Origin of the sequence: Lentibacter algarum, assembly GCF_018860975.1 — a bacterium.
Lineage (GTDB): Bacteria > Pseudomonadota > Alphaproteobacteria > Rhodobacterales > Rhodobacteraceae > Lentibacter > Lentibacter algarum_A.
Genome location: NZ_JAHKQI010000001.1, coordinates 1 through 57671, shown reverse-complemented (window position 1 = coordinate 57671; position 57671 = coordinate 1). Strand labels below are relative to the sequence as shown.

General features: G+C 54.8%; 50 protein-coding genes and 2 pseudogenes (1 of these 52 running past the window's edge). 21 read left to right on the top strand and 31 right to left on the bottom strand.

The annotated features are described in order from the left end of the window. The 3 genes from KO498_RS00260 to KO498_RS00250 form a co-directional block, all read left to right on the top strand. Window positions 1-610, top strand: partial view of an aromatic ring-hydroxylating oxygenase subunit alpha gene (locus KO498_RS00260; RefSeq protein WP_215957865.1) — the final stretch only. Its footprint begins 632 nt before the window's first position; the window shows 610 of its 1242 coding nt (coding positions 633-1242); its start codon lies beyond the left edge, outside the window; the stop codon is at window positions 608-610. Between the two features lie 4 nt (window positions 611-614). Then, complete coding sequence (locus tag KO498_RS00255; RefSeq protein ID WP_215957864.1) at window positions 615-1700, top strand: hybrid-cluster NAD(P)-dependent oxidoreductase; 1086 nt, start codon at window positions 615-617, stop codon at window positions 1698-1700. 123 nt (window positions 1701-1823) lie between these two features. Further along, on the top strand, window positions 1824-3386 hold the full coding sequence (locus KO498_RS00250) for a trimethylamine methyltransferase family protein (protein WP_215957863.1): 1563 nt from the start codon (window positions 1824-1826) through the stop codon (window positions 3384-3386). Window positions 3387-3962: 576 nt separating this feature from the next. Here KO498_RS00250 and KO498_RS00245 read toward each other — a convergent pair. Genes KO498_RS00245 through KO498_RS00230 form a run of 4 tightly spaced genes read right to left on the bottom strand, consistent with a single transcriptional unit; the run spans window position 3963 to window position 8435 of the window. Then, on the bottom strand, window positions 3963-5303 hold the full coding sequence (locus KO498_RS00245) for an NAD(P)/FAD-dependent oxidoreductase (RefSeq protein WP_215957862.1): 1341 nt from the start codon (window positions 5301-5303) through the stop codon (window positions 3963-3965). Continuing rightward, on the bottom strand, window positions 5300-6796 hold the full coding sequence (locus KO498_RS00240) for an aldehyde dehydrogenase (protein ID WP_215957861.1): 1497 nt from the start codon (window positions 6794-6796) through the stop codon (window positions 5300-5302). Before KO498_RS00240 ends, KO498_RS00245 begins: the two co-directional genes overlap by 4 nt. Further along, complete coding sequence (locus KO498_RS00235; protein WP_215957860.1) at window positions 6793-7716, bottom strand: dihydrodipicolinate synthase family protein; 924 nt, start codon at window positions 7714-7716, stop codon at window positions 6793-6795. Before KO498_RS00235 ends, KO498_RS00240 begins: the two co-directional genes overlap by 4 nt. Next, window positions 7713-8435 carry a GntR family transcriptional regulator gene (locus KO498_RS00230; RefSeq protein WP_215957859.1) on the bottom strand — a complete coding sequence of 241 codons (723 nt, stop codon included), beginning with the start codon at window positions 8433-8435 and terminating at the stop codon, window positions 7713-7715. Before KO498_RS00230 ends, KO498_RS00235 begins: the two co-directional genes overlap by 4 nt. Window positions 8436-8565: 130 nt before the next feature. On the opposite strand from KO498_RS00230, the gene KO498_RS00225 reads away from it, so the two are divergent. From KO498_RS00225 to KO498_RS00210, 4 genes are read left to right on the top strand one after another with little or no spacing between them, the layout of a single operon-like run. Next, on the top strand, window positions 8566-9645 hold the full coding sequence (locus KO498_RS00225) for a quaternary amine ABC transporter ATP-binding protein (RefSeq protein WP_215957858.1): 1080 nt from the start codon (window positions 8566-8568) through the stop codon (window positions 9643-9645). A 13-nt stretch (window positions 9646-9658) separates the two neighbouring features. Continuing rightward, the gene (locus tag KO498_RS00220; RefSeq protein ID WP_215957857.1) at window positions 9659-10630 is read left to right on the top strand and encodes an ABC transporter permease; all 972 of its coding nucleotides are present in this window, start codon (window positions 9659-9661) and stop codon (window positions 10628-10630) included. Between the two features lie 42 nt (window positions 10631-10672). Then, on the top strand, window positions 10673-11662 hold the full coding sequence (gene proX, locus KO498_RS00215) for a glycine betaine/L-proline ABC transporter substrate-binding protein ProX (RefSeq protein ID WP_215957856.1): 990 nt from the start codon (window positions 10673-10675) through the stop codon (window positions 11660-11662). 60 nt (window positions 11663-11722) lie between these two features. Then, the gene (locus tag KO498_RS00210; protein ID WP_215957855.1) at window positions 11723-12676 is read left to right on the top strand and encodes a GlxA family transcriptional regulator; all 954 of its coding nucleotides are present in this window, start codon (window positions 11723-11725) and stop codon (window positions 12674-12676) included. A gap of 225 nt (window positions 12677-12901) precedes the next feature. Here the strand turns inward: KO498_RS00210 and KO498_RS00205 are convergent, their stop codons facing one another. The 9 genes from KO498_RS00205 to KO498_RS00165 all read right to left on the bottom strand — a co-directional run bounded on the left by KO498_RS00205 (window position 12902) and on the right by KO498_RS00165 (window position 23274). Further along, window positions 12902-14962 carry an FAD-dependent oxidoreductase gene (locus KO498_RS00205; RefSeq protein ID WP_215957854.1) on the bottom strand — a complete coding sequence of 687 codons (2061 nt, stop codon included), beginning with the start codon at window positions 14960-14962 and terminating at the stop codon, window positions 12902-12904. After that, window positions 14959-16296 (bottom strand): glutamine synthetase family protein, encoded by a 1338-nt coding sequence (locus KO498_RS00200; protein ID WP_215957853.1) that lies wholly within the window; start codon window positions 16294-16296, stop codon window positions 14959-14961. Before KO498_RS00200 ends, KO498_RS00205 begins: the two co-directional genes overlap by 4 nt. Further along, a complete protein-coding gene (locus tag KO498_RS00195; RefSeq protein WP_215957852.1) occupies window positions 16286-17221 on the bottom strand; it encodes a DMT family transporter in 936 nt (311 codons plus the stop codon). The genes KO498_RS00200 and KO498_RS00195 overlap by 11 nt, the downstream gene beginning before the upstream one ends. After that, on the bottom strand, window positions 17218-17847 hold the full coding sequence (locus KO498_RS00190) for a cysteine hydrolase family protein (protein WP_215957851.1): 630 nt from the start codon (window positions 17845-17847) through the stop codon (window positions 17218-17220). Before KO498_RS00190 ends, KO498_RS00195 begins: the two co-directional genes overlap by 4 nt. After that, on the bottom strand, window positions 17844-18635 hold the full coding sequence (locus KO498_RS00185; protein WP_436835918.1) for an ABC transporter permease subunit: 792 nt from the start codon (window positions 18633-18635) through the stop codon (window positions 17844-17846). The genes KO498_RS00190 and KO498_RS00185 overlap by 4 nt, the downstream gene beginning before the upstream one ends. Window positions 18636-18638: 3 nt before the next feature. Then, window positions 18639-19544, bottom strand: a complete 906-nt coding sequence (locus KO498_RS00180) for an ABC transporter permease subunit (RefSeq protein WP_215957850.1) — start codon at window positions 19542-19544, stop codon at window positions 18639-18641. Continuing rightward, window positions 19541-20674, bottom strand: coding sequence for an ABC transporter ATP-binding protein (locus KO498_RS00175; protein ID WP_215957849.1), 1134 nt, complete (start codon window positions 20672-20674; stop codon window positions 19541-19543). The genes KO498_RS00180 and KO498_RS00175 overlap by 4 nt, the downstream gene beginning before the upstream one ends. A gap of 50 nt (window positions 20675-20724) precedes the next feature. Beyond that, window positions 20725-21804, bottom strand: a complete 1080-nt coding sequence (locus tag KO498_RS00170; RefSeq protein WP_215957848.1) for an extracellular solute-binding protein — start codon at window positions 21802-21804, stop codon at window positions 20725-20727. Between the two features lie 84 nt (window positions 21805-21888). Next, window positions 21889-23274: an aminotransferase gene (locus KO498_RS00165; protein ID WP_215957847.1), complete on the bottom strand. Its 1386-nt coding sequence runs from the start codon at window positions 23272-23274 to the stop codon at window positions 21889-21891. A gap of 139 nt (window positions 23275-23413) precedes the next feature. Between KO498_RS00165 and KO498_RS00160 the strand changes: the two genes are divergently transcribed. Further along, window positions 23414-24037, top strand: coding sequence for a TetR family transcriptional regulator C-terminal domain-containing protein (locus tag KO498_RS00160; RefSeq protein ID WP_215957846.1), 624 nt, complete (start codon window positions 23414-23416; stop codon window positions 24035-24037). A 556-nt stretch (window positions 24038-24593) separates the two neighbouring features. Here KO498_RS00160 and KO498_RS00155 read toward each other — a convergent pair. After that, window positions 24594-24851: pseudogene (locus KO498_RS00155) on the bottom strand (integrase); the annotation flags it as partial. A gap of 559 nt (window positions 24852-25410) precedes the next feature. On the opposite strand from KO498_RS00155, the gene KO498_RS00150 reads away from it, so the two are divergent. The 8 genes from KO498_RS00150 (at window position 25411) to KO498_RS00115 (ending at window position 34491) form a co-directional block, all read left to right on the top strand. Further along, window positions 25411-26865, top strand: a complete 1455-nt coding sequence (locus KO498_RS00150; protein ID WP_215957845.1) for an aldehyde dehydrogenase family protein — start codon at window positions 25411-25413, stop codon at window positions 26863-26865. A gap of 66 nt (window positions 26866-26931) precedes the next feature. Continuing rightward, entirely contained in the window at window positions 26932-27867 is a 936-nt protein-coding gene (locus KO498_RS00145) for a LysR substrate-binding domain-containing protein (RefSeq protein WP_215957844.1), read from the top strand. Between the two features lie 641 nt (window positions 27868-28508). Continuing rightward, window positions 28509-29516 (top strand): Bug family tripartite tricarboxylate transporter substrate binding protein, encoded by a 1008-nt coding sequence (locus KO498_RS00140; protein WP_215957843.1) that lies wholly within the window; start codon window positions 28509-28511, stop codon window positions 29514-29516. A 60-nt stretch (window positions 29517-29576) separates the two neighbouring features. Further along, window positions 29577-30104 (top strand): tripartite tricarboxylate transporter TctB family protein, encoded by a 528-nt coding sequence (locus tag KO498_RS00135; protein ID WP_215957842.1) that lies wholly within the window; start codon window positions 29577-29579, stop codon window positions 30102-30104. A 30-nt stretch (window positions 30105-30134) separates the two neighbouring features. Beyond that, window positions 30135-31661 (top strand): tripartite tricarboxylate transporter permease, encoded by a 1527-nt coding sequence (locus KO498_RS00130; protein WP_215957841.1) that lies wholly within the window; start codon window positions 30135-30137, stop codon window positions 31659-31661. A gap of 60 nt (window positions 31662-31721) precedes the next feature. Continuing rightward, on the top strand, window positions 31722-32621 hold the full coding sequence (locus KO498_RS00125; RefSeq protein ID WP_215957840.1) for an NAD-dependent epimerase/dehydratase family protein: 900 nt from the start codon (window positions 31722-31724) through the stop codon (window positions 32619-32621). Window positions 32622-32775: 154 nt separating this feature from the next. After that, window positions 32776-33636, top strand: a complete 861-nt coding sequence (locus KO498_RS00120; RefSeq protein ID WP_215957839.1) for an NAD-dependent epimerase/dehydratase family protein — start codon at window positions 32776-32778, stop codon at window positions 33634-33636. Between the two features lie 24 nt (window positions 33637-33660). After that, window positions 33661-34491: a sugar phosphate isomerase/epimerase family protein gene (locus tag KO498_RS00115; RefSeq protein ID WP_215957838.1), complete on the top strand. Its 831-nt coding sequence runs from the start codon at window positions 33661-33663 to the stop codon at window positions 34489-34491. Here the strand turns inward: KO498_RS00115 and KO498_RS00110 are convergent. From KO498_RS00110 to KO498_RS00075, 8 genes are all read right to left on the bottom strand, one after another. Beyond that, window positions 34484-35302 carry an IclR family transcriptional regulator gene (locus tag KO498_RS00110; RefSeq protein WP_215957837.1) on the bottom strand — a complete coding sequence of 273 codons (819 nt, stop codon included), beginning with the start codon at window positions 35300-35302 and terminating at the stop codon, window positions 34484-34486. The genes KO498_RS00115 and KO498_RS00110 overlap by 8 nt on opposite strands. 127 nt (window positions 35303-35429) lie before the next feature. Then, window positions 35430-37112, bottom strand: coding sequence for an FAD-dependent oxidoreductase (locus KO498_RS00105; protein WP_215957836.1), 1683 nt, complete (start codon window positions 37110-37112; stop codon window positions 35430-35432). A gap of 12 nt (window positions 37113-37124) precedes the next feature. Further along, window positions 37125-37826, bottom strand: a complete 702-nt coding sequence (locus KO498_RS00100) for an SDR family oxidoreductase (protein ID WP_215957835.1) — start codon at window positions 37824-37826, stop codon at window positions 37125-37127. Between the two features lie 26 nt (window positions 37827-37852). Further along, window positions 37853-38905 (bottom strand): SDR family oxidoreductase, encoded by a 1053-nt coding sequence (locus tag KO498_RS00095; protein ID WP_215957834.1) that lies wholly within the window; start codon window positions 38903-38905, stop codon window positions 37853-37855. Then, on the bottom strand, window positions 38905-39714 hold the full coding sequence (locus KO498_RS00090; protein WP_215957833.1) for an ATP-binding cassette domain-containing protein: 810 nt from the start codon (window positions 39712-39714) through the stop codon (window positions 38905-38907). The genes KO498_RS00095 and KO498_RS00090 overlap by 1 nt, the downstream gene beginning before the upstream one ends. Window positions 39715-39782: 68 nt before the next feature. Beyond that, window positions 39783-40772 carry a sugar ABC transporter substrate-binding protein gene (locus KO498_RS00085; protein ID WP_215957832.1) on the bottom strand — a complete coding sequence of 330 codons (990 nt, stop codon included), beginning with the start codon at window positions 40770-40772 and terminating at the stop codon, window positions 39783-39785. A 46-nt stretch (window positions 40773-40818) separates the two neighbouring features. Beyond that, window positions 40819-41802 (bottom strand): ABC transporter permease, encoded by a 984-nt coding sequence (locus KO498_RS00080; RefSeq protein WP_215957831.1) that lies wholly within the window; start codon window positions 41800-41802, stop codon window positions 40819-40821. Continuing rightward, window positions 41802-42767 carry an ABC transporter permease gene (locus KO498_RS00075; RefSeq protein ID WP_215957830.1) on the bottom strand — a complete coding sequence of 322 codons (966 nt, stop codon included), beginning with the start codon at window positions 42765-42767 and terminating at the stop codon, window positions 41802-41804. Before KO498_RS00075 ends, KO498_RS00080 begins: the two co-directional genes overlap by 1 nt. A 318-nt stretch (window positions 42768-43085) precedes the next feature. Between KO498_RS00075 and KO498_RS00070 the strand changes: the two genes are divergently transcribed. The 3 genes from KO498_RS00070 (at window position 43086) to tcuB (ending at window position 46458) form a co-directional block, all read left to right on the top strand. Continuing rightward, complete coding sequence (locus tag KO498_RS00070; RefSeq protein WP_215957829.1) at window positions 43086-43799, top strand: GntR family transcriptional regulator; 714 nt, start codon at window positions 43086-43088, stop codon at window positions 43797-43799. Window positions 43800-43982: 183 nt separating this feature from the next. Continuing rightward, window positions 43983-45398, top strand: a complete 1416-nt coding sequence (tcuA, locus tag KO498_RS00065; protein ID WP_215957828.1) for an FAD-dependent tricarballylate dehydrogenase TcuA — start codon at window positions 43983-43985, stop codon at window positions 45396-45398. After that, window positions 45385-46458 carry a tricarballylate utilization 4Fe-4S protein TcuB gene (tcuB, locus tag KO498_RS00060; RefSeq protein WP_215957827.1) on the top strand — a complete coding sequence of 358 codons (1074 nt, stop codon included), beginning with the start codon at window positions 45385-45387 and terminating at the stop codon, window positions 46456-46458. Before tcuA ends, tcuB begins: the two co-directional genes overlap by 14 nt. Before the next feature lie 59 nt (window positions 46459-46517). Here the strand turns inward: tcuB and KO498_RS00055 are convergent, their stop codons facing one another. The 4 genes from KO498_RS00055 to KO498_RS00040 form a co-directional block, all read right to left on the bottom strand. Further along, window positions 46518-47321: an SDR family oxidoreductase gene (locus KO498_RS00055; protein ID WP_215957826.1), complete on the bottom strand. Its 804-nt coding sequence runs from the start codon at window positions 47319-47321 to the stop codon at window positions 46518-46520. A gap of 23 nt (window positions 47322-47344) precedes the next feature. Beyond that, window positions 47345-47653, bottom strand: coding sequence for a putative quinol monooxygenase (locus KO498_RS00050; protein WP_215957825.1), 309 nt, complete (start codon window positions 47651-47653; stop codon window positions 47345-47347). A gap of 23 nt (window positions 47654-47676) precedes the next feature. Further along, window positions 47677-49461: a thiamine pyrophosphate-binding protein gene (locus KO498_RS00045; protein WP_215957824.1), complete on the bottom strand. Its 1785-nt coding sequence runs from the start codon at window positions 49459-49461 to the stop codon at window positions 47677-47679. A 105-nt stretch (window positions 49462-49566) separates the two neighbouring features. Beyond that, window positions 49567-50340, bottom strand: a complete 774-nt coding sequence (locus tag KO498_RS00040) for a short-chain dehydrogenase/reductase (protein ID WP_215957823.1) — start codon at window positions 50338-50340, stop codon at window positions 49567-49569. Window positions 50341-50493: 153 nt separating this feature from the next. Between KO498_RS00040 and KO498_RS00035 the strand changes: the two genes are divergently transcribed. Continuing rightward, window positions 50494-51468, top strand: a complete 975-nt coding sequence (locus KO498_RS00035) for an NAD-dependent epimerase/dehydratase family protein (RefSeq protein WP_215957822.1) — start codon at window positions 50494-50496, stop codon at window positions 51466-51468. A 41-nt stretch (window positions 51469-51509) separates the two neighbouring features. Here the strand turns inward: KO498_RS00035 and KO498_RS00030 are convergent, their stop codons facing one another. Further along, window positions 51510-52460 (bottom strand): NAD-dependent epimerase/dehydratase family protein, encoded by a 951-nt coding sequence (locus KO498_RS00030; RefSeq protein ID WP_215957821.1) that lies wholly within the window; start codon window positions 52458-52460, stop codon window positions 51510-51512. Window positions 52461-53024: 564 nt separating this feature from the next. Between KO498_RS00030 and KO498_RS18370 the strand changes: the two genes are divergently transcribed. Continuing rightward, window positions 53025-53246 carry a transposase gene (locus KO498_RS18370; RefSeq protein WP_215957820.1) on the top strand — a complete coding sequence of 74 codons (222 nt, stop codon included), beginning with the start codon at window positions 53025-53027 and terminating at the stop codon, window positions 53244-53246. Window positions 53247-53495: 249 nt separating this feature from the next. Here the strand turns inward: KO498_RS18370 and KO498_RS00020 are convergent, their stop codons facing one another. The 4 genes and pseudogenes from KO498_RS00020 to KO498_RS00005 all read right to left on the bottom strand — a co-directional run. After that, window positions 53496-54320 (bottom strand): ATP-binding cassette domain-containing protein, encoded by an 825-nt coding sequence (locus tag KO498_RS00020; RefSeq protein ID WP_215957939.1) that lies wholly within the window; start codon window positions 54318-54320, stop codon window positions 53496-53498. 5 nt (window positions 54321-54325) lie between these two features. Then, window positions 54326-55459 carry an ABC transporter permease gene (locus tag KO498_RS00015; protein WP_215957819.1) on the bottom strand — a complete coding sequence of 378 codons (1134 nt, stop codon included), beginning with the start codon at window positions 55457-55459 and terminating at the stop codon, window positions 54326-54328. Window positions 55460-55552: 93 nt separating this feature from the next. Next, entirely contained in the window at window positions 55553-56509 is a 957-nt protein-coding gene (locus KO498_RS00010; RefSeq protein ID WP_215957818.1) for a sugar ABC transporter substrate-binding protein, read from the bottom strand. Between the two features lie 406 nt (window positions 56510-56915). Continuing rightward, window positions 56916-57623: pseudogene (locus tag KO498_RS00005) on the bottom strand (IS30 family transposase); the annotation flags it as partial. Window positions 57624-57671 lie beyond the last annotated feature (48 nt).

Here is a 57671-nt window from a genome sequence, read left to right as displayed (position 1 = left end):
TTGCCGCACCTTCCCGGAAGACCCGCGCGTCATCGGCAATGATGGCAGCGGTGAAATGGCTGGCATGCAAGCGGGCCATACCGAGCGCTGCGAAGCCGTGGGCGCATTGTCAGCCTACAAGATTGCCGCTGATGGCGAGTGGCGTTTCGTGCGCACGCCGCTACTGGATACCGCCGAGAGCTATACCTTGGATGGAAAGGTTGCAGTGACAAAGCCCAACTCGTCGCTGCCGTTCAAGGACGCCGGCGCGTTGTTGAAATTCAAGTATCCTGGCACCTGGAACCATTTTTTATCGGACCACATCATTCTGTTCCGTGTCACTCCGATCAGTCCTTTGGAAACCGAAGTGTGCACCAAATGGCTGGTCCACAAGGATGCCGTAGAAGGCCAGGACTATGACTTGAAACGTTTGACCGAAGTCTGGCTTGCAACCAACGACGAGGATCGCGAAGTGGTTGAGAACAACCAGCGTGGCATTCAGACGCCCGCCTATCAACCCGGCCCCTATTCTCCGACGCACGAAGGCGGCAACATCCAATTCACCGACTGGTATGCGTCCACAATGATCCGCAGGATTACCGGCGGCGCTTCAAAAATCGCGGCGGAGTGAGCATATGGTAATGCAGTCTGATTTGATGGCCTCGTCGGACGCCGGAATCTGGACCGATGCGGAACCGCTGGTTTGCTGTTCGGTCGTTCCGGAAGCGCCGAATACAGCAACCTTTAGCTTCGTGCCGTCGTCCGAGGCTCAGTTTCGGTATGAGCCTGGGCAATTCCTGACGCTGGAGCTGCCTGTGCCGGGAGGTACCGTATGGAAAACCTATACGATTTCGTCATCCCCATCGCGGCCCATGACGATTTCCGTTACTGTCAAGGCGCAGCCCGGCAGCATTGGGACACGATGGATGCTCGATCACCTGAAGCCGGGCATGCAGATCAAGGCGACCGGCCCGGCCGGGATCTTTGCGTTGCCTCGCAAGGAGAACAAGAAATACCTTTTCATCTCAGCAGGATCGGGTATTACGCCGTCGCTGGCGATGACCACATATCTGTTTGATCGTGGCACTAACATTGACGTGACCTTTGTTCATTGTGCGCAACGACCTCAGGACATCATTTCGAGGCAACGGCTCGAACAAATGGCATCGCGAGTTCCGTCGATCCGGTTGTTTTTCATCGTCGAGGAAGACGACCCCTACCGTGTCTGGACAGGCTTACGCGGTCGTCTCAATCAACTCACGATTGGCTTGATCGCAGGCGACTACCTGGAACGAGACGTGTATTGTTGCGGTCCCGAGCCGTTCATGGATGCGGTGCGTGAAATGCTGATCGCACTTGGTTGCGATATGGAGCGGTATCATCAGGAGAGCTTTGGCGCGCCCGTCAAAAAAGACGATCAGCTTCCCGAGCATGACGATATCGTGCCCGATAAAGACGTGGTAGCAAGCATTGCCTTTGCGGGTTCGGACGTCATCGCCGAGTGCAACGAAACAGACACTGTGCTGGCCGTTGCCCGTAATGCAGGCATTGTCATTCCTTCTGGATGCACCTTTGGTGTCTGCGGCACATGTAAAGTCAGGAAAATAGCTGGCGATGTCCATATGGTGCATAACGGTGGAATCTCGGAGGACGACATTGAGGATGGGTACATTCTGGCATGTTGTTCCAAACCAATCGGTGCCGTCGAATTAGACGTATAACATTCTCTAAACCCGAAGTGGGAATCTGTGTCTGTGTCGCTTTCTGCAATGAAACTTCGCAAATCTGCACATGGGGACCGCCTTAGTGATCGACAGTATGCGTAAAATTGGGGGAACTATCAGATGTCCGATACAGTGACCAAACCAGCAACACGTACTCGTAGTGGCGGCCGATCAGCCCGCCAGACCCTTCGGACAACTCGTGATTTCACGATGCTTCCCGGTCTCACTCGCGCCTTGCCTGTCTGTGAGGTAATGGATGGTGCCCTTGTCGAGAAGATCGATGAGGCATCCATGAACATCCTCGAGAATGTCGGCGTGCAGTTTCGCGATCCGATTGCCTTGGCTGACTGGAAGGCCGCTGGTGCCAAGGTGAAAGGCGAGATGGTCTATCTCGATCGAGGACTTGTGCGCGATCTGATCGCAACAATTCCTGGGGATTTCACCTATTCAGCCCGCAATCCAGCCAACAATGTACGCCTTGGTGGCCCCCACTCGATCTTTGTCCCAATGACAGGCGCACCCTATTTGCGTGACCTTGAGGACGTGCGACGCAATCCGACACTTGACGATCTTGCAATGTTCCACAAGCTGTCGCACATGCTTCCGGCCCTGCATTCGTCGGCGCATCATATTGTCGAACCCTATGATCACCCGATCAGCCAGCGGCATTTGCGCATTACCTATTCGTCTATGAAATATTCTGACAAGACCTTTATGGGTATGACCACAAGTCCGAAGAACGCCGAAGATGTGATGGATATGTGCGCCATACTCTTTGGCGAAGACTTTATGGAACAAAACCCGGTTACCACGGGCAACTGCAACGGCAATTCACCGCTTGTGTGGGACGAAACGATGTTGGGCGCAATGCGAGCGTTCTGCCGCCGCAACCAGCCGGTGTTGTGCTCTCCATTCGTACTTGGCGGGGCGAATACTCCTGCAAGCGTTCCCGCAACTGTAGCGCAGCTCAACGCCGAGGCGTTGTCGGCATTGGCCTATACACAGGTCATCCGTCGTGGTTGTCCTGCGATTTACGGTCACTACCTGTCAACGGTTAGCATGAAATCCGGCGCGCCCATGGCAGGCACGCCTGAGATAAGCCTGATGAACTTCATGATCGGGCAGATGGCGCGGCATTACGGCGTGCCCTGGCGGACATCGAACACGCTAGGCAGCGCCAAGACATTCGATGCGCAGGCCGGATATGAAAGCGCCACAACGCTGTCTTCGGTCATCCATGCAGGCGCGAATTATATCTGGCATTCGGCGGGTTGGAACGAGGCCGGAATGCACTGTTCCGTCGCCAAATTCGTGGTGGATGCCGAACAATGCGCCATGGCTTACCGCATGGCCGAGGGCCCGAAATGGCAGGATTTCGATGAGGCGCTATCGGCAGTGCCAGACGTTGGGCCAGGCGGTCACTACCTTGGCCATCCGCATACGCTAGAGAATTTTCAGAGCGCGTTTTTTATGCCAGAGCTTTTCGACAACAACTCGATCGAGCAATGGGTTGCGGACGGATCTAAGGAAATTACTCAGCGCGCACTGGAATTCGCCAAAAAGCTTCTGTCAGAATATCAGGAACCTAAACTTGATGAAAGCAAGGACGAAGAACTTTGCGACTATATCGCAAAGCGCGAACGCGAAATTCCGGCCGCTGAGGCGCTGAACCAAGATTACTGATGGATACCTCCCCGACTGGACCCGCCCTTTGTGGCGGGTCTTCTTTTGCACCCGCTATCCAAACGCCTGCATCCGGCTGAGCGCCGCGGATAGCGTAGATTTATCTGTACCAGCACGAACTTCCGGTCAAGGGTGGGCCTTATCGTATAGCCAGTGGCGATGTCAGGTCGCTGACCTCGACCTTGGTCAAACTGGTGGTCGAAGACGGCACAACAGGGTGGGGCGAAACCCGCCCCGTCGGACCGACTTATGCCGAGGCGCACGCCGGAGGGGCAAGCGTCTGGGCGTAAGCGTTTCAGGCCTGCTGGGCAGTGCGTTGGCGCACATCCGATGCGGGTGTTTCGGGACATCTGCGCGGCCCGTAATCTACCCCATACCTGCGATGACGCCTGGGGCAGTGATATCATTGCAGCAGCCTGCGTACACATTGCAGCAACAGTCGCACCCGAACGCATGGAGAGTGTTTGGTAAGCCCGTATTTTCCACATGACGCTGGCCACAAGATCAAGCACATTCGGCCCGCCATGCGTACCACGTGGCCTGAGCAGGTTGCTGCGCTCGCCGCAATAACGGCAATCATTCGTGCCGCGCACGCCATTCTTTGTAGCGCAGGATCGCGTTCGCGCCGATCTGCAGGAAGGGTTGCGGCGGCAAACGTTTGGGCCTTGCCTCGCAAGTGAAATGACGTGTGATATCGCTTTCGACGCCGCACGCCAGTTCGGCGGCACCTATGCCGGTCAACGTGCCGCGCGTTGTGCCTAGCCCGTTCTGAACGCAGCCCGAAAACAGCCCGTCATCCAGCTGCCGCATAACGGACACTCCGTTTAGCGTCAGGCACAGATGCCCGGCCCATTTATGTTCCATCTGCATACCTGCAAGCTTTGGAAAGCGGGCATCAAATTTCTTCTGCATGACCCGCGCGGCACGTGCGACATGATTGGCACCAATACGGCATCCTGGCGCAAGGGTGGCGCAAGTACGGGTGACGATGCGGTTTCCTCCCTGTGCGGTGTCGATGCGCCTGACTGTCGTGCCCATCGGGTCCGAGGGTGTAATGCCCCAACGGCTTTGCCCGCCCAGCCTGGCCAGCGCGTCGGCATCCAGTTCCGGTGTCATGACTGCGTAAAGGAACAACTGCATCAGGTGGCCCTTTTCAAAGCCAAAGCTTTCAAGATGGCCATTCGCGGTCAGAATAACACGGCCCGCGCTGATCTGGCCGCCGGGCGTGTTCACACGCCAAGCATCGCCTTCTCTGATCAGTGAGATTACCGGGCTTTCCTCATATATTGCAATGCCGTCGCGCAGCACTCCGGCAGCCAGGCCCCTGATATAGCCAGCCGGTTGCAACATGACCGTTCCGGGCGTGTAAAGACCCGACAGATAGTGCCGTGAACCGGTCAGATGGGCCATCGCCTGCGCATCCAGCATCTCCGATCGCTCACCCAGCGTGGCAAGATGTCTAGCATAGCTTTCGTTGTGGGCATGGGCAGAGAGACTGGCGGCCCCGTTCACCTTGCCCGCACGATCAAAGAAGTTCGTGTCGATCTGATAGTCTTTCACGGCGGTATCGGCAAAGTTGATCGCCTGCCTGTTCAGAGCAATCATCGCCTTATCATCACCAGCCCCGGCATAATCGTCCGAAGTAAGCTCATGCGGCAGGTCGATCATGAAACCGGAGTTGCGGCCGGCCGAACTTTCGGCGATACGCCCTGCCTCGAGCAGGACGATACGCGCCTGTGGGTCGATCTGATGCACCCGCCGCGCCGCTGACAGTCCCGCAAATCCGGCACCGACGATCACGACGTCTGCGGTTTGCTTGCTCTCTATACGCGGAAGTTCGGATGTTGGCCCCAGAATAGCGTTCCAGGCCGCCGGCCCCGGAAGGGCCGGCAATCGATTTACGGTCAGTTGCTTCAACTCACGGCCTCGTCCGTATCGTCTGCCAGATCGATCCAGATCGTTTTAAGCTGGGTGTACTGGTCGTGCGCGTGGATGCCATTGTCTCGCCCCCCAAAACCGCTTGCCTTGAAACCGCCGAATGGAGTGGAGATATCGCCTTCACCAAAGCTGTTCACGGTCACAGTTCCAGCCCGAATGGCCCGTGCTCCACGAATTGCCTGCTTGAGGTTCGCAGTGAAGATCGATGCAGCGAGACCGTATTCGGTATCGTTCGCGAGCGCTATTGCCTCGTCAGAACTTTCTACAGTGAGGACCGAAAGTACCGGACCGAAAATCTCTTCGCGCGCTTGCGGCGCATCCGGAGAGACATCCAGAATCGTCGGTTCGACGAATCCATTCTTGGCCTTACCGCCCATCAGAACTTTCGGTCCTTTTCCCAGGAAAGAAATGACCTTGTCGAAATGCGCAGCCGATACCAACGCGCCGACCCGGTTTTCTGGGTCAAGCGGATCACCCATGGGCCACTCACGGGCATGCGCCTTGATCCGCTCCAGTAGCGAGTCCTTCACGCCTTTCTGAACAATGAGCCGCGAAGAGGCTGAACAGTTTTCTCCCATGTTCCAGAAAGCGCCATTGACGACATGCGCGGCCACGCGATCGAGGTTCTCGGCATCGTCGAGCACCACAGCGGGGTTCTTGCCGCCCATTTCAAGCGTAATTTCCTTGAGGTTGGATTCAGCCGCATAGCGTAAAAAACGCCGACCAGTTTCGGTCGAACCGGTAAAGCTGACCCCATCGACGTCCATGTGCCGCCCCAGCGGCTCCCCCACATCAGGACCAGAGCCGGGAAGTACGTTTAAGACGCCCGCAGGTATGCCCGCCTCCATCGCCAACTCTGCGACACGCAGCGCGGTCAGTGATGTTTCCTCGGCCGGTTTCACGATCACAGAGCAACCGGCCGCCAAAGCGGGGCCGATTTTCCATGCCAGCATCAGCAGTGGGAAATTCCACGGCAGGACAAGACCCACCACACCGACAGGTTCGCGAACGAGCATAGCGACATGATCGTCAGACGCAGGTGCCACCTGATCGTAAATCTTGTCGATCAACTCGGCATGCCATTTCAGACAATGGATGGTTTCGGGCACGTCTACGGTTTCGCAATCAAAGATTGTCTTGCCGGAATCAAGGCTTTCCATCACAGCGAGTTCACGCGCATTGCGCTTGAGGAGCTTGGCCAGGCGGATCAGGGCGTCCTTGCGCTCACCAGGATGCAGTCGCGACCAACGGCCGTCCTCAAATGCATCGCGCGCTCTTTGTACGGTAAAATCCACATCGTCAGGACCGCAGGCGGCAACTTTGCAAAGCACTGAGCCTGTTGCTGGATTGAGGGTGTCGAAGGTCTTTCCAGATAACGCAGGGCGAAAGCTCCCGTCGATGAACGCTTGTGTAGGAAGGTCGAGGCCGCTTGCGACTGCCTTATATTCCTCGGTTGTTAAAAGATCGCTCATTGGGCTGCCTCCAGTTGCGTATCGGCCTCGATTTGGGCCACAGTGCGTTTGAGAACCCGCACTACCTGTTCCAGTTGCCTTTTGTCATCCTTGTTCAGCGTTCGCAGCGGTGGACGCGGTGGGCCAGCATATTGACCCATCATCTCGCAGCCATGCTTGACGCATTGAATGAACTTGCCACCCTGTTCCAACACCCGCATCAGCGGCATCATCGCCGCCATGATCCGGCGACCTTTGTCGAAATCGCCTTCCACTGCGCACGCCCGCCACAGGGCAATATGTTCGGCAGGCAGGAAATTTGAACCCGCGCAAACCCAGCTGCGCGCTCCCCAAGCAAAGAATTCAAGCGCCTGATCATCCATGCCACAAGACATTTGGATATGCGGATAATCCCGGGCCAGAAGATGCACGCGGTTGATATCCCCTGAGCTTTCCTTGATGGCGCAGACATTTCGGCTACGGCCGACACGGTCAAGGAACTCCTCGCCCATATCGATGCCCATCCGGCCGGGATAGTTGTAGAGCATGATGGGAAGATCCGCCGCACGGTCGATGGCGAGTGTATTCAGCGCGTTTTCGCGTTCGGTCGGGACCGAGTAGGGCGGCGAGCCTACAAGAATTGCCGATGCTCCAATCTTGGCCGCATGTTCGGCCATGGCGATGGAATCGGGCAGCCGTATCGCAACCGTACCGACGATTAGCGGCAGACGGTCACCTACGACGCTCTTGACGAAGCTCGCGACCTCTCGCCTTTCTTCAACGCTCTGGGCATAATATTCGCCCGTTGAGCCCCCGTTGACTAGACCGTTAACGCCAGAGGCAATAAGGTGTTCGATTTGCGCCGTCAGCGCATCCCAATTGATGGAGCCATCCTCAGCGTGTGGAGTGATGACGGGTGTATAGATACCTTCGAATTTCATGAGGCTCCTTTCTGGCTCAAATCGCCCGGCATAGGGCCGAGCGGAATCCGCATTCCGTCTGGTGTTACGAAACTTTCGATTTCGGCCCGCGACAGTTCCCAGTGATCGACAGCCAATTTCGCAGCACCATCTACATCACCGTTCTCGATCGCCTCGATGAACTGATCGTGCTGGTCCGCCGCGATATTGCGTTGCTCTGCCATCGCGTGGTTGCGCGGGTTGTAAAAGGACATGCCGATCCGGGTATGGTCGATCAGCAGGCGTCGCAGGCTTGGTGTGAGAAATTCATTGTCGGCCATCTCGCCGATGACAGCGTGAAAACGCTGGTTCATCAGGGCTCGCTCGGCAGTTTCTCCATCCCGGATTGCCTTGCGGAAAAGTGTCTGCACATCCTTCAAGCGCATAATCTGCGCCTCGGTCGCGTGCTCTGCGGCAAGGCGCGTCACCGCGGCGTATATCATCGGAGCTGCCATGAAGAAGTTGCGCATTGTTTTATGTGTCATGGGGGCAACCTGCGCCCCTCTGTTCTTTTGCAGAACGACATATCCCTCACCAGCAAGCTGGTTAAACGCCTCACGCAGCGGCGGGCGAGAAATTTCGTATAATTCCGCCAGCTCGGCCTCGTCTAGGTAGCTTCCAGGCTCGAAATCCTGCGTCAGGATTCGCCTCCGCAAGTCCTCGACGCACCACATCTTCCTGCTGATTGACTTTTCACTCACGGATGTGCCTCCAAAATATCCAGCTTGATTATCAATATAGACCAAGTTGTCATTAGGTCTTTTGTATCTTATAAAAATACAACTTGTCTACAATAGAATTTTGTGTAACCTCCTCATCAAGGAGGACACCATGACCCAACAATCCGAAGAGGCAGTGATCCGCTGCGAAGGCGTTTGGAAGATTTTCGGCAGACGCGCATCAGAGGCGCTTGAGGCTGTAAAGTCACAGGGACTGTCCAAAGACGAAATTCGTGACAAGTTCGACTGCGTCGTCGGTGTTCGCGAGGCCAGCTTCGACGTCCGCCGCGGTGAAATTTTTTGCATCATGGGCCTGTCAGGCTCTGGCAAGTCGACACTGATCCGTCACATCAACCGATTGATCGAACCTACCGCTGGCGCAATTCACATCGAAGGGGAGAACGTCAATGACGTCTCGCAAAAAAAATTGCGCGCGTTGCGGGCCGAAAAAATCGGCATGGTGTTCCAGAATATGGCGCTAATGCCGCATCGAACGGTTATGGAAAACGTCGCTTTCAGTCAGGAGGTGCGTGGACATGACATAAAAGATCGGACCCAGACGGCTCTTCGCGCGATCAAGGCGGTCGAACTGGACGGCTGGGAGGCAAAATATCCCGACGAATTGTCCGGTGGCATGCAGCAGCGCGTCGGCTTGGCCCGCGCCATTGCCGCCGACCCACCGATCCTTCTTATGGACGAACCATTTTCGGCCCTCGACCCGCTGATCCGCCGCCAGCTTCAGGACAAGTTCATGTCCCTGTCGTCTGAGATGAAAAAGACGACCCTATTCATTACCCATGATCTGGACGAAGCGATCCGTATTGGCGACCGCATTGCAATCATGAAGGATGGTGTGCTGGTGCAGATCGGCACCCCCGAGGATATCGTGACAAACCCTGCGGACGATTATGTCGCCGATTTTGTTGCCGGCATTTCCAAGCTGGGATTGATCTCGGCCGCCAAAATCATGGAGCAGATAGACGTTTATACACGGCGTGAAGGTCCGCTTGATCTCGATTCCTGCCCAGAGGCGTGCCCAGATCATTCACTGGATCGTCTTGTGGACCTCGCCGTTTCGACGCAGCAGCCGATCGTCGTCAAGGTTGACGGCAAGCCAGCGGGTGTTGTGACAAAGAACGCGCTCTTGCGTGGCATCAAAGGCGATATCGGCCCTGCCGAAAAAACGGCATAGAGAGGAACAGGACGTGGACGAAGAAAATAAATTTAACATCCTTGATCCCTTTTCTAGCGTTGATTTCGAGATCGCTGACAGTGCGGACGGTATCAAGCAATGGGCGATTTCCAACCGCGAATTGATCCAACCAATCAAGGCAGTGTTCAACGATATTATTGTTTTCATTGATGATGCTTTGCATGCCGTTCCGCCGCTACTCATGCTTGTCTTGATCGCGATAATCGCCTGGCAAGCTGCTGGCAGACGGCCCGCAATCATTGTGGCATTGTGCCTTTCAGCCTTGGGCTTTCTGGATCCCAACGCTTGGGGGTTAGCAATGACGACCCTTGCAATTGTAATGGCGGCAGTGATCGCTTGCTTTATCATCGGCCTTCCACTCGGAATTCTCGCGGCCAAAAGTGACGCGTTCGAGAAGATTCTCCGGCCCGTACTTGATTTGATGCAAACCATTCCTGCCTTTGTCTATCTAGTACCCGTGGTAATGTTGGTCGGCATTGGTAACGTTTCCGGGGTGATCGTCACGATCATTTTCGCGTTGCCTCCGCTCATTCGTCTTACCTCGCTCGGTATTCGCGGCGTGAACCCATCTGTTGTTGAAGCCGCGCGCGCTTTTGGTGCCAGCCCAAGCCAGATTTTGGTCAAGGTTGAATTGCCGCTTGCAACCCCAACTATCCTGGCTGGTGTAAACCAGACGATCATGCTGGCGCTGTCGATGGTCGTCATCGCATCAATGATTTCCGTAGGAGGTCTGGGGAATGAAGTCCTGCGTGCGATGGGTCGGCTTGATGCCGGCAAAGCGATTGTCGGTGGTCTTGGCATTGTTCTTTTGGCTATCGTGCTTGATCGCATATCGCAGGGGCTTGGCCAATCTGGTCGGGAACGAGGTCACCGCCATTGGTGGCAATCTGGGCCGGTAGGGTTGGTCGTCCGGCTGACCAAGCCGAAGACCGAAACCACGCCGTCGATACGGACGGAAAAATAAACAGATACCCAATCTAGCTGAACCAAACAGAGGAGAATCCAAATGTTCAAAAGAAATCTAATGGCGGCGCTTACCGCGACAACTATCCTAGCCGGACCGGGGATGGCTGAGGACATGCCCGGCGAAGGCGTTACCGTTCAACCGGTCATCGGCCTGATTGCCGAAGAATACTTTCAAAGCCGCATTATCTTCCGCGCACTGGAAGACCTCGGATATACCGTCGCCACGCCTCTCGAAACCGAAATTCAGACAGCGCATCTGTCCGTTGGCACCGGCGACGCAGATTTCTATCCGATCCACTGGGAAAATCTTCAGCAGGCATTCTTTGATGAATCCGGCGGGGATGATGTGCTTGAGCGTGTCGGCCCGTTCGTTGATGGGATGGTGCAAGGGTATCTTGTCGACAAAGCCAGCTATGACGCAGGGGTCACCGACCTTGGTCAACTGGCCGACGCAGAAGTTGCCGCCCGTTTTGATTCCGACGGTAACGGCACAGCCGATCTGGCTGGTTGTGTGCCCGGTTGGGGTTGCGAGCGCGTGATTGAGCATCACCTTACCGAATACGGGCTGCGCGATACCGTAACCCATAATCAAGGATCTTATAACGCCTTGATTGCCGATGCGATCGCACGTCAGCAATCAGGCGAGTCGATCCTCTACTATACTTGGACCCCCTACTGGGTGTCGGGCGAGCTTGTACCTGGTGGCAACGTCGAATGGCTGTCGGTGCCCTACACCTCTCTGCCTGACGGTGTTGAGGCAAACACTGAGTTCAACGGCCGCAATCTGGGTTTTGCCGTGGACGCCATGTACATTCTTGCCCGCGATGAATTTCTTGCCGCAAACCCAGCTGCTGCAAGCCTGTTTAAATCGGCAAAACTCGACGTGAACGATATTTCTGCGCAAAACCTGCTGATGTCCCAGGGCGAAGACAGCTCTGATGACATCGACGGTCATGTCGATGCGTGGATTGCTGAACATCAGGCGGCCTACGACAGCTGGCTTGAAGCAGCTCGTGCTGCCGCTGAGTAACCTCCTAAATCCTGTGCGGCTAATTCTGGTCGCGCAGGACCTCATACTGAGGCTGTAGAGATGACTACCAATCAGCACTTTGTGTTCGCACTGGTTGAAGATTTCACCCATATCGCCTTTGCCTGTGCGGTCGATCCCTTACGGATCGCCAATCTAATTTCGGGACAACAATTGTATAGCTGGGCCTATGCTTCGTATGATGGAGTTTGGGCGTGCAGTTCGGACGGCACCCGAGTCGAGGTTCAACATCGTTTCAATGATATGCCAAATTGTGACCGGCTGTTCGTCCTGTCGGGCATCAACATGCAATTCGCAGACCATTCTTTTTTGCTGGCTGCGCTTCGACGTAAAGACCGGCACAGCAGCACCCAGATTGGTGGGCTATGTTCCGGCAGCTGGATTCTCGCGCAGAGCGGCTTTCTGAATGGACTTAAGGCGGCAATTCACTGGGAGTACCACGACAGTTTCATGGAAGAGTTTCCCGAGGTGAACCTTCTACGAAACGTATTTGTTGCAGATGAAAAGTATCCGACTGCTTCGGGTGGTACCGCGACCGCTGACTTGATGTTGCACCTCATAGCACAGGATCATGGTCATGACCTATCCATCGCGATTGCTGATCAGATGGTCTACAATGCGGTCCGTGAAGCAAGTGCCGCTCAAAAGGTGTCATTGCAATCGCGAAATGGAATGCGCAATAAGCATCTGTCCGCAGCTATCGCACGCATGAGCGAGAGTTTGGACAATCCTGTCTCACCGTCGTTGATTGCGCGCGAAATTGGAATTTCCACTCGACAACTTGAAAGATTGTTCGGGAAGTATCTTAATGCTTCGCCAAAGAAGTATTACATGGAATTACGACTGGAGCGAGCCCGCCACCTACTTGTCCAGACGGAAATGTCCGTCATTGACGTAGCAGTTGCATGTGGGTTCCAAAGCCCGGGACATTTTTCGCGGGTCTACAGAACCGCCTTCGGTGTCACACCGATGATGCAGCGGGGGCGGTTGGGTTGAACCTTTTTGACGACAGCGATCGACCATCCGCCCTCGCTTAGAGCTGTACAAATCGCCCTATTTTGACCCATGGGCGCTGACGTAAAACAGTATTGGGCAAACTCAACGAAATTTGATCACAACCATTGCTGTAACCCCGTCTTCAAGACTGCGTTCGCAGGTGCAAGGGCCTGCTGGAAGTGTCTACCTTTCCACCATAATGGACGGACCTTTGGTGCGGGCACCTTAATCCGGTGATGGCCGTTCCCAAATAAATTCAGCGGGATCACTGTCAAAGTCGGGAAACAATCTCGCCGCTTTGTGTCCGGCATAGATCGCTGCCGCGACTGTGCTGGGCGCATATGCGTCACCGATGCAGGTGAGCGTTTTGATCCCCGTCGCCGCGTGATCGTTCTTGAGCGCAAGATAGAGTGCATCATTGGGCTGACGTTCTGTTACCAGAACCAGCGTGTCGGCTTCTATGTCTTCTTCACGGCCGGAATAGGGGCAGCGTGTCAGAATACCATTTGCACCAGCCCCTACAATTTCGCGATTCAGATGAACGTCTATGCCGTTCGAATAGAGGCTGGCTTGCACGCGCGATTGTTCCAGCGTCATAGCGGTAAAGGGTGCGACGATGGCGGCATCGGAGACATAAGCCACGTCATGGCCCTCGGTACGCAGTTTTTCAGCGATTGTGGTTGCGTGATAATAGTGATCCAGATCGTAAACAATGACCCGGCCTTTGGCCGAAACTCCGTCCATGATGTCATCAGGTGTCATGACGTGCAGCGCATCCAACCCAGTTATGGCTTTGCGCTGCGCCCGCCCAATTCCGTCGCGCCGCCAATGGGATCCGGTCGCAAGGATGACGTGGTCAAACCCGAAATCGCGTATGTCGTCTGCCGTGAGTTCGCTGTCGCGGTAAATCTCAACTTCGGGACGTTGCAGCAGGTAGTGCAATCGATAATCTGCCACGCGAATGTATGATGCCATCCCCGGCAGGCGACTTTCGCGCAATACGCGCCCGCCAAGGTCTTTTGTCGCTTCAGCGATGGTGACGGAGTGGCCGCGATTGGACAGTTGCAACGCGGCCTCAAGCCCAGCAGGGCCTGCGCCGACAATCAATACCGGTTCGGGTTCGTCGCTTTTGGCGATGCGTTCGGGATGCCAACCGCGGCGCCATTCTTCGCCCATCGTCGGGTTTTGGGTACAACGGATGGGGGCTGATAGCATATCGCCGGACACGCAGATGTTGCAGCCGATGCATTCACGAATTTCGTCGATGCGGTTGTCACGGATTTTGTTGGGCAGAAACGGGTCCGCGATGGACGGTCGTGCAGCGCCGATCATATCCAGAAGGCCGCCACGAATTTTGCTGACCATGGCATCGGGTGAAGTGAAGCGGCCGACACCCACAACGGGTTTGGTGGTCAGCGATTTCACTTCTTTGGTGTAATCCGTCTGGTATCCCTCATTGGGGGAAAAACGCGCGGTCTGGCTGTCGTTTGCCCAGCTTGCAATGTTAACGTCCCACAGATCGGGCAGTTCGGCGAACATCTCAACCACCGCGCGGCCTTCCTGATCCCAAGTGATGCCTTCGCTACCTTTCAACTCATCCACGCCAAATCGAAAGGCAACGCCGCAGGTCTGGCCGACCTCTTCTTTGATCTCTGTGATCAGCTCACCAATAAGGCGCGCGCGGTTTTCCACGCTGCCGCCATATTCATCAGTGCGGGTGTTCAGGGTCGGCGACAGGAAGTGCATTGGCGTGGTCAGCCCGTGACCGGAATACATATAGACGATGTCGTAGCCAGCGATTTGCGCCCGCCGCGCTGCATCGCGATACCAACGGCGCAAGGCGCGTATGTCGTCCTTGTCCATCGCACGGGCTTGCACAGGCTCGGATGCACCCGACAAGACTGCCTGATGGGACGGGCCCATCGGGGCAAGGCGGCTGTAAAGATTGGCAGCGTACATGCCGTTATGGGCCAATTGGATCGCAGCGAGCGACCCATGTGCATGGATCGCCTCAACCGTTTTGGCGTGATAGGGGATGTCATCATCGCTCCACAACCGGCCCTCGATCGAGGGGCCAATGTCCGCACTGGGATGAATTTCAACCTCTTCAGTCGACACAACGCCCCAGCCACCTTCGGCTTTGACGCCGCGCATTGCTGCCAACGCTTTGGGGCGCGCATGCGCCATACCGTTGCAATGGGGCACCTGATAAAACCTGTTGGGGGCGGTCACTGGGCCGATTTTGACAGGTTCGAACAGAATGGCATATTTGGGATCGGTCGTCATACGCGGTCTCGGTAGGTCTGGATTTCAAGGGGTGTGATCTGGTTTTCGAACGCGGCCAATTCCTGTGCTTTGCAATTGATGTATGCCTCAAGGAACAGCGGCGGCAGAATTGTTTTGACCCATGCGCTTTCGCTAAAATGGCGCAAAGCGTCGTGCATGTTTGGGACCACATTGGGGTGACCTTGATCGTAGCATGCACCGATGACGGGTTCGGGTGGCGTCATTTTTTGTTTGATGCCGTCAAGTGTGCAGGCAAGTATGGCCAACGCCACAAGGTAGGGGTTGGCATCCGCAGACGCGAGGCGGTGTTCAATCCGGCGCGCGCGCGTATCGCCACCGGGGATGCGGACGGGCACAGAGCGGTTGTCGTAACCCCAGCAGATGTTTGTAGGGGCATAGGCATTGGGTTGAACGCGCCTGAACGAGCTGTAATGCGGGGCCATGATCATCTGCACGTCGTCCATGTGGTGCAAGAGGCCTGCGGCGGCGTGGCCAAGCAACGACGTGCCTACAGGACCACCATTATCGAATACATTACGGTCAGCGTCGTCCAAAAGACTAAAATGCATATGCAGGCCGGACCCATCCAATTCAGGGAATGGTTTGGCCATAAACGTGGCACCAAGCCCGTGTGAAACGGCGGTGTCGCGGATGATGCGGCGCAGGAAAATCCCGTCATCGACGGCGCGTAAAACATCGTCCGTATGATCCAGGTTCACCTCGAACATGGCAGTCGAGTTCTCGGAGTTCAGGCCGGTGACGTTGATATCCGCCGCTGCGCAATTGCGTTTAATGTCTGCAAGGACGGTGGCGAAATGTTCCAGATCATCGATCTGCCCCGCCTCGCGCCCGATTAAACAGCGATCTGTTATTGGGGAACAGGGATGCGCCAAGCCTTCTGCATTGCCATCAAGCAGGTAGAACTCGAACTCTAGTGCCACAACAGGGCGCAAACCTTTTTCCGCGAACCGTTCTAGAAACGCGATCAGCGCGTGGCGACAGCTGGTTTGCATCGGCGTGCCATCATCCATCCAGTAATCAACGAGCAACAACGCGTGCGAAGGGTTCAGAACCGACGGGATCGGCGTGCGGCCCGTGGGGCGCATTACAACATCACAATCGCCCGTTTCAGCGACCTGACTGCACCCCATGATTTCGTTTCCCCAGACATCCACCGTGGCGGATGACAAAGCCATGCGAACACCGCCTGCTTCAATTTTCTTCACGTCGCTGACCGGGAGTGCCTTGCCACGCATGATGCCGTTCACATCCGGTGCACAGAGCAAGAAGGTGTCGATTTCGGGATGATCGGAGAGCCAATTATCAAGCGTCATGGTGTGATCCTTCTTTCCTCAAGAAATAGGTGTCTGAGTGGGTAAGCCACGTCATCGCGACGCCCGATATGATGATAATCGCCACACCACCCCATGATGCCGGGCCTAAGATCGTGCTGTGCAGCATCCATCCCCATAAGCCTGCGAAGATCAGAAACGAATACTCAAAGATCGCTACAAATTCAGGCGTCCCCGTGCGGTAGGCCTCTGCGATCAGCGACACTGCAAACAATGCGCCTACTGCCTGGAACAAGGTGAGCCACAGAAATGTTGCGGTCGGGAAAGTGGCGGGGCGCAATAGAAAGGCGACCTCTGAAGGGTCGGAAAGGGCCGTCATCGCCACCAGCATCGGGATGCTCGTCAGTCCGAGCGCGGCAAAGACGCCGATGGCAAGCGACGCGGGGTTTTCGTCGGCGCACCAATAGCGCGTCAGCATCATGCCCAGCCCGTAAAAGAACCCCGCAACGATCGGGAATAGCGACCAGAATGTCAGGTCGGCCCAATCAGGCTGGAGGATGAGCAAAGCCCCCGCAAACCCAACCATAACACAGGCCAACTGCCAGATATTCAAGCGTTGACCAAACAACACAATCCCCAACAGCGCGATCCATATCGGGGCGCTAAACAATCCAGCACCTGCTTGTGCGACGCTTAAGGTTCCCAATGCCGCGAAATAGATCATCAAGCCAATCGCGACCACAAAGCTGCGCACCGCAAGCTTGATCGGGCGCTTGGGCCGCAGTTGCAAACCGATCAGTTTCGCCCCGATGATTAACAACGGAATGGCCATGATCGCGCGGGCAATTTGGAATTGCCAGAGGCCTGCGTGGTCCGCGACAACGATCACAAAATTGTCGATAAAGCTGAGCGTCGCAGTCGACAAAAGCGCGAGACACGCCGCCATATAGTTCTTGGGCGCACTCATCGGGTTTTTACTGCATCCATCGCAGCCAACACGTCTACGAGGCTGCGCACGCCGCCGTGTTGCAAGTACTCCATCGACGTGAGTGCGGCGTTATGTGCGTCTTGGCCAGAGCCTGCAACGCAGTCTTCGATGGTGCGGCAGAAGTAGTCGCCCTGATGCCCGTCAACAAAAGTGAAATGCACACAAACATCCGTAAGCCCGCCCGTCAGCAGCAAGGTGTTCACCTTCAACCCCTTCAGCAGGATTTCCAGATCGGTGCCATAAAAGGCGGAGTAGCGGCGTTTGGGTACGACGTAATCAACACCGGGGCGGTAGCCCAACACGGCTTCGTCCACGTCCGTGCCTTCGTCACAGTCGAGCAGATGGATGTCTTCATCGCCGTCCAACTCGCGGCCGAAATCAACGAGATTGGCGCGGTGGATTTCCTGAATGAAGATCACGGGAATGCCCACATCGCGAGCCTTGTCGATTGCGATGCGCGTTTTTGCCATGCGCTTGGAATAATCCGGCATAGACGCGATTGATCCGTCGTCTTCTTCGTAGAAGCTGGATTTCTGGATATCGATAACGATCAGCGCGGCGTTTCCCTCGATCAGGGCGCGGCGGTTCTCCTGTCCGTTGATCATTGTTTACGTCCTTTTCTAAGTCCAAGCATCACCAAGGTCAGCGCTATACCAACGGTCAATATGATCAGAGTGGCCAGTGCGTTGACGTCAGGTGAGACGGCGATTTTAATTTTCGAGAAGATGAGCATCGGCAATGTCGTGGCCCCCGGCCCTGACGTGAACGACGCGATAACCAGATCGTCAAAAGACAGAATGAACGCCAGCAACCACGCAGACATCAATGCTGGTGCAATGATGGGCAATGTCACAAGACAGAACGTGGTCGCGGGTCCCGCTCCCAGATCGCGGGAGGCTTCCTCGAGTGAGCTATCCATATCCGCAAGGCGGGGCTGCACTACGACAATCACAAAGGCGGTGCAAAAGGTGATATGTGCAATAGTGATTGTCAGTATGCCGCGTTGGGCGGGCCAGCCCAGGAACTGTTCAGCTGATATGAATAAAAGCAGCAGCGAGATGCCTGTGATGACTTCGGGCATGACCAACGGAGCCGAGACAAGGCTAGAGAACAATCTGCGGCCTTTGAATGCGCCAAACCGCACCAAAACGACAGAGGCTAAAACGCCCAGCACAGTGGCACCCGTGGCGCTGTAAACTCCGATTTTCAAACTGATCCATGCCGCTTGCAAGATTTTTTCATCGCGAAACAACTCACCATACCAATGGGTTGAAAACCCGCCCCAAACGGACCCGCGGCGTGAAGAGTTAAAGCTGTAGATAATTAGAACGAAGATCGGCACATAAAGGAATGCCATGCCAATCCAGAGCGATATTTTGAGAAATCTTGGCACGGCTCAATTCCTCTCTTTTGATTGCTGGTTCTGGAAAATCATAATCGGGATCAGCAACACCACCAGCATGACGATGGCCACAGCGCTGGCGACGGGCCAATCTCGGTTCGAGAAGAATTCAGTCCACAGCACTTTGCCGATCATCAAAGTACTATTGCCTGACAGCAGGGCTGGGATCACAAATTCGCCTACAACCGGAATGAATACCAGCATGGAACCCGCGATAATACCGGTGGTTGATAGCGGCAGCGTCACCGACATAAAGGTCACGATGGGTCTGGCACCAAGGTCGCGCGCGGCCTCAAGCAGGGACGTGTCCTGTTTTTCCAGCACCGCATATAGCGGCAGGATCATGAACGGTAGATAGGCGTAAACGATGCCGACGTAAGTGGCGAACACGGTTTGGAGCAGGACCAAGGGTTCGTCGATCACACCCAGCCCCATCAGGATATTATTCACCACACCGTCTTGGCGCAAAATGCCGATCCACGCATAGACCCGGATTAACAGACTGGTCCAGAACGGCAGCATGATGAGGACCAACAGCAGCGGTTGCCTGGCCTTGGGCGACCGCGCGATGGCCAAGGCCATGGGATAGCCGATCAGCAGGCAGATGACCGTGGATACTGCCGCCACCTTGAGAGAGTTCAAGTAGGCCCGCAGGTACAGATCATCGTCGATCAGATATCCATAATTGAAGAACCGCAAAACCGCGCGCACGACGCCTTCGTCGGGGTCGTATTCAAACAGCGGCGCGAAGGGCGGACTAGCGATGATCGCTTCCGAAAAGCTGATTTTGAGGACGAATAGGAAAGGAACCAGAAAGAACAGGAACATCCAAAGAAAGGGAGGCAGCAAGACAAACCCGCGTCCAAGCCGATCGCGTGACTTTCGCAAAAGGGCGGTCATGCTGAATACAACGCTGTGCTGCGTGCGGGCCAATCCACGCGTACTTTGTCGCCGGTTCTGATCGCAATTTTGGTAGACATATGGTGGTTCTGTTCAGTGATTTTCACCTCGACGCCGCCATCCAACATGACGCGATAATCGGTCTGATCGCCCATATAGCCTACGAACGTCACCTGACCTTGCAGGGCGTTGCGCGCGGTCGGGGCTTCGTTGGAATCCGCAGGAAATACCGATAGCTTTTCAGGGCGCGCTGTTACTTTGACGCGCTCGCCTTCGTTGAATTCGTAGGGCGACAGTATTTTGAGAGTCATGCCATTTTGCACGCGCACCTGGGCGTTTTCGCCAACCTGCGACGTGACGACTCCGTCAAACCGATTTAGCGCGCCGACGAAATCAGCAATAAAAAGGCTGTTTGGTTGTTCATAGAGTTCGCGGGGTGGGCCGACCTGCACAATCTGGCCAAGGTTCATCACTCCGATCCGGTCCGCCATGGTCATGGCTTCTTCCTGATCGTGGGTGACGATAATGAAAGTTAAGCCCAAGGTGCGCTGGATGTTCAGCAGTTCCTGCTGGGTCTCTTCGCGCAGCTTTTTGTCCAACGCGCCAAGGGGTTCGTCGAGCAACAGCACCTTGGGTTTTTTGACGATGCACCGCGCAAGGGCCACGCGCTGGCGTTGACCACCTGACAATTGGCTGGGCTTGCGCTTCGCGAAATCCGTCAGTTTAACCAACTCAAGTGTTTCGGCAACGCGGGTCGCAATCTCGGCCTTGGGCACACCGTCGCGGCGCAACCCGTAGCCCACGTTGCGCTCGACCGACATATGCGGAAACAGTGCATAAGACTGGAACATCATGTTCAGGGGCAGTCGTTCGGGCGGCACGCCGGCGACGTCTTCACCGTCCAGAATGATGCGTCCGTCGGTGATGGTTTCGAACCCCGCCAGCATTCTCAGCAACGTCGACTTGCCGCTGCCAGACCCGCCTAGAAGGCAAAATATTTCGCCCTCGCGAATGTCCAAAGACACGTTCTGCACGGCCGTGAAATCACCAAACTTCTTTGTGACATCTTTGAATTGGATAAAGTCTGGTTGGCCTAACTTGACATCGGCCTGTTGCGCGGCATCTTCCATGGTGTCCCCCAAAACAGGAAATGCCGGCCCGCTAGCCGGCATTGGTTGATTCAATTTCCAGTTACGATTTTGGTCCATGCCCTCGTGCGCATACGTTGTGCGCGGTTGGGTAGGGTGACATCAGGGAACAACCCGTCGATCACTTCGTTCGAAGGATAGATGTTTGGATCACCGGTGATTTCAGGATCAACGAGTTCGAAGGCAGCCTTGTTGGCGTTGGCATAGAACACATAGTTGGTTGCATCCGCGATCACTTGTGGTCGCATGATATAGTCCAAAAACTTGTTTGCAGCATCAGGATTTGGAGCGTCCGCAAGAACCGTAATCGCATCGATCCAGATTAACGTTTTCTGTTTTGGAATACTGTACAGCACTTCGGTGCCATTGTCGGCCTCAGACGCTGCATAGGCAGCGATAGATGCATCACCACTATAGGCGAGCGATGCACAAATCTCGCCAGTGGCAAGGTCATCTATGTGTTTCACACTGTTAAAGTATCGGATGTGCGGACGTACACCCAACAACAAATCTGTGGCCGCATCGATTTCTTCCTGGCTTGTTGTATCGGGTTCGTAACCCAGGTAGGTCAGCGCAAGGCCGAAAATTTCGTTTGGTGAATCAATCACAGAAAGACCACATTCCCCCAGTTTGGCGGCCTTTTCAGGATCAAAAAAGGTCGCAAGGTCGGACATGTCCGCGTCTGGCAGTACAGCGTCCACCAGTGCCGGATTGTAGCCCAGACCAATCGTGCCCCACATGTAAGGAACACCATGCGCATTGTTTTCGTCATAGGCCGCAAGACGTTCGTTTATCGCGGGGTCAATGTTGCCGATGTTTGCAAGGGCGTGTTTTTCAAGCGGTTTCAGCAGGCCGGATTGTTTAAAACGCTGCAATGACGGCGCACTGGTAAACACCACATCATATCCCGATCCACCGGCCAGAATGCGGGTCTCAAGCGTTTCGATGGAATCGTAGAGATCATAGATCACGTCGATGCCTGTTTCGGCTTCAAAGTCCGCAATCGTGGTTTCACCGATATAATCGGACCAGTTGAAAATGCGCAGTTCTTCTGCCGTGGCGGGCAATGCAAATGCCGTTGCCAAAAGCGTGGCGTAAGTAAGTGTCTTCATTTTTTCTTCCCTTGTGTTGGCCAATGAAAAATCATTGTTCTTGGTAATGGGGTGGCTGTTTGCGCTTCTTCCCCGTGTATTTGACTACATCAGGCCGTCGGCCTTTAGATCTTGCGTGGCAAGGCGCACGCCTTGTTCCAGCAGATCAAATATTTTGTTGATTTCGTCTTCAGTCGAGATGAGAGGCGGAGAGAACACGCACATGTTGATAATCGGGCGGACCAGAAGACCAAGTTCCTGACAGCGCGCATCAATGCGCCCGCCAACAACATAATCCCGTTCCAGTTTTTCCGCGCCAGTCCCGCCAAGACTACACTCAATTGCGCCCACCAGCCCAACGCCACGCGCATCTACGACGATAGGCAAATCCATCAGGCTTCGCAGGCGGCTCTGGAATAGGGGGGCAATCGATTGGACGTGATCCAGAAGGTTGTCACGATCAAAGATCTCTATGGTCTTGAGCGCGGCTGCAGCACTCACTGGATGGCCCGAGAACGTGTAGCCGTTTGAAAACGTAGCACCTTGGGATGCGTCGCCCGATATGCTGTCAATCAGGGCATCCGAAATAATGCACGCACCCATCGGGGCATAGCCCGCGGTCATGCCTTTGGCGCAGGTAATAATGTCGGGAACGATCCCGAATTCGTCTTCGGATGCGAACCAGTGGCCCAGACGACCAAAGCCCGTGACGACCTCGTCCGAAATATACAGAACATCGTATTTGCGGCAGATTTCCAGACACCGCTTGTGGTAGCCTTTGGGCGGGACGATCACCCCACCTGAAGCTAGAACTGGCTCCGCGATGAAGGCCGCGACCGTGTCGGGTCCCAGCTCCAGTATGGCATTCTCAAGATCAGCTATTTTTTCATCCAAAAATGTATCTATGCTCATCCCATTTGGGCGCACAAACGGATTCACATTGGGCAGGAAATGAGCGATGTCCATCTGGTCAAGCCAGCCTTTGTCACGTTCTTTGCCACTGACAGAAGCCGCAAGATGTGTGCTCCCGTGATAGGCTTTCTGCCGCGAAATAATGCGCTTCTTCTCTGGCCGACCCAGCACATTATTGCGAAACCAAATGAACCGAAGGGCTGTATCAACTGCCGTTGATCCACCGGTCGTGAAAAAGACGCGGTTCAGGTCGCCAGGCGTCCGTTGCGCAATCTCATGCGCGAGCCGCGCGCTCGCCGAATTCGAATTGTTGAAAGGGGAGAAATACGCAAGGCTGCGCGCTTGTTCTGCCATAGCATCAGCAATTTCGCCGTTTCCGTAGCCCAACTGCATGCACCACATGCCCGCAGGACCGTCCAGCAATTTGGCACCGGTTTCGGTTGTGATGTAGATGCCGTGCGCACTTTCAGCAAAGGTCCGCGAATTGTTACCGATATCTTCCATACCTTCCCAAGGGTGGACAAAGTTTGCGTTGTCCCAGTCTTTCGCAGGGGTGAAGTCGTTTATCAGTGGTGCCATCATCTCACCTTATGTAACAATAATCACATATTGTATGTCCGTTCATTCAGAGTCAACGATTGATTTGAACTGCTACACTGTGGCAGATAGGGTGAACTGAACGGGGCAGAGCAACAGAAATGACGGGAAATTTACACAGATGTCATTGACTGCAAGGGATATTTCCAAAGAACGTCACACCAAGCAACTGATCGCAGCTGCCAAGCAAGCGATCCATAAATACGGTGTCCGCGGTGCAACGATTGGCCGGATTCAGGAATTATCCGGCCTATCACGCGGTATGATCAACACCAGATTCGACTCAAAGGAAAACTTGCTTGAGCAGGCAGTAAAGGAGCTTTCTGCCGAATACACGGTTCTGTGGCAGCGCGCATTGGAGCAAGCTGCTCCTGACCCGCTTTCGCAACTCAGGGCTTTGGTTTTATCGGACTTCAGCGTTGAGGTTCTGAACGAACCCAACATCACACTTTGGTTTGCGTTCAGGTCCGAGGCTAAGTCTCGAGCGGCCTATCTGCCCTACATCAGCACCCGTGAAGAGCCGCTGACAGGCATGTTCAATCGGATTTGTGCCGATCTCGCAAAGCATGAGGGGGTGTCGGAAAAAGACGGAACGATGGCGGCTGCATTATTAATGGCAACTCTTGAGGGTCTTTGGGCCGACTATCATTTGCATCCAGATGAATTTGATCGTCAGGAGGCAATCGCGTTGGTTTGGCATTTGGTCCAACAATTGTTCCCTAACACCGTCTCTGGAGCGGAATAAACGGGACACATCTGTGTAGGGAAAGACCGTGCGCCCGATGCGCCGCCTGGCCCTTTAGGGCCATGAAGGATGGCAGTAGGAAACTCTCGGTAACCGGCGCGACCTATGGGGGAAGTGCGACTATGGTCAGCAGAAAATTCTTAACGTTTTGCCCCTGATGTCTACCAGCGCCATCCTGACGGAGCTTAGCAGCATGCGCCATAATGAAGTCAGCCTTTTGACCACGCAGCCTTGAGACACTGGCGATGACGGCGAAAACTACGCGTCCCGAAGTTGTGCGAACCGACAAAAAGGGGCCACTTGCCGTCCGGTCTGTATGAATGACGCCGTGCGAATACCGTTTTTTCTGTGAACACAGAAGCCGTCCCGGCAAACGTCAACAACGAATGGTCGTATAGTCCGGCATCTTGCAAACTCGATGCCTGATCCATGCTGCGAAATCCACGGATGGCCGGTTGATCCGCTGCGTGGCAGCACGAAGTTTTCGCTCATGCCGCTGCGAAATCGTAGGTCTGTTCTAAATCAGCGAACGGCGAGTGCCGCCCGCCAACATGGGTTAGATGTCGATCCGCTCAGCGATGCTCAGAGCATCTTCCAGTTCAACACCAAGGGAACGCACTGTGCTAGCGACCTTCGTATCGCCAAGCAAAAGCTGCACAGCGCGAAGGTTACCGGTTTTGCGGTAGAATTCCGCAGCCTTGGTAAGGCGCAGTGAATGAGTGCCATAGGCGCTCGGTTCCAACCCAATCGATGTCACCCAATCACGGACGAGCCGACCGTATTGCCGCGTTGAGATGTGTGGTCGATCATGGAAACAGCGGTCGCTTTTGTCTGATGATCCGTCCTTTGTTCCAGGCTTTGCGCTTAGGGGTGACTGCAGGTAAATGTTCTCTTGCATAAAATGCCCTCCAATCCTCCCTCCAAACCCAGACGTCGGCACCGCGCTAACACCAGCAGGATAGCATAGGATTGAATGACTGGTGCCTGAAGAGGCTAGGATAGGCAATCTGCGCGAGCGCATTGGGCTGCTTTGACCGCAAAATACCGGCAAGCGGAAATGGTCATTGGGTCTGAAGGTCTGGATTGTCACGGTGCTATGATCCAACCGGGCTCTTTTCGATGATGCCGGGTAGCCTCAATCCGAACCCAAAACGTTTGTAGGATTTCAAATGGGGCGTAACACTTGGGAGTTTGCCGATTTGAAGATTTTGCCAGACTAATGCGAGCAAGGGAGGGTATGCGGTTTTCTTATGGCCCCAAAAGAAAACTGTATTTCCGCAATGTTTGCGGGCCTCGTATAGTTGTCAAAAGACCCGACCCGCGCGGATGGTTTAAACCACTGGTGGGTTGGGCGTTGGCCCTAGGAGAGCAAAATGACGTATGAATTTGAGACTGAAGTGGCCAATGGCCTGCCCAAGTGCCGCATGCTTTTGGGCGGTGATTGGGTTGAAGGCGCGGGGGCATCGCAGGATATTTTGGACAAGTTTCACCTGAAACCATTCGCCCAGCTTCCCGCCTGTACCGAGGCGCAAATTCAAAAGATGATTGATTTGGGTGTTGCTGCCTTTGGCGCGGATAGGTTGTCGCCGCATGATCGCGGTGCGATCCTTGATCGGGTTGCGGGGTTGCTTCAGGAGCGTGCTGAGGAGTGTCGCGAAGTTATGCAGGCGGAGACAGGGTTTACGGTTTCTGATTGCCGCAACGAAATTGGGCGCACCATTCAGACCTTGCGGTTGACCGCCGAGGAAGCGCGCCGTTTTGCGGGCGATGTGTTGCCCGTGGCCGGAGCGGCAGGGCAGGCGAAACGTACAGCGTTCACGTTGCGTATTCCGCTTGGGCTTGTGTTGGCGGTGACGCCGTTTAATGCGCCGCTCAATACGGTGACGCACAAGATTGCGCCAGCGTTGGCGGCGGGCAATGCGGTTATATTGAAGCCTGCGGGACAGACACCGCGCACCGCGTGTTTCATTTCGTCGTTGTTCTTGGAGGCGGGTTTGCCGAGCGGCATGCTACAGGTCTTCCATGGGGGCGGCGCTGCCGTTGCAACCGCGATGAAAGACCAGCGGGTGCGATATATTGCGTTTACCGGTTCGACCGGCGTTGGCCGTAAAATCCAAGCGCAGGCGGAGTTGCGGCGGACCCAGATGGAGCTTGGTTCGATTGCGTTTACGGTTTTGGCCGCGGATGCCGATTTGGATTTGGCGCTGCCGAAAGTTGTTGGGGCGGGGTATCGCAAGGCGGGGCAGGTTTGTACCTCGGTGCAAATTCTGTTGGTTCAGGAGAGTTTGAAGGCCGAGGTTGAGCGGCGGATGGGCGCCCTTGTCGGCGCGTTGAAATATGGCGATCCTTCGGAAGACGATTGCACGACTGGTCCGTTGATCAGTTTGGCAGATGCCGAGCGGGTTGAGGCTTGGGTGAACGAAGCTGTTGCGGGCGGGGCGACGTGCCTTGCGGGCGGGACGCGTTCGGGGGCCGTTGTTGCGCCGACATTGTTGAGCGGGGTTTCGCGCGCGATGAAAGTTGGCTGTGAGGAAATTTTTGGCCCTGTGATTTGTATTGAAAGTTTTGACGCCTTTCCCGAAGCGTTGGAGCGCGTGAATGATACACCATACGGGTTAGCTACGGGCTTGTTTACCAACCGGCTGGATGATGCGTTTTTGGCGGCGCGCCAGCTTCAGGTTGGGGGCGTTCATGTGAATGAGACCTCGTCGTCGCGTTGGGATTCGATGCCTTATGGCGGGTCCAAGGACAGTGGATTTGGCCGCGAGGGGCCGCATTACGCCATGCAAGAAATGTCAGAGGAACGAGTGGTGAGCTTTTCCATATGACCCAAGCGGCGCAGATTTTCTGGACATTCGGGAGCCCGTGCGACATCGTTGCATTAGGGGGCCTATATGGACATTCGGCAACTGCGCAACTTTGTAAAGATCGTGGAGTGTGGAAGCCTCTCTTCTGCGGCGCGGGAATTGCACATCGCGCAACCCGCGTTGAGCCAGCAATTGGCCAAACTGGAAGCCGATGCGGGGCGCCCTCTGCTCAACCGATCTTCGAAGGGTGTGGAGCCCACGGAAACCGGTTTGGCGCTATATCAGCATGGCAGTTTTGTGTTGCGCCAATTCGATCATGCGATGGAAATTGCGCGCGGCGACACCCAGACGATTTCTGGGGTTGTCGCGGTTGGATTGCCTGCGACAACGGTTGCCTCGATCGGGATGGCGTTGGTGCGGCGCGTGCGCGAGCGTTACCCCGAAATTCTGTTGAAAGTGGTCGAGGGAATGAGTGGACACGTGGCGCAAATGATGCGGCTGGGGCAGCTCGATATGGCGGTGCTCTTTTCCGGCGAAGAGGCGGCGGACATGCAGATAGTGCCCCTAATGACCGAAGAACTTTTCTTAATTCTGGCCGAAAACAGCCCGCTGATTGCGCCAGATCGAAAGACGGTCAACCTGAGCGAAATCAGCGATCTTCCCTTAATCCTTCCGACGCGGGACCACGGATTGCGCCAGCGTATCGACGCCGCAATAGAGAGTCGCGGCCTGCAATCGCGGGTGGTTGTGCAAGTGGATTCCCTTTCTTTGGTGATGGATTGTGTTCAGTCGGGCCTCGGTGGAACGATCAAACCGATGGGCGCGATTATGCGCGAGGGCGCCGATGGTCGGCGGTTTCGGCATCTCTCGTTTCAGAATCCGGCCTTGAAGCGCCAGAACTTTTTATATTCGCGCCTGCCCGATCAAATGAGTCAGGCGTCGGTTGCGGTACACGGCGAAATTCGCGCGACCGTGCGGGAGCTTGTGGCCGGTGGTCAATGGCCCGGTTTCGCGCTCGACTAGCAGAAAACAGGCGGGGCCTTAGGGCACCAAAATTGCCTTTCCATTTTCCAAAATCCGCCTCAAGACGTTTAAGTCTAAGACATCTGCCGCTGCGATTGGCGCGTGCGCACGAGCCACGAAAAGCTTGGATGATTGGGGCGGCTTGTGCCGATTTTCAAGAACTGAAATGGATTGCCTATTGGCTCAAAGAACTGCGACGAGGGATTCTGTTTCTCGTTCTTGGTTCGCTAAATGAGGCTGTGCAAATGTAGAATTTGGTTGGTGCCTTTTAACTATATCAGAGCTTTCGCTCATCTGTCCCTGATTTTTGGCCAACCCCTTTTAGCTCGGGCTGTACGAACGGCCATTTCTTCATCGGAATGGCAAATATAATACATAATTAACAAGGAGTTACAGCAATTATCTTATATTGTGAAATAAATAGTTATTTTATTTAACAATATGAGTTGACGGGGAGCAATAGACACGAATACGCTTCTCGAACGGCGATCTGAAGGGCGGAAAGTCCAGTTTCAGATCTGGTCCAGTTCAGGAGGCTGGAGAAGTATGTCGCGTGATATGTCGTAGGGAGCGGCAGAGGCGCAAGCCCCATTTGAAAGGGGCCATACATCCAAACAAAAATGCAATGTAAGGAGGATACAATGTTTTTCACGGAGTCACTAAAGAAGGCGATCGTCATCGCGAGTGCGGTGCTGGTTTCGAATGCGGCCTTTGCGCAGGATTTTCCGTCACGTCCGATTGATGCGTCGGTTTGGGCCTCGGCGGGGGGCGGTACGGATACGACGAACCGCTATTTGGCCGAAGCCATGCAAAAGCACCTTGGCGGGAAAATTAACGTTTCCAACCGCACAGGTGGCGGTGGCGGTATTGCTATGAACCACGTTTGGAACCAGCCGCATGATGGCCACACTTGGCTTGGCGCATCCGAGGCGATGCAGATTGTCAAAGGAATGGGGTTTCACAAAACTGGTACGGCGGATTGGCGCTGGTACATGGTTGCGGGTGCGCCCGGGGTAATTTCGGTTCGGCCGGATTCCAAATTTAAGACGGTTGATGATTTGATCGAGGCGGCGCGCGCAGATCCTAAATCGGTTCGGATCGGGCATTGCGCGATTGGTTGTGTTTGGCACATGCGCGCGATTGCTTTGGGGCAAGCGGCGGATGTAGACCTGAACTACATTCCGTTTGATGGCACAAACCCTGCGCATATGGCGGGGTTGACCGGCGAGGTAGATGCTGTTGTTTCCGGTATTGCCGAGCAGGCCGAATTCCTGAAGGCGGGCAAGTTGCGGCCGCTTGGGATGATTGAAATGGAGCCTTATGATTTTGATGGTCTTGGGGTCATTCCTGCGGCGGGAATCAAGTATCCTAAAATTCAGGACATTCCTGCTGTTCAATGGTTGGGCATGGCAATTCCTGCGGATACGCCGGCGGATGTGATTGCGCTGATTGATGCGGCTTTTGTGAAATCCATGGACGATCCGAAGATTCAGGCGTTGGCAAAAGAGCGCCAGTTTAATCTATATGGTCAGTATGGCGAGGAAGCAGAGGCGTCATTGTTAGCGATGGAAAAAGCCATGAGCTGGAAGCTTTTTGATCTGGGCGTTGCGACGATTTCCCCCGATACGCTGGGCATTGAGCGCCCTTAGGCTAGAACGTCGGCGCCCTTATCGGCGCCGACGACTTTCAATTAAGTACAGGAGAATACAATGCTGGCACATAAACCCCTTCGGCGGGCGGATATCGTCGCTTCGAGTGCAATGATCGGGCTGGGCGGCATTGTTGTTTATGGGGCAACGCGCATGCCTTGGAGCAGCACGGTCACCGGATCATCGGATCAATGGTATGTGTCTCCGGGACTGTTTCCAGCGGTGATTGGGGTGTTGTTGATTGTGTTCAATTTACGGGTTTTGGTGACGGCGATCAAAGAGGGCGGCTGTGAGGGCCTGTGGTCTTCGACGGTGGGATGGTTTGGCAGATTGCCGCAAAACCGGCCCGTCCAGCGCGTGCTTCTGATTACGCTTTTGATGTCGATTTACGTTTTTGCGGCGGTCGGTCGGGTGAACTTTCTGCTCGCAAGCGGTGGCTTTTTGTTCCTGACGATTGCACTTTTTTGGTGGGGCGATGGCGAAGGCAAGCTTGGCAAGAAAATTTTTGTGACCTTTGCTGTTTCGGCAGGGGTTCCGTTTGTTTTCACATATCTTTTCCACGTTTTCCTCTATGTCCCCATGCCATGATACCTGCGACAAAGGGAGGAATTACACCACATGCTTCAATTTTTTCATGAGATCATTGCTCTTGCGAACCCGCTTGACTTAGGGGTTATGGCGATCGCAGTGATTGTTGGTATTATTTTCGGGGCACTGCCCGGATTGACCGCAACATTGGCGGTTGCGTTGCTGAGCACGGTGACGTTTGGACTGCCGGTTGATATTGCGATGACCGCGCTCATTGGTTCGTATGTTGGTGCCATTTACGGGCCGTCGCATGCGTCGATTCTTTTAGGGATTCCGGGCAGTGCGGCGGGGGCGGCAACGGCCTTGGATGGGTATCAATTGGCCAAGCAGGGTCGGGCCGGAGAGGCGATTTCGATTGCCACGGCGGCGTCGGCGATGGGCACGATCATTGGCCTCATTGCGTTGATTGCGCTGTCGCCGATTTTGATCGAACTGTCGTTGCAATTTACCTCGGCTGAGTTCTTTTTGTTGGCGCTTTTCGGGGTACTTATTTGTGGGTCGCTCACTGCACCAGATATGCCGGTGAAAGGCTGGATTGCTGGCGTGCTCGGGTTGTTGGTGGCCTCGATTGGGATGGAAACAATCCAAGGATTTCCGCGGTTTACTTTCGGTTTGACGGAGCTTGCAGGGGGCATTGATATTGTGCCGGTGATCCTTGGGGGGTTTGCAATTCCGCAGGTGATGCGCGTGTTGCGCGATCAAAAAGAGAAGGCCGATGCGGTTAAATCCGTCACCAACCTTCGGCCTAAATGGCGCGAGCTTTGGCGGCGAAAATTTGCGATTGGCCGCGCGGGACTAATGGGCGTTGGCGTTGGGGTTATTCCCGGCGTGGGCGAAGATATTGCCGCGTGGGCGTCCTATGATGCGGCGAAGAAAGCGGACGCAGATCCCGAGAGTTTTGGGACGGGAAACCTCTCGGGTGTTGTGGCGTCGGAAACGGCGAATAATGCCTGTATAGGAGGGGCGATCATTCCGGTGTTAGCGCTGGGAATTCCTGGTTCGCCGCCCGCCGCGATGCTTCTTGGGGCGTTAAATTTGCACGGTGTGCGCCCCGGTCCAATGCTGAGTTTTGAGTTCCCGAATTTCATTGCTGAGATGGCCGCGATGTTGTTTTGGGCCGCGATCGGGATTTTCATATTCGGGATCATGATGGCCCGTGTATCGGGTTTGGTGCTGCGCTTGCCGGTGTCGGTTTTGATGCCGATTGTTGTTTTTCTTGCGGTGCTGGGATCTTGGGCGTTGGGGCTGAGCATTTTTAATATTTACATGATGATGTGCTTTGGTTTGGTGGTCTACTTGTTGGAAGAAATCGGCTATCCGGTGGCGCCAATGGTTATTGGTGTTTTGTTGGGAACGATGGCGGATGTGAGTTTGCGCCGTGCCTTGCTTGGCTCTAACGGCAGCATCGAACCTTTCGTGAATCGCCCTGTTTCCCTTGTTTTGATCGGGCTTATCATTCTGTCTCTTTGTCTTCAGAGCCTTGCGGTAAGGCGCGCGATAGGGCGCAGTTGGGATTGGGTTTTTGGCGCATTGAAGCCAGCAAAGAAGCCATCATAAAACGGTTTGGCCTTAGTTACTTTGCGGTTGGGGCCAGGGATTTAGGGAGAAGTAGCGGCGATGTCGTTTAAGAAAATACTGGTAACGGGGGCCGCGGGTTTGCTGGGGCAGCATGCGGTGCGCCAGCTTCAGGAACAGTATGACGTGAGCGGTTTTGACCTTAAGGCGGGGACGGCGGCGATTGATTGGCATCTTGGCGATCTGGCGGATGCCGACTCTCTCAAGGAGGCCGTTGCGGGGCAGGATGCGATTGTTCAGATTGCGGCGATTCCCAATATTTGGTCGGGCACGGGCGCGCAGACAATGCAGGTTAATGTTGTCGGGCTTTATAATTTGCTGAACGCGGCCGAGGAGGCGGGCGTTAAGCGGGTGGTGATTTGTTCGAGTGATTCCGTTGTTGGATTTACGGTGGCGGAGGGGGCGATGGTGCCGCCGCAATACCTGCCGATTGACCTCGATCATCCGCTGAATGCGACGGATCCATACGCGCTTAGCAAGGTTTTAGGCGAGGAGATGGGCCGTAGTTTCGCGGCGCGGGGCAAGCTTGAGGTGCTGGTGATGCGGCCGGTTTTTGTGGCCTATCCAGAGATGCATGACGAGATTCGCGCCCGTGCATTGGCGCCAGAGAACTACAAAGGGCCGAGCGTTGGCGGGCCGTCTTCGGCGGGTGGCGGGCCGTGTTGGCATCATATAGATCCGCGCGATCTTGCGCGGGCTTTTCAGTTGGGGCTCGAGATGGAGTACCGTGGGTTTGACCGCTTTTTTCTCTCGGCCAATGTGACGTTGTCGCCGGAACCCACTTTGGAACGGTTGGCGAACTGGCTTGGCTATGTGCCGGAGATTCGCGATCCGGCAGTTTATGATGATACCCCCCATGCGCCGCTTTATGATCTTCGCCATGCGCGGGATGTTCTTGGGTTTGAGGCGGCCTATGATGCGCGAAAAACCGCGATTTTCTAAGGGTTTTAGGGCCGGTTTCGCGGCAGGATTGCTTGACGGAAATTGGCCTTTCTGATATTGCGACATTATCGCATTGAGTTTTTTAATGTGAGATTATGGCCTGAAAACCATTACATGGGCGGAACGGCCACATCGGTGAAAAGGAGAAATTAGTATGACAAAGAAACGTCTTGTTATCACGGGAGGCAGTGGCCGGTTGGGCCGCTTTGTTGTGGATCGGTTGAAGGAAAAATACACCGTTACGGTCATTGACCGGATTGCGCCCGCCGCGGCGGATGTGGCCTATCTTGACGTGGATATTTGCGACCTTAAGGCCATGACCGAGGCGCTTACGGGGGCCGATTATGTGATCCATTTAGCGGCGGTTCCCAATCCGCGTACGGCCAGCGAAGAGGCCTGTTTCGAGGTGAATACCAAGGGGACCTGGACGTTGCTTCAGGCGGCGGAAACGGTTGGCGTTAAGCGGGCGGTGATTGCGGGCAGTGATGCGGCAACAGGCTTGCATTACAATCCAGTTGGTTGGCCACCTCAGTATTTGCCCGTCGATGAAAACCACCCCATGCGCCCCAGCGAAGTTTACTCGCTGACGAAAGAAATTACGCATGCGATTGGCAAAAGTTTTTCGGTGCGCGGCAAGCTTGAGGTGCTTTCAATCTGTCCGGCGCATATCGTTTTTGAGCCTGAATACCCCGAGTTGGGGGCGCGTGGCGCCGACGTTCACAACTACCATCTTTGGAGTTATGTTGCGCCACAGGATGTTGCCCAAGGGTTTGAGTTGGCGCTTGAAGTTGCGGATGGGTCGTTTGACAGTTTTTACATTGCCGCCGCAGATGGGCTGAATGTACGTCCGACGCTTGAGATGTTGAAGGAGCGGTTTGGGGAGGTTCCAGAGGTGCGCGATGCGTCTGTTTATGAGAACCATCCAACGGCCTCGGTGTTTGATATCAACCGTGCCCGCGAAAAACTTGGATATGCGCCAAAGTACACGTGGCGCGATTTTCCACAGCCAGTTTAACCCCTAAATACCGGAGAACGATCAATGTCTAACGTCAATAAAACGTTTGGTATTAACACCTATTCTTATACCTTGGATTACACGGCGGCGGATTGTCTTCGCCACTTGGCCGATAAGGGGTTCGATAGCTTTGAACTGATGATGTATCCGGGCCATCTTTGGCCACATAAAATGTCAAAGGACGAGCTGTCAGATCTGAAATCTGTGATTGAAAAGAACGACTTGCGGATTGTTTCGGTCAATATGCCCAATATTGATATCAATGTTGCGGGGGCCTCGCCGGAGATGCGCGATTATACGCTTGGGTTGCTGTCGCAGTTCATGGAATTCACTGGCGAAATCGGGGCCTCCGGGATGATTGTTGGGCCCGGAAAAAGTAACCCGCTGTTTGCGCCGACGCGCGAGGAGTTGATTGGGCATACGTTTGCGGCGTTGGATCGCCTTTCCCCCGTGGCCGAGAAGGCAGGGGTAACGATTTTGATGGAAAACATGCCGTTTGCCTATATGCCCGCCGTGAAGGATTTGATGAAGATGCTTGCGGATTATGGAAATGATGACATCGGGGTGATTTACGATGTGGCGAATGGCCATTTCATTGGCATGGACCCCTGTGAAGAGCTGCGAATGGCGGCGGACCGACTTAAGTTGGTTCACTTTTCGGACACCAACCAAAAGGTCTATAAACATGATGCCGTTGGCATGGGCGATGTGCCATTTGCAACGGTGCCGCCTGTTTTGGCCGAGATTGGCTATCGTGAAAAGCCGATGCTTGAGATTATTGCGCCAAATCCGGATGCGGGTTTGCTCGATAGCTGTGCGCAGCTTTATGAAATGGGGTACAGATCCGCTATTTAGCGGGTCGGTGACCTAATTCCAAAGACATCTGACGGCTGATTTCATGCAAGATCGGAACCTTGTTTTGAAGGGCCGAAAGAGATAGTCGCCAGACCGCGCCGGAGATACCAATGGCGCCGACAAAGTTATTTTTGATGTCGTACACGGGAACCGCCGCGCAGCGCAGCTCGGGGTGGTATTCGGCGTCATCAAAGGAGATGCCTTCTTTGCGGATGGTCATGATTTCTTCGCGCAGGCGGTCCGGGTCGGTGATTGTGTTTGGCGCACATGCTTCGTAGGAAGCGCGCTTGAGGTAGCCTTCTAGGTCGCTGTCGGAGAGCGTTGAAAGATACATTTTCCCAATCGCCGTACAGTAACAGGGTCTTACTTCGCCAAGGCGTTCGCTGAGTTTGAAGGCGCTGCTGCCGTCGAATTTCGATACGATCATGACGTTGTCGCGGGCAGGGACCGCAAAATGCGCGGTTTCACCGGTACGTTCGGCGAGTTGGGCGACAAATTCTTTGCTGAGTTCTTCGAGCTGTTCGTCGCCCCGACTTGCCGCGGCAAGTTGATAGAGCGGGCGACCGAGGAAATAATTTTTGTTGCTTGGATCTTGGCGAACGTACCCAAGCTGGGTCATGGTTTTGACCAGATGGAAGGCCGTGCTGTTGTGTAATTCAACGGCTTTGCTCAATTCGGCGAGGGAAATCCCATCGCGGCTTTCAGCGATAACTTCGAGGATCGCAAACGCACGGGCGATGGATTGGATGCCGGGCTTTGCGAGCTTGTCGGCTTTGGCGCCATCGGGAATGTTAGTTGGTGAATTGGTCAATGAGTCACTCATCGCATCAAGGGTCAATCAAGGCGGTTGCCTCGGCTTTTGATATTATATGCGATAATGTAAAACCACAACCCTGCTTGCGCGCGCTTGTTGGGTAAATATCTGCTGGCGTTCCGATCTAAAACGGGTTTTGCGCCGCGTGTTTGCCTGCAAGCCAGCCGAACGTGACGCCTTGGCCCAATTGCGCGCCGCCGCCGGGGTATTCGCCGTGAAAAATTGATTGCATATCGTTGCCGCAAACATAGAGCCCTGGCACCGTTTCGCCATTGGTCGCAAGGGCGCGGGCGTGGTGATCGGTTGTGATGCCGCGGCTTGTAGCCAGAGGGGTCGGCCAAACGGGCAGTGCGAAATAGGGGCCCTTTTCTATAGGGCCAAGGCAGGGGTTGGGGTCGTGCGCGGCGTCGCCGTTTGAACGATCGTAGGGATTATCGCCCCGCCCGAAATCGGTATCCTGCCCCGTTAGTGCAAAGTTATTGAACCTCTCGACGGTTGCTTGCAAGGCTGCGGGCGCGATGCCTGCGCGCCGCCCAAGAGCGGCCACTGTGGGGGCCTGAAGTAAATATTTGTTTTTGATGTATTTTCCCAAATAGGGCGTTCTGGGGCGGATCAGGCCAAGGCCGTAGGTCTGGATGAATTTGCGGTTACAAATCAGCCATGCGGGGGTGTTTGGGCCTTGATACATGGCGCGCACGAATTCGTGGTAGGAGACGGCTTCGTTGACGAAACGCACGCCGCTTGCGTTCACCGCTATCAGGCCTGGTTTGGCGCGGTCCAAGACAATGTGGGGGTAGACGGCGGTGGTTCCGTCGGGGCGTTTTGCGATAGAGCTTGGGAACCAAAAGGCGTTGTCGCGGCCCTTTGGTCCGAGGGCTGCGCCGACGTTTTGGGCCAGTTTGAGGGTTGATCCGTTCGCGCCGGACGAGGCGGGGGTATGGGTTGGAGTGGGGTGCGGCAGGTTTTCGGCGCGCATTTCAGGATTGGCGGGAAAGCCGCCACCCGCCAAGACAACGCCGCGCGTGGCGTCAATGCGGGTTTGATCCTTGGTCATCACGCCGCTCACCGTGCCGGAATCTGTGAGGAGATGATCGACGGAAATGGAGCTGCGTAGGGTGACGCCATTTTCGACGCAGGCGTTTAACAGATGTCCGATCAGGCCATTTCCAAGCACCAATCGCGTACCGCGTTTATGGCGCAAGCGGTCTTTTGCGTAGCGGGCCATCAGGCGGATGCCAAGCATGAAGCCGCGCAACGAGCGGTCGGCCTTGAGCAGGCTGGCGGCTTCGGGGCGGGTGATCATCAGGCCGCCAAACAGCATCAATTCGGGGAGGGGGGGCGCGAGTTTGGCAAAGAGGGGGCCAAGGCGGCGGCCATCAAATGCGGGTGGGGCCAAGGCGCGCCAGCCGGTTTCTGCGCCGGGGCAATCTTGGCGATAATCGGGGGCATCTTGGAGCGGGGTCAGTGCGAGGCCTGCGCGTTTGTGAAGGTCGGCCAGTGCCAAGGGGCCCGTGGATAAAAAGCGTTGCCAATTTGTAGGATCGCCCAAATTGTGGGTTAAGGCGGCGAGGTATTTCTGTGCTGCGATGCGATCTTTTTTGGCGCGGTCTTTGCCTTGAAACGGATTTGCGGGCACCCAGATCGTGCCTGAGGAGCGTGCCGAGGTGCCGCCAAAAAACTCGAGATGTTCCAGAACCAGAACCGAAAGCCCCTCAAGGGCCGCCGTGAGCGCCGCCGTGAGACCAGCGGCGCCAGACCCGATAACGATCAGGTCATATTGGGGTTTGAGGGGCAGGGTTTCATCCATGGCGGGGCGGCTTTAAACCAATCCGCCGTTTGGTTGGATGATTTGCCCTTGGATCCAAGAGGCGTTGTTTGAGGCCAAAAATCCGACAACTTCGGCGATTTCATCGGGTGTGCCGATGCGGTTTAGCGGGCTCATGGCGGCGGAGCGTGCTACGGCGGCGGCGTCTTTTCCGGAGCGGAACAAATCGGTATCCACAGGCCCTGGTGCGACGCCGTTTACGCGCACGCCGCGCGGGGAAAGCTCTTTGGCCATGGATCTAATGAGCGCTTCGACGGCAGCCTTGGTGGCGCTGTAGGGGCCGACGCCCGGAACGGCATGACGGACGAGCGAGGTGGTGAGGGCGGTAATTGTGCCCCCATCGGCAACTTCGCGCGCGGCGGCGCTGAGGACGTTGAAGGCACCCACGATATTGATTTCGACCAAGCGGCGAAAGTTATCCGGATCAAAATCGGCCAGCGGCGCGGGCGGAACATTGATGCCGGCGTTCATGATTATGGTATCTGGGGCCGTGCCGAAAATGCCTCGGGCCTGTTCAAAGGCGGCGATAACTTGGTCGGGGTGGGCAATATCGGCCGAGATGGCGTGGATATTGGACGCGTTTTGGGCGCCGGGGGTCTTTGTGTAGGTGTAAATGACCTCGGCGTTGTCTCGCGCGAGATGGGCGACAATTGCCGCACCAATTCCGCGCGATCCTCCAAAAACAAGTGCCTTCATTTCATTTCCTTTTCTGGTATTGCGCGTCAAGGTAGCAGGTTTGCGTCTTGGTAAGCTGTGAACAAATCGAGGAACATTTTTTCGCTATCGAGGCTTTCGCAGAATCCTAGGCGGCGCAGACGGCCAGTGTCGGAGATGACGTCAAAATCTTGCCCGAAGACGAAATCGCCAAAGCTCCAGTTTGCGACGCGGTCCAGCTGGGGTTCCTTGAGGTTGTGCTTGCGCGCGATTTCGGCCCATGCCTCTTGTTTGTCGGCCATCCAGACATCGAGTCGGAAGGGGCGCGGGATGCCGGGCGTTGCGCCGAAGCGTTTGGCGATGACGGGCCAGTAGGTTTGCCAGCGGAAGGCATCGCCATTTGTGACGTTAACTGCGCAGTTTGCGCCGCCTTCGGAGGTGCTTATATGGGCGATGCCATGGGCGAGGAGTGTGCCGTCTGTTACCTCGGTGAGAGTTGAAAATCCGGCCGGGGTTCCAGGGAAATCCATGGGCACGTCAAAAGCGCGGCAGATCGCAGCGTAGGCCCCAAGGACCGGCACGAGATTGCGCGGGCGGCCCGGATCAAAATCGCAGACAACATTGGGGCGCGAGGCGCTCCAGTCCCAGCCACCAGCGCTGGCACGGGCGGAGAGGAGATCTTGTTGGTCGTAGTAGAAGTTGGGCGGCAAGTGGCGCGGTTGGTCTTCGCGTGCAGGGGTTTGGTAGGCCCCGATGTGCATGCCATACCATTTCCCGCCTTCAACCAGATGCACGTGTTTTAGGGCTTTGGCGACGGGCTCGATGGCGTCGAGCACATTGCGCAGCATGTCCACATTGTTGGGGACACTTTCGTTGCCGCCTTCGCCGTGGGGCGCGCGTGCGGCGTAGTAAACATGTGTGACGTCGTGCAGGCCATTGAACGCGGCGCGCGCGGCGGCGCTATCCATCAGGTCGACAGCGACGTGTATGAAGGACGTGCCCACAGGGGGCGTGCTGCGACACGCCCCGTAAACTTTCCATCCGAGATCACCGGCGAGGTGATCGGAGAGGCGACGGGCAGTGGCACCAGTGGCGCCGATAACAAGAGCAACATTAGACATTAGGCACAACCCGCTAGATCGGGAGCAGAATGTAAAGCATCACGGGATTGATCGAAATCGCGTCCGCCTGCCATGATCAGTTTGACCACGTCATCCTGTGTGGCCTCACGGACTTTTAGTGTGCCCGCGCGGACCCCGGTTTTCATGACTGTCACCCTATCACAAAGATCGAAGACGTGATTCAAGTTGTGGCTTATCATGATAACGGTATGTCCTTGGTCGCGCATTTCGCGGACAAGGTCAAAGACCATTTCCGTTTCCTTCACACCCAAAGCGGCCGTTGGTTCATCTAGGATGATGAGTTGGGCGTTAAAATAGACAGCGCGCGCGATTGCGACGCATTGGCGCTGACCGCCGGACATATTGTGAACCTTTTGACGCACGCTGGGCAGACGGATCTTCAGGCGTTTGAGAACGGTGGCCGCCTCGTCTTCCATGAAGCCGTGGTTGATGAAAATACGGGCAAACCCGCTGCGCATGACTTCGCGGCCCAAGAAGAGGTTGGCGGCGACATTCAGATTGTCCGCGAGAGCAAGGTCTTGATACACTGTTTCGATGCCGTGGCGTTTGGCATCACGAGGCGACTGGATTTGAACAGATTTCCCGTTAATCAGGATATCTCCGGTGTCTCTTTTTACCGCACCAGCAAGGCATTTGATTAATGTGGATTTACCAGCTGCATTATCGCCACACAGGGCGTGGACCTCGCCGGGGTAGACCGTGAAATTAACATTGTCGATTGCCTTCACACCACCGTATTTTTTGGTAGCGCCGCGCAGTTCGATTAGGGGAACGCTTGGGTTAGTCATGTGTGGCCTCCTCCGCCCAAAAAATGGGAAAGCGGATTGCCGCCTTCCCAAGGTCTTGATCAAATGTGTTATTGAGCAGCGATAACCGCGTCCCAATCAGGGGTTGGTTTTTGCTCTGGCTCAAGCAACCACGGGTCAACATTGCCTTGATTTACGATAACAACCGGCAGGGAAATGTTGGCGGGAACTTCTTCGCCTCGCAAGTGTCGGGCTGCTGCGACAACCGCAAGATAGCCTTGATCGTGGCCGCTATAGTCGGCGGAAGCAAACATCTTGCCGTCTTTGATCAGCTGCGCCGCATCCGGGATTACGTCGACGCCCATCACAGGTACGCCGTCCAAACGGCCCGCTGTTTTGAGGGCCTCAACAACGCCAACAGCCATGTCATCGTTGGCCGCCATAACAGCGTCGATTTCAGGGTAGCGTTGCAGGAGGTTTTCCATAACCTGAAGTGCGGGCAGGCGGCGATACATGCCGGTTTGAGACGTCAGCAGCTCGATGTTTTCGTATTCTGAGAGCGCTTTTTCAAAGCCAGCTTTGCGGCGTTGTGCGGTGATTGCGGCGGGAACGCCTTCGATGTAGACCACTTTGCCTGCGCCGCCGATTTCGTCAAACAGGTATTTTGCAGCTTCGTAGCCAATAGTGAAGTCATCGGAGCCGATGTAGGACACCAGATCAACATTTTCGACGCGGTTGGAGAAGTTGATCACAGGAATGCCGGCTTCGTTGGCTTTGTGAACCAATGGCTCCATCGCTTTGTAATCAACGGGAACAAAGACAAAAGCATCGGGCTTTTTCACGATCCAGTCTTCAACCTGACGGGTTTGCTCTTCGATGTTGTCTGGTTTTGTTGGCGCAACAATTGTGATGTCGAGGCCATATTCCTTCGCGGCTTTTTCACTACCGATACGGACGGCGCGCCAGTACGGGTTGGAGATATTTTTGAGGAAAACAGCAACCTTTTCTCCTTCGGCGTATGCCGCTCCGGGCAACGATCCTGTAGCTGTAATGAGAGCCATACCGACGGCCACAGCTTTTATGAATTTTGAGTATTTCATTATAGTTTCTCCCTTTTGTTGGTTGGATTTTTAGTTTGGTTGTTTGTCAGCCCCGCATATCGATATGCTTGGAGATTTTGTCATCGGCGAGAACCGCCAAGACTGTGACTGACCCTAGAACGCCGATTTGCCAGTAGGTATCGACGCCTAAGAGGTTCATTCCGTTGAGAATGATTGCGAGAATGAGCGCGCCAATTGCCGTGCCGACAATGCCGCCACGTCCGCCCATTAAGGATGTGCCGCCAAGGACCACGGCGGCGATTGTGGGGAGCAGCAAGTCGTTGCCAACACCCGCATCAACCGCGCCAGTGCGGGCAATAATGACGAGACCTGCGAAGCCTGCGAGCAGGCCGCTGATGCCATAGGCCATCATTTCCCAGAATTTCACTGGCATGCCCGACAAGCGCGCGGCGTTGCGATTGCCGCCGATTGCATAGAGGGTTCGGCCAAGTTTTGTGTGGTTCAGTGTGATGACCATAATGATCAGAAGGATGGCCGCTATGAGAATGGGGGTCGGGATGGGGCCGATAAATCCGGATCCCATGACACGGAAACTCTCCGGGAAGCCGTAGATGACTTGGCCATCCATGAAGACAAAGCTCAAGCCGACGGCAATCCAGAGCATCCCGTAGGTTGCGATGAACGAAGGGATTCGCAGGTAGGCGATGAGCGATCCGTTCACCAAACCGCAGGTAAATCCGACAAGGAGGGCCGAGCCGACGCCGTAGAAAATCTGGCCGTTTGCCAAAAAGGAGGCACCAACACAGGCCGCAAGTCCGAGAACCGCGCCAATCGAGAGATCAATGCCCGCGGTAAGGACTACGATTGTGAGACCCGAAGACATGAGGAATTGAAACGAGGCCTGTTTCAGGATGTTCACGAAGTTGCCAGTTTGAAAGAAGTAGGGGCTGGCGAACGACAGAGCCACGATCAGGGTTGCCAAGGCGGTCATCCGCGAGAGGAGCCACGTGACGTTTTCGGAAAGGGGAGCCTTGGCAGGCATGGTTTCTTGGGAATTTGCTACAGTCATTATGTCCGTCCTCGGATTGCGTCACCTGCCACTGCCGCGATGATCACGACGCCGACGGCGGCGGATTGCCATTCAGCCGCGACATTCATCAGGTTCAGTCCGTTGCGTAATGTGGCGACGGCTAATGCACCGGCGGCCGCGCCAAAGAGTGTGCCTTTGCCGCCGCTAAAGGATGCGCCGCCCAAGACCGCCGCAGCGATGGCATCAAATTCGAGGCCCATACCGACGGTGGGGTGGGCCGCATTTGTGCGCGCGGTCATAATAAAGGAGGCAAATCCGGCAAGGGCCGCGGCGTAGACGTAGATGCTGGTTTGCCAGAGGTTTACCCGAACACCCGCGAGTTGTAGCGCCTTGCGATTGCCGCCGATTGCGTAAACATAGCGGCCAAACCGTGTGTGTTTGAGCAGGATATGGGTGAGTAAAAATAGCGCTGCTGTGGCCCAGATAGGGAACGGCAGGCCGAGAATATGTCCGTCGTTAAACCATTGGACGCCGCTGGGGAGGCCCGAAATGGATTCGCCGCCCGAAATGCTCATGGCAAAGCTCATCGCGAGGCCGAATGTGCCCAGTGTTACGATAAAGGGTTGGAGATCGTGGTAGGCGATCAGGTAGCCGTTGAGGCCGCCGATCAGCATGGCCGCGACAATCCCCGCGATCATCGCAACCGGAAAAGACCAGCCTGCGACCAGAGCCGCGCCAAAGACGACGCCGGCAAAGCTAAGGACAGGACCCAAGCTCAGATCGATGCCTTCGGTGATGATAATGAGGGTCATCCCAAGCGAGATGATGAGAACAACGGACGCCTGTAGGACGATATTTATTAGATTGGCCTGTGTCAGAAAATACGGGCTTGCGACCGAAAGGCCGACAAACAGGATCACCAGTAGGTAGAGAGCGGCAGGAACATCTCCTAGCCGCGCCCAGACCTTACGCGGGTCTCCGTTTTGGATAGATAGCTCAGTCACTTAGGAATCCTCCCATTCCAAGATTCAAGTCTTGTCGAGGGGGCGGTGTCGCTTTTTGAAGTGACGCCGCGCCAACAGCTGACTCGTTCTAAACTTGGTAAGGTGTAAGAAAACTTGTGTCAACAATTGTAAACCAAAAAATACATCTGCATGCAGTTAAGGATATCAGGCTTTGCCGATGCCGCGAGTTGGTATATTGTGTGGGAATGTGTTGCCTTGGGCTGTGATTGCCAGGGGCGGTAAACAGGGGTATCTAGGGATTTTAGGTCTAAATCCCAGGCCTCGCCGAGGTATTCGGCCACAATCGCAGGTTTGAAAATGAAAAAAGATGACAAAACACCGCCGTTGCCTGAGCAATCGATGCTGCAGCAGGAGGATCGCGGGCTGTCTGATAAAAATCGCAACTCTCCTTATGAGCAGATCCGGTCTGCAATTCGTACAGGCAAGCTTAAGCCGGGCAGTCGCGTCACCGAAACGCATCTTGCCGAGTGGTTGAATGTGAGTCGCACGCCTATTCGTGAGGCGATTCTGATGCTTGAGCAGGATGGGTTGTTTCAATACGCGCCGCGGCAGGGATTAATCGTTTCGATTTTGAATTACGAAGATGTGGTCGAGCTTTATGCGATGCGCGAAGTTTTGGAGGGGGCAGCGGCAAGCCTTGCGGCGAAGTATGCCTCGGATGCGGAGCTTAGTATTTTAAATGAAGTCCTTGAGGCCGAGCAATCCTATACGGGCGACGATCAAACGCAGGTTGTGTCGTTGAATAGGCAGTTCCATCAGATCGTTTGTTTTGCGGCGCACAACCAATTTTTGATCAAGTCCCTTGGTGCTCTGGACGATTCGATGATGTTGCTTGGGCCGACGACCTTGGCGGTTGCGGACCGGCATGCTTCGGCGCTTGACGAGCACTCGCAAATAGTTGCGGCAATCGAGGCGCGGGATGCGGAGGCCGCGGAGAAAGCGGCGCGCAATCACATTCGCTCGGCGCAGGTCTATCGCCTTAAGATGATGATCGGCGGCAATACCCAATAAAGCAGTAAAAGAGCGGGATTATTGATCTTGCGGCCTATTTGAGTGCGCGCCCGAGCTGGGCGCGCATCTTTTTTGGCCTGCTGTGGTGTGCCAAAAACTATTGACTACAGTAATATACATCTGCATACAGTGGGCTTCAAATATTCACACGCTGTCACTTTTTGCCTTAGGTAGATCAAAAGCATGCCAAAAGACACCCGCACTCACTTCAGAACCAGTTCCACATGGGATGTCGCCGTGGTTGGGGGAGGCAATGCTGCGTTATGTGCCGCGATCACGGCCGCCGAAACGGGCGCGCGCGTTGTCATTTTGGAGAGTGCACCTAAGTCTTATCGCGGGGGAAACAGCCGACACACGCGTAATTTTCGCTGCATGCATCGCGGTCCTCTATCTGTTTTGTCGGATGCCTATACCGAAGAAGAGTATTTTGACGACCTCATGTTGGTGACCGAACGCAATACCGATGAGGGGCTGGCGCGGATGGTTATACGCAATTCCGAAGAGTGCCTGCCGTGGATGGAATCAAAAGGCGTGCGGTTTCAGCCGCCGCTTTCGGGGACGTTATCACTCTCAAGGACCAACGCGTTTTTCCTTGGTGGCGGCAAGGCTTTGGTCAATGCCTATTACCACACAGCAGAGAACCTTGGCGTGACAACGATGTATAACGCCGAAGTCATGCATGTGGAAATGGAAGACGACACCGCAAACGCCGTGATCGTTCAAATCGATGGAGAAGCGCACAGGATCGAAGCCAAAGGGTTTGTTTTGGCGAGCGGTGGGTTTCAATCGAATTTGGAATGGCTCACACGGGCCTGGGGCCCGGCGGCGGCAAATTTTCTCATTCGGGGTACGCCGTATAATCGCGGGGTAGTTTTGAATGATATGTTGGAGCAAGGTTGCGAAAGCGTTGGCGACCCGACGCAATGTCACGCCGTAGCGATCGACGGGCGGGCGCCGAAATTTGATGGTGGGATAGTGACGCGCCTTGATTGCGTGCCATTTTCAGTTGTTTTGAACAAGGATGGCGAGCGGTTTTACGACGAAGGCGAGGATGTTTGGCCCAAGCGCTATGCGATCTGGGGCAGGCTCGTGGCGGCCCAACCTGAGCAGGTCGCGTATTCGATTATCGACAGCAATTCGATTGATTTGTTCATGCCGTCGGTTTTCCCAGCGTCAAAAAGCCATACGCTTGAGGGGCTTGCGAAGCAATTAGGTCTCGATGAAAAAAAGATGATTGAGACCGTGACGGCCTACAATAAAGCTTGTCAAGCGGGCGAGTTTAACGCCACGGGGCTTGATGGTCTTTCGACTAAAAGTTTGACGCCACCGAAAACCAATTGGGCCCGCCCGATCGTGAAACCACCGTTTTATGGCTATGAGCTGCGGCCTGGTGTGACGTTCACGTATCTTGGTTTGAAAGTGTCCGAAAAAGCCCAAGTTCAAACGCCCACTGGCCCGTTGACGAACGTCTGGGCAGGCGGTGAAATCATGGCTGGATCAATCCTTGGCAAGGGCTACCTTGCAGGATTTGGGATGGCGATTGGCACAGTCTTTGGACGTATCGCAGGCAAGGAGGCCGCAATATATGTTAATGCCTGATCAAATGCAAGAAGCTCGGCGGCAAGTGGAAATATGTAACGCCTGTCGCTATTGCGAAGGTTATTGCTCAGTGTTTCCGTCGATTATGCGGGAAAAATCCTTCTCGGATGGAGATCTGACCCATTTGGCAAACTTGTGTCACAATTGTCAGGGCTGTTTTTATGCCTGCCAATATACCGAGCCGCATGAATTTGCACTTAATTTGCCCGCGATCTTGGCCGAAGTGCGCCAAGAAAGCTGGGAGCGGCTGGCGATGCCACAGTCGGTGGCGCGTGTGATGCATCGGAGGGGCGGGGCGATTGCAGGACTGTCTGTTGCGGCGTTTGCGGTATTTTTCGTTTTGATGCAATGGATGATGCCCGAGGATGGCGTCGGGTTTTACGCGCATCTCTCGCATGTTGCGATGATCACGCTTTTCACGCCAGCGTTTTTGCTGCCATTGGTGAGTGTGGCCTTTAGCTTGCGGGCGTATTGGCGTGAGGTTGAGGGCGGGAAATTCCGTCTGCGGTATTTCCTTGCGGCCTGTAAAGATGCGGCGAATATGCGCAATTTGAGCGGCGGGCAGGGGCAGGGCTGTAATTACGAAGACGAAGACCGGTTTTCCAATATGCGCCGCTGGTTTCATCAGGCCACGATGTACGGGTTTTTATTGTGTTTTGCCTCGACAAGTTCGGGCACGATTATGCACTACCTTTTCGCAATGCCTGCGCCCTATGCGTTGTTTAGTTTGCCGAAAATCTTGGGCGTTTCGGGCGGTGTTTTGCTGGTTATTGGCTGTTTTGGGCTGGCTTGGCTTAAAACAAAGGCCGATCCGGCGCTTGGAGCAAAGAATATTTTGAGCGGCGAATATGCGTTTATCTTTCTTCTTGGAGCGACAGGTTTGACGGGCCTTATGCTGTATGCGGCTACTGGGACGGGTTTTGTTGGCGGTCTTCTGGCTGTGCATCTTGGGTTTGTGCTGACGCTGTTTTTACTGATCCCGTTTAGCAAAATGGCGCATGGATTTTATCGCATGACGGCACTGACGGCAGAGGCGGCAAAGCACGCGAACGCCAACTAATTTCGGAAACACACAAAAAAAGCCGCGCTAAACCAGCGCGGCATTTTTTGTTTGCGCTATTAGCGCATCATTTCGACGCCAGCGCAAACGCTGAGGGCTTGGCCGGTGATGCGAGCACCAAAGGGGGAGGACAGGAAGAGCGCCATGTTGGCGATGTCTTCTGGTTCGACCGTTGTTCCCATGGCGACAGGTTCCAAGAAACGCGCCTCCATTTCTTTGGGCGTAACGCCGAGGGTTTTGGCACGGTCCGCCGCGACGCTGCGAAAGCGGGTGGTGTTTACATGGCCCGGAAGCACCGCATTGACGCGAATATTATCGACGCCAAGCTCAAGCGCGAGGCTTTTAGTAAAGCCGACAACGCCCCATTTAGCCGTGGAGTAGGGCGAGCGCATGGCAAAGGACAACCGGCCCGCAATGGAGCCAAGATTAATAATCACGCCCGCGCCCGTACGTTTCATATGGGGGACCGCGCGGCGCGCACAGTGAAACATGCTCTCGAGATCAACGGAGAGGGTTTGGCGCAAAGCGTCGGGTTCGACGTCTTCGATGCCGGCCGTGGGGCCTGCGATGCCCGCGTTGTTCACGAGGATATCGATTTCGCCCAAGTTGGCGACGGCCGTTTTGAACATATCGTCCACCTGTTCGGGGTCCGCCACATCGGTTTGGGTGACGGAAAAATCGGGCCGTTCGCGGCGGATGGTTTCGACCACGGTGGGGTTCACATCGCAGACATGCACCTTGGCGCCCGCCATCGCAAACCCCTCCGCGATGACACGGCCTATGCCCGCCGCACCCGCAGTTATCAAAACTGTTTGGCCGGTTAAATCAACGGGCAAGAAGCGGGCGGATTTTGTCTGAATCATGAGATTTCTTTCGATGGGAAGGGTTAATTTTTCGCCGTCCAAAACCACCATTTCCGATCGGCCACTTGATCGGCGGTGTCACGGCGAAACGCTAGATAATGTTCGGATTCGCGGTGGGCTGTTAAGGCGGCATCGTCGGCGTATATTTCCAACAGAAAGAACCGGGTCTTTACCTCCACGTCCTGATGGACACGAAAGCAAAGGCAGCCCGGTTCATTTTGTTGCGATATTGTGGCGTGGCGCAACAGCCGGTCGCGAAAGGCGACCAAGCTGTCGTTGGTGCAAGTGAGATGTGCGGTGTGCACAACTTGGGTACCATCAGATGTCATCATATTCCATCCGGTTTTGGGCGTTTTTAGTCCGCCATAAAGGGCGCGCCAAACACCGGCTCCTTGAAGGGGATTGGGGGGAGGTGCCATGTGCCCGTTGCGGGCGGGCGGACATCGGCATCAACGTGAACGTCAATCAGATACGGCACGTTTGCTTTGATGGCGGTATCGAGGGCACCGGCGAAATCCTGCGAGCGCGTAACGGTTGTTGCAGTAACGCCAGAAGCGCGTGCCCAGCCTGCAAAATCAGGGTTGTAAGGTTTGCTATTCTCGCCTTGATAGAAGGCGGTTCCGATTTCGCGGCCATTGAAGGCGCCATATTGGATGTCGCGAATTGCGCCCCAAGCAAAGTTGTTCCACACCACCCAGACAACCGGAATGTTGTATTCAACTGCTGTGCACAAAACATGCGGAACCATTGTGAAGCCGCCGTCGCCACAGACCGAAATAACCGGACGATGCGGAGCTGCTAATTTGGCACCAAGCGCCGCAGATGGACCAAAGCCCATGCCCGAAAAGCCCCAGCTGTTTAGCATCGAAGCGGGTTTGCGGGCGTTCCAGAATTGCATGAACCAATTGTGGTGGATACCGGCATCAAACGTCAAAATCGCATCGTCGGGCAGAACCTTTTGGCAATCGGCGACAATCCGTTCAGGGCGGATGGGGGTGGTGTGCAGGTCGAAGTTTGGCTTGGTGAAGGTATTCCATTCCTCGCGCCATCCGGCAAGGCGGGCGTTCCAACTGGCTGCCTTTGCAGCGTCTGGGGTTGGGCGGGAGTCAAGCTCCACGAGAAGTTGGCGCAAGAAGGTGCGCGCATCGGCGAGAATGCCAACATCGGCGGCATAGTTTCGGCCGATTTCTTCCTGATCCACATCAACGTGCACCAGCTTTGTTTTGGGGAAATTCCACGAATAACCAGGTTTCCAAGAGGAGGAAGACCGATCGTCAAAGCGTGCGCCAACGGCGATAACCAAGTCGCTGAAACGGCCCGCCTGATTGGCAGTATAAGCGCCGTTGCGGCCGATAAACCCTAGCGAAAGCGGATCGGCCATATCAAGGCAGCCCATGCCATTCGGGGAGCTGATCACAGGAATGGACATTTTGCGCGCGAGTTCCGTTAGCTCTTCGCTGGCTTCGGACAGGGTGACACCATGACCAATAAAGAGCACGGGGGTTTCCGCCGCCAGCAGCATATCTGCGACGGTGGTGATGTCCGAAGGGGACGCGCCCGAACGGCGGCGGCCCAATTTTACAGGATCGCCATGCTCCAGGGTGACTTCGGCCTCTTCTTGAAACAGGTTGAATGGCACATCAAGCTGAACGGGGCCGGGGCGTCCGTCGAGCATGGTTGCCATGCCCTGGCGCAAGGCCAAAGGCAGCATTTCAACGCGGGTTGGTTGAAAGCTGCGCTTTACGACAGGTTTGAGAACATTGGGGAAATCGGCTTGCCCGTGGCGATTGATTTCTTGGAAGGGGCCGCGATTAAATTGCTGCGTTGGGACGTTTGCCGTTATCGAGAACATCGCCGACGAGTCCGTCATCGCCAAAGCCAAAGGCATGACCATATTAGCCGAGCCGGGTCCACAAGATGTAAGCGTAGCAACGGGTTCGTGTTTAATGCGGAAATAGGCATCGGCCATGTGGCCCGCAGTTTGTTCATGGCGGGGGGAGATCAGTTGGATGTCATCCTGCGCATCATAAAGTGCGTCTAGCATGCCTACATTTCCGTGTCCGCAAATCCCGAATACATACGGGATCTCTTGATCTACGAGGAACTCCGTAATGAGTTCCGCACCCTTTTTCCCAGCCATTTACTTTTCCTTATCTTGCAATGGACGAGAGTCGACTCGCCCTTATTCTGTCAAAAGATATATTTCACATTGTCGTATGTCAATTCATAATGTCAAATAATTTGTTTAGGGCCGTGATCCCATCCCGCCGTCCACATTGACAAAGCTTCCACTGACGTATCCTGCGCGTGGCGAGGCCAGAAACGCGACGACATTTGCGATGTCTTGCGGTGCTGCAGGGCGGCCAAACGGGAGGGTTTTTAGCAGCTCTGGCCAGCGCTCGGATTCGCCGAGTTCGCGCTGTGCCTGATCCCTCCAAAGTTGAATCGCGCGCTCTGTGCTTGTTGCGCTTGGGTTCACGCCAAGGACCCTGATGCCGTGCTCTGGCGACTGTGCTCCAAGCGCGCGCGTCATGGCCAAAAGCGCCGCATTTCCGCCTGTCAAACCAATCACATCTGCGTTAACCCGCAGGCCAGCCATGCCAACAATATTGATGATGACGCCACGCTCGTTTTCTTTCATTTTCGCGTAGAAACATTCCATCATTTTCAAATACCCAAAAACTTTAGCCTCCCACCCGACGCGAATTCCCTCGGTCGTCAAGTCGTTAAGGCGCCCCGCGGGAACGGCGCCAGCATTGTTGATTACAATGTCGATATCGTGGTGCTGATCAGAGAGCTTTTTGATCGCTATCGCATCGCGGGTGTCGCAGAGCGAGGTTGTTATCTTTCGGTCGGATGAGTCACGAATGCGTGCTGCAGTTTGTGCCAACCCGGCCTCGCTGCGGGCCACAAGAATGATGTCGCAGCCTTCTTTCGCTAGGGTCAATGCAATCTCTGCGCCGATGCCACCACTGCCGCCCGTTACGAGGGCGCATTTGTTTTCAAGGTCAAGGTCCAAAATCGATCTCCTACTGAATTTGTGTCTGACTGGCGGAGCGAGCTAAGCTGCTAATAACGGTTGCCTGTGCAATATTATCGCATAATACTTCCCATTATGGAATAATAATGTAAGAACACGAAGATCTTATTGAACCTAAACCGGAGAAAAATAATGTCAGTTCTTATTACTGGTGCAAATGGACACGTCGGATTTCTGGCCGTTAAGCAAGCGGTGGCGGCCGGGTTGTCTGTGGTGGCGCAGGTTCGCTCATTGGGGCGCGTTCCGTCCGAAGCGAGTGCGCTGAAAGAAGGCCAAGTGACATGGGTGGCATGCGAATTGTCGGATCCATCTCAGATTTCAGCGCTGGGGAATGAGTATGAAATTGAGGGGTGTATCCATCTTGCCGCGGTTCCCAATGATGAGTTGGCGCGGCCGGATCCGTGGGCGGCAATTCAATCAAATGTTACAGCGACAGCAGCGCTTTTGGAGCTGGCGCGGCTGCAGAAATGGCGGCGCTTCATTTATGTCAGCACGGGATCGGTGTTCCAGAATAACTCTGATTTTTCCTCGCCGATTGCGGAGGATCGGCTGCCTTGTCCCAAGACGACCTACGGTTCAACAAAGCATGCCGGCGAATTGATGGTCCAGCTTTACAAAAATGATTTTGATGTTTCGGCGGCAACGGTCCGAATTTCGCATGTTTACGGACCGCCGCTTGTGCCGCGCGCGCGGAATTATCCGCGGGGTCCGTTGGTAGCGTTCTTGCGGGAGGCGGTTCTGGGTGAGGAGATAAATGATAGCTCCGGCGGAGATTATGAGAGCAGTTTTACGCATGTTCTGGATGTAGCAAATGGGCTGCTCGCGGCCTACACAGCAGAGACTTTAAATTATAGCGTTTACCATCTGGGCAATAGCCGAAATTGGAGCGGTAATGATGTTGTGGCGGCGATCCGCAAGGTGTTACCAGAAGCGCAGATCAATCTTGGCGCGGGCACAAAGCCGTGGTCAGATTATACTGCATTGCGCGGACCATTACTTGATACCCGTCTAAAGGATGATGCCGGTTTTACGCCGCAGTTCCCGCTTGAGGAGGGGGTTGCCGACTTTGCTGAATGGATGCAAAAAAATCGGGATATGCTGTTATGAACATATCCCGATAGATAAGATTTTGCTGACTATCCCGTGGTTTACACGGGGTGATCGCGCCGCCATTCAATATAGGCCTTGAGGCCTGAGCGGATATCATGCTTTGGGTTGTGGCCAAGTTCGGTACGCGCACGCGTAATATCAAGCGCGCCTTTTTTGACGGTTGGGAGCCCCTTGGTGAATTCGTAATTTCCAGGCCCAACAGATATATCGGCATCCGGCGCCAGCTCTTTCAGGTAATCAACGATTTCGCCCAGTGACGGTGCGGCCCCCGTCGAAATATGGTAGGCATCATACTTGTGTTTGGGGTGGTCTAGGACTTTAAGAATGCCATCGACGCAGTCGTCAATATAGATGTGATCGGTTCGGAAATCCGCGCCATTCTCAACGTGGCACGAGCCGCCGTCGATGATCGCATCAACAAGCGTTTTGGGAACTCTTGGGCGCGGCAAGCCGGGGCCGTAAACCCAGCAAGTTCTGGCATGTATAATATCGAGGCCATGTGTCTCAACGTAGTCTCGTGCCAATTGCTCAACCGCAAATTTTGAGATGCCGTAAGCTTTGAGCGGGCGTTGTGGATGATCTTCAGTGATGATGTCCGTATCAAAGGCACCATAGGTTTCTTCGGATGAGATATGCACCATTCGTTTGATCTCAAACAGGCGCATCAGTTCCATTAAGTTGAGCGTACCTTCAATGTTGATCCGCATCGTTGCAAATGGAGCCGCAACTGAATTACGCACCCCAACAATCGCCGCGCAATGTACGATTGCATCGGGCTTGAAGTCTTTGATCAGCGAAGCCATCGGAGCCCATTCAGAAAGGTCGGCCGATTCAAAATGAAACGTATTTGGGCATTCTTCTAGCAACGAAACGACCGGGGGTGTTTCACTAATATCAGTTGCGAGAACTTGATCCCCTCGCCTTGCGAGGGCTGCTGCTACTGCTGCTCCAATAAATCCGGATCCGCCGGTGACAAGTATTTTGGACAACTTTTTCTCCATCATTTAGAAAGATTGTAGTATAGCGATGCTATCGCAAATTGTCGCAATGTATACTACCATGTAAAATACTTTTTATTGTTGATGCATAAATCTGCGTAACAGTCGGCTCATTTGTCGATAGTGAAATACTTAGGGCGCGAAATATGTTTTGGTGGGTTGTGCCCCTGAGCGTGCTGTAACCTGACGGTAGCGCGGCCTAAGCAAAGCCTTGCGTAGCTTAGGCGAAGCCCGCGCGCTATGGCTTTGTCGGCCATGGACGTTCTCTGGCAGGGTTTTGGGTGGTAACCTTACCTACAGATCGAGGAGATCGTCCATGACTGCCCAGTGAGGCCGATGTGTTTGTGGACGAATTCCTCCGCTCACTTGCGAATCGGGGGTTACGTGGCGTGAAGCTGATCACAGCGTACGAACATAAAAGCCTAAAGGCTGTCGCCGCCAAAGGGCGGCGGCTATCATCCAGCACTGCCGCGTACACTTCATGCGCAATACCTTGGTCTGCGTCGGCAAGAAAGCTCGTCCCATTGTCACAGCGGCGGTCAGGGAGCCTTTGATATGCACACGCTGGCGGCATCGAAAGACCACAGGGCTAAACTGATCGAGGCATTTCGGCCCCGCCACTCTAGGCTTTCTGATCTGATGCTCCAGGTGGAGGATGATTTGCTGGCATATACGACTTTCCCTCAAAGTCACTGGCGACAATTCCACTCGACAAACCCCTTGGAGCGATTGACCAGGGGAGCAAGCGCAGAACAAATGTCGTTGGCATTTTCCTAAACGAGCCGGTGATCAGACGCGTCGTGGGCGCCCTTATGCTGGAGCAGACCGACGAATGAGCCGTTACATGACACTGGAAACCGTGGCTGCCATCTGCAAAGGCGACATCATGTTTCCGGCGAAAATCGCCGCCATGTAAACCGGCTTAACACCAAGCTGGAGAACAATTTACACCAACTACCGGGGCAATATATAGGGGTCGGTTTCTGGTTGACGTTTTTGAAGCGAGTCGACAGGTTCCCGTCTTTCCTACACGGTCCCCCCGAGTTCATCGGAGAGGTCTTGTAACTCCTTGTCCCCAGCCATCTTTGTTTGTAGCTCTTCCAAGGTAATCTCTTGCTTGGAAAACGTCCCGAGTGTCCGACCTCGGTTGAGCACGGTGAACCGATCGCCGACCGCGTAGGCATGGCGAACATTGTGGGTAATGAATATAACACCGATACCCTTTGCCCGAACGCGATGGATGTATTTCAGAACCATCGATGTCTGAGCGACACCGAGCGCAGAGGTCGGTTCGTCGAGGATCAGCACCTTGGCACCGAAATGAACTGCGCGGGCGATTGCCACGCATTGTCTCTCGCCTCCCGAGAGCGTACCGACAGCCTGTTGCGGGTCACGGATGTCGATGCCTATCTTACGCATTTCCTCGCGCGCCACGTGGTTGGCGAAGTCCATGTCCATGAAGGAGAATGGACCGATCTTGCGCGTTGGTTCCCGTCCCATGAAAAAGTTGCGGGTAATTGACAGGAGCGGGACCATTGCCAAGTCTTGGAATACGGTGGCGATACCCGCGTCGAGCGCATCGCGGGGGCTTGTGAAGTTGACGGGTTTTCCGTCGACGAAGAAGTCGCCCTTGGTTGGTATGTGCACGCCTGATAGCATCTTGATCAGGGTCGACTTGCCTGCACCATTGTCGCCGAGCAAACAGTGCACTTCGCTCGACTGAATGTCGAGCGAGACTCCGGCAAGCGCCACAACGGGGCCGAAGTGCTTTACCAGATCGTGAACCTCAATTAGGAGGCGTGCCTCACCATCTTCATGAGTTGGCGGTTCCTGAGTAATTTCAATAGACATCGTCATCAGTGTTCTCCTGTCACTCTCTTGCGGATCGAGCTGTTGAAAATCACCGCCCCGAGAAGCATCGCACCGAGGAAAACCTGGAACCAATCGTTCGGCGCACCGGTGAACAGGATCCCCATTTGGACGACACCAAATATGAGCGCTCCGAGGCAGGCGCCAATGACGGAGCCGTATCCGCCGGTGAGCAGGCAGCCGCCGATGACGGCCGCGATAATTGCCTCGAATTCCTTAAGAAGCCCTCGGTCGGCTGCGGCGGATCCGAATTCGAAGACTTGGCAGGCTGAATAGACCGTGGCGCAGAAGGCGGTCGTCATGAACAGCGATATTTTGACAGCGCTCACCGGGACGCCAACATTGCGTGCGGCATTCGCGTCGCCGCCGGAGGCAAATATCCAGTTTCCCACTTGCGTTTTCATAAGGACGATGTGGCCGATGACAGCAATTACTACGGCCCAAACGATCAACATGGGAATTCCAGAGACGGAAGGTGCGCCGTTGGGCAGGCTTTGAATTATGTCATTTTCGGCAAGCCATTGGAAGAAACCAGGAAACAACTCGGCCGAAAATAGCCACGAAACAATGCTGTCATCTGAATATTCCTTAAGGCCGCTGACGATGGTGCGGTTGGTAAAGACGATCGACAGCGCAATTGTGAGGCCGCGCAGCATAAAGAGCGATGCAAGCGTGACGATGAAGGATGGTAGGCGGGTGCGCACAATGATGTAACCGTTTAGGGCACCGATACCCATGGCCACCACGAAAGCCATGATAACGCTAAGGCCTATGGGCACGTGGAAATAGGTTGTGGGAATGGCGATCATCATTCCGGTGAAGCCGATCATCGAGCCGACTGAAAGGTCGAATTCGCCACCGACCATCAGAAGGGCTGCGCCCGTGCCGATGATCATAAGCTGCGCAGTCACTGTCAACCAGGTTAGCACGCCATCGGATGCGAACATACCGGTCCCGCTAGCGGTAATCCCGAAAAATAGGAAGACAAGGACAACGCCGGCAAAGGCACCGAGGTCAGGACGCGAAAGGAGGCGTCGTGACATTGAAAAGCGAGACACCCTTTCGTCAACTTCGTCGATAACCGGCACCGCGGTTGGTGGAATATTGATTTGCTTTTTCATGCTGCATCCATTGAGTTTAGTTACGGTAGCGCCGGAGGCGCAGCCTTCCGCATAAAGGGGGGGGCGGGCACAGTTGCCCGCCCAGGACGGTGCCTACCGATATTCGCCGGCGAGCTTTTCGACCAAACCAATGTTCTCCTTGGTCACGAAACTAGGACCGGTAGAGATTTCGTTATTCACTGGCATTACACCATAGCGCACGTATTGCGTTAAGAAGACGATAGGCAGGTAACCCTGCAAATAGGGCTGCTGGTCGATCGCAGAGTCGATAGTGCCATCTTTTATCGCCTCATTGATGTCGCCATCGAGGTTGAAGGTGATGATACTCTTGAACTTCGACCTGGAGCCTGTGTCACGCAGATATCTGATAACAGGATCTGCCCCGTTGGGGCCGAGCAACAGGATCCCATCGGTGTCGGGGTTGACAGAAAGATAAGCCTTAACTTTGTTATAAACCAACGTTGGGTCACTACCGGAATCGATCATCTGTCCGCCGAGCTCGACGCCAAGGCCATCAGCGTAGCCTTGGCAGCGTTCAACAGAGGCGGCACTGGTGATGTAATGGTTGACGCAGAGAAACTTGGTAACCTCGGCAGCCTTTGCCCGTTCGCCGATGGCCTTGCCCGCGTCGTAGTCAGGCAGGCCGATACGCATGAAAGCACCTAGCTCCTTCGCCTGCTCAGCTGTACCGGAATTGACGGTGATGACCGGTATACCTTTTGCGACCGCGCCCTGAATGGCAGACTGTAGTACGTCGAAATCGGCGATAGTGGTGACAATTCCATCCGGGTTGGTGGCTGTCGCCTGTTGAATGATACGAGCCATATCGGCAAGATCACCTGTCGGCGGATTGCGGTATTCAACTTTAACGCCCTGATCTTTCTCCGCATTCTTAAGCGCGTTCTTGACTACGTTCCACCAAGAATCAGAATCCGGCGCATGGCTAACAAAGACAAATCGTTCTTCGGCGACTGCCGGGTTTGTTGCAAATACCGTTCCGGCCACCAATGAAGCGACCATCACGACGCCACCCAATAGACTATTTCTCATTAGATATTCCTCCCTTTTTTAACTTTCGATGTAGTCTGTACTCATCGCTCCATTGCACGCCCGAACTAAACCTAGCTGTCCGGTCCACACTCCATGCAAAATGACATCTTCGAGCCACGCGCCATAGACGTGCTAATTAGTTGCATCTTGCGAATTTCATGTCAAGAGATGTCATCTCATAATGTAAAATCATCAGGAATCTTGTCTCCAAATTTGCTAAACGACCAGAGAAAAAGTTATTTTATTGCTAAGAGTTGGTAGTTTATGCAACATTTGAAGAATGTGGCTCTTGAATTGTGTCAATATCCGCCAAGTATACGAAATTATCGTATGGGCTTCGGAATTATGAGGTGAGTATCACGCAGAATTAGGTAGTCGACTGTGAGCGATACCTGAACTGCGACTTCTATTGCTTCTGAGGGTAGGGCGATCGACCCATTTCTTTCAACATGTTTTCTCTGAATGCTTCTGCTGGCGTCTTCCAGCCGAGACATTTGCGCGGCGTGTTGTTGAGGCGGTCGCTGATCACCTTGATGTCGTGATCAGTGAGTTGCCGGATATCACGCTTGCGTGGCAGCCATCTGCGGGCCCTCCGGTTTGAGTTCTCCACGGTCCCTTTTTGCCACGGTGAGGAGGGGTCACAGAACCAGGTTTGTGTGCCAATCTTAGCCTGCATTTGGGGCCAGCTGACAAACTCACTTCCGCGATCAAAGGTGATTGATCTACGGGCGACATGGGGTAAATCTCTAATCGCTTTCATGATCTTTCCCATCACAGGCTTTGTGCGTTTATTGGGGTTCTTCAGGATCATTGTGAAGCGGCTTACGCGCTCAACCAGCGTCGTGGCATTTGTCTGGCCACGCTTTTGTTCAAACAGCATCAAATCGCCCTCCCAATGCCCAAACTCGCGACGATGGGCGACATCGTCCGGGCGGAATAGAATGCTGACATCACGGTCAAATTTGGATTTCTGACGCTTGCGGGCACGGCGGGGCGTGCGGTTCTTGCGATGCAAGGGCAGGTACCACCATAACTCCTGTGCCATGCCTTCTTTAGAGTAGATATACCGGTAGATGGTTTCCTGACATGCGCGCTGTTTGGCCCCATTGTATAGGGCGGTTGCAAATTAGGCCACGGTAGCGCCTGTCTAGCCCCCAATTTC

What these genes read in the sequence shown, in the direction of transcription:
- KO498_RS00255 (WP_215957864.1), top strand. Translation starts at nt 615, where the DNA reads ATGGTAATGCAGTCTGATTTGATGGCCTCGTCGGACGCCGGAATCTGG.
- KO498_RS00250 (WP_215957863.1), top strand. Translation starts at nt 1,824, where the DNA reads ATGTCCGATACAGTGACCAAACCAGCAACACGTACTCGTAGTGGCGGC.
- KO498_RS00240 (WP_215957861.1), bottom strand. Translation starts at nt 6,796, where the DNA reads ATGAGCGATCTTTTAACAACCGAGGAATATAAGGCAGTCGCAAGCGGC.
- KO498_RS00235 (WP_215957860.1), bottom strand. Translation starts at nt 7,716, where the DNA reads ATGAAATTCGAAGGTATCTATACACCCGTCATCACTCCACACGCTGAG.
- KO498_RS00225 (WP_215957858.1), top strand. Translation starts at nt 8,566, where the DNA reads ATGACCCAACAATCCGAAGAGGCAGTGATCCGCTGCGAAGGCGTTTGG.
- proX (WP_215957856.1), top strand. Translation starts at nt 10,673, where the DNA reads ATGTTCAAAAGAAATCTAATGGCGGCGCTTACCGCGACAACTATCCTA.
- KO498_RS00210 (WP_215957855.1), top strand. Translation starts at nt 11,723, where the DNA reads ATGACTACCAATCAGCACTTTGTGTTCGCACTGGTTGAAGATTTCACC.
- KO498_RS00205 (WP_215957854.1), bottom strand. Translation starts at nt 14,962, where the DNA reads ATGACGACCGATCCCAAATATGCCATTCTGTTCGAACCTGTCAAAATC.
- KO498_RS00200 (WP_215957853.1), bottom strand. Translation starts at nt 16,296, where the DNA reads ATGACGCTTGATAATTGGCTCTCCGATCATCCCGAAATCGACACCTTC.
- KO498_RS00195 (WP_215957852.1), bottom strand. Translation starts at nt 17,221, where the DNA reads ATGAGTGCGCCCAAGAACTATATGGCGGCGTGTCTCGCGCTTTTGTCG.
- KO498_RS00190 (WP_215957851.1), bottom strand. Translation starts at nt 17,847, where the DNA reads ATGATCAACGGACAGGAGAACCGCCGCGCCCTGATCGAGGGAAACGCC.
- KO498_RS00180 (WP_215957850.1), bottom strand. Translation starts at nt 19,544, where the DNA reads ATGACCGCCCTTTTGCGAAAGTCACGCGATCGGCTTGGACGCGGGTTT.
- KO498_RS00175 (WP_215957849.1), bottom strand. Translation starts at nt 20,674, where the DNA reads ATGGAAGATGCCGCGCAACAGGCCGATGTCAAGTTAGGCCAACCAGAC.
- KO498_RS00170 (WP_215957848.1), bottom strand. Translation starts at nt 21,804, where the DNA reads ATGAAGACACTTACTTACGCCACGCTTTTGGCAACGGCATTTGCATTG.
- KO498_RS00165 (WP_215957847.1), bottom strand. Translation starts at nt 23,274, where the DNA reads ATGGCACCACTGATAAACGACTTCACCCCTGCGAAAGACTGGGACAAC.
- KO498_RS00160 (WP_215957846.1), top strand. Translation starts at nt 23,414, where the DNA reads ATGTCATTGACTGCAAGGGATATTTCCAAAGAACGTCACACCAAGCAA.
- KO498_RS00150 (WP_215957845.1), top strand. Translation starts at nt 25,411, where the DNA reads ATGACGTATGAATTTGAGACTGAAGTGGCCAATGGCCTGCCCAAGTGC.
- KO498_RS00145 (WP_215957844.1), top strand. Translation starts at nt 26,932, where the DNA reads ATGGACATTCGGCAACTGCGCAACTTTGTAAAGATCGTGGAGTGTGGA.
- KO498_RS00140 (WP_215957843.1), top strand. Translation starts at nt 28,509, where the DNA reads ATGTTTTTCACGGAGTCACTAAAGAAGGCGATCGTCATCGCGAGTGCG.
- KO498_RS00135 (WP_215957842.1), top strand. Translation starts at nt 29,577, where the DNA reads ATGCTGGCACATAAACCCCTTCGGCGGGCGGATATCGTCGCTTCGAGT.
- KO498_RS00130 (WP_215957841.1), top strand. Translation starts at nt 30,135, where the DNA reads ATGCTTCAATTTTTTCATGAGATCATTGCTCTTGCGAACCCGCTTGAC.
- KO498_RS00125 (WP_215957840.1), top strand. Translation starts at nt 31,722, where the DNA reads ATGTCGTTTAAGAAAATACTGGTAACGGGGGCCGCGGGTTTGCTGGGG.
- KO498_RS00120 (WP_215957839.1), top strand. Translation starts at nt 32,776, where the DNA reads ATGACAAAGAAACGTCTTGTTATCACGGGAGGCAGTGGCCGGTTGGGC.
- KO498_RS00115 (WP_215957838.1), top strand. Translation starts at nt 33,661, where the DNA reads ATGTCTAACGTCAATAAAACGTTTGGTATTAACACCTATTCTTATACC.
- KO498_RS00105 (WP_215957836.1), bottom strand. Translation starts at nt 37,112, where the DNA reads ATGGATGAAACCCTGCCCCTCAAACCCCAATATGACCTGATCGTTATC.
- KO498_RS00100 (WP_215957835.1), bottom strand. Translation starts at nt 37,826, where the DNA reads ATGAAGGCACTTGTTTTTGGAGGATCGCGCGGAATTGGTGCGGCAATT.
- KO498_RS00095 (WP_215957834.1), bottom strand. Translation starts at nt 38,905, where the DNA reads ATGTCTAATGTTGCTCTTGTTATCGGCGCCACTGGTGCCACTGCCCGT.
- KO498_RS00090 (WP_215957833.1), bottom strand. Translation starts at nt 39,714, where the DNA reads ATGACTAACCCAAGCGTTCCCCTAATCGAACTGCGCGGCGCTACCAAA.
- KO498_RS00085 (WP_215957832.1), bottom strand. Translation starts at nt 40,772, where the DNA reads ATGAAATACTCAAAATTCATAAAAGCTGTGGCCGTCGGTATGGCTCTC.
- KO498_RS00080 (WP_215957831.1), bottom strand. Translation starts at nt 41,802, where the DNA reads ATGACTGTAGCAAATTCCCAAGAAACCATGCCTGCCAAGGCTCCCCTT.
- KO498_RS00070 (WP_215957829.1), top strand. Translation starts at nt 43,086, where the DNA reads ATGAAAAAAGATGACAAAACACCGCCGTTGCCTGAGCAATCGATGCTG.
- tcuA (WP_215957828.1), top strand. Translation starts at nt 43,983, where the DNA reads ATGCCAAAAGACACCCGCACTCACTTCAGAACCAGTTCCACATGGGAT.
- tcuB (WP_215957827.1), top strand. Translation starts at nt 45,385, where the DNA reads ATGTTAATGCCTGATCAAATGCAAGAAGCTCGGCGGCAAGTGGAAATA.
- KO498_RS00055 (WP_215957826.1), bottom strand. Translation starts at nt 47,321, where the DNA reads ATGATTCAGACAAAATCCGCCCGCTTCTTGCCCGTTGATTTAACCGGC.
- KO498_RS00050 (WP_215957825.1), bottom strand. Translation starts at nt 47,653, where the DNA reads ATGATGACATCTGATGGTACCCAAGTTGTGCACACCGCACATCTCACT.
- KO498_RS00045 (WP_215957824.1), bottom strand. Translation starts at nt 49,461, where the DNA reads ATGGCTGGGAAAAAGGGTGCGGAACTCATTACGGAGTTCCTCGTAGAT.
- KO498_RS00035 (WP_215957822.1), top strand. Translation starts at nt 50,494, where the DNA reads ATGTCAGTTCTTATTACTGGTGCAAATGGACACGTCGGATTTCTGGCC.
- KO498_RS18370 (WP_215957820.1), top strand. Translation starts at nt 53,025, where the DNA reads ATGCACACGCTGGCGGCATCGAAAGACCACAGGGCTAAACTGATCGAG.
- KO498_RS00020 (WP_215957939.1), bottom strand. Translation starts at nt 54,320, where the DNA reads ATGTCTATTGAAATTACTCAGGAACCGCCAACTCATGAAGATGGTGAG.
- KO498_RS00015 (WP_215957819.1), bottom strand. Translation starts at nt 55,459, where the DNA reads ATGAAAAAGCAAATCAATATTCCACCAACCGCGGTGCCGGTTATCGAC.
- KO498_RS00010 (WP_215957818.1), bottom strand. Translation starts at nt 56,509, where the DNA reads ATGAGAAATAGTCTATTGGGTGGCGTCGTGATGGTCGCTTCATTGGTG.